At 67.7% G+C, this 55,338-nt stretch carries 57 protein-coding genes and 1 pseudogene (1 of these 58 only partly in view); 29 read left to right on the top strand and 29 right to left on the bottom strand.

What is annotated here, in order from left to right; translation table 11 throughout:
• Both ACWEVR_RS15150 and ACWEVR_RS15145 read left to right on the top strand, forming a co-directional pair.
• Positions 1 to 560 carry the final stretch of an acyl-CoA dehydrogenase family protein gene (locus ACWEVR_RS15150; RefSeq protein ID WP_452467431.1) on the top strand. Its footprint begins 634 nt before the window's first position, so 560 of the gene's 1,194 nt are visible here — the last part of the coding sequence; its start codon lies off the left edge, out of view; its stop codon occupies positions 558 to 560.
• Between the two features lie 23 nt (positions 561 to 583).
• Positions 584 to 1,771, top strand: a complete 1,188-nt coding sequence (locus ACWEVR_RS15145) for an acyl-CoA dehydrogenase family protein (protein WP_452467430.1) — start codon at positions 584 to 586, stop codon at positions 1,769 to 1,771.
• Between the two features lie 175 nt (positions 1,772 to 1,946).
• Here ACWEVR_RS15145 and ACWEVR_RS15140 read toward each other — a convergent pair whose 3' ends face one another.
• Positions 1,947 to 2,519, bottom strand: a complete 573-nt coding sequence (locus ACWEVR_RS15140; RefSeq protein WP_452467429.1) for a TetR/AcrR family transcriptional regulator — start codon at positions 2,517 to 2,519, stop codon at positions 1,947 to 1,949.
• Between the two features lie 99 nt (positions 2,520 to 2,618).
• Here ACWEVR_RS15140 and ACWEVR_RS15135 point away from each other — a divergent pair, with 99 nt between their 5' ends.
• Complete coding sequence (locus ACWEVR_RS15135) at positions 2,619 to 3,797, top strand: FAD-dependent monooxygenase (RefSeq protein ID WP_452467428.1); 1,179 nt, start codon at positions 2,619 to 2,621, stop codon at positions 3,795 to 3,797.
• 116 nt (positions 3,798 to 3,913) lie between these two features.
• On the opposite strand, the gene ACWEVR_RS15130 is transcribed toward ACWEVR_RS15135, so the two are convergent.
• Complete coding sequence (locus ACWEVR_RS15130; RefSeq protein WP_452467427.1) at positions 3,914 to 5,557, bottom strand: acyl-CoA synthetase; 1,644 nt, start codon at positions 5,555 to 5,557, stop codon at positions 3,914 to 3,916.
• 60 nt (positions 5,558 to 5,617) lie between these two features.
• Between ACWEVR_RS15130 and ACWEVR_RS15125 the strand changes: the two genes are divergently transcribed.
• Entirely contained in the window at positions 5,618 to 6,400 is a 783-nt protein-coding gene (locus ACWEVR_RS15125; protein ID WP_452467426.1) for a crotonase/enoyl-CoA hydratase family protein, read from the top strand.
• 54 nt (positions 6,401 to 6,454) lie between these two features.
• On the opposite strand, the gene ACWEVR_RS15120 is transcribed toward ACWEVR_RS15125, so the two are convergent.
• The 5 genes from ACWEVR_RS15120 to ACWEVR_RS15100 form a co-directional block, all read right to left on the bottom strand.
• Positions 6,455 to 6,751 carry a hypothetical protein gene (locus ACWEVR_RS15120; protein ID WP_452467425.1) on the bottom strand — a complete coding sequence of 99 codons (297 nt, stop codon included), beginning with the start codon at positions 6,749 to 6,751 and terminating at the stop codon, positions 6,455 to 6,457.
• Positions 6,752 to 6,757: 6 nt separating this feature from the next.
• Positions 6,758 to 8,032 (bottom strand): hypothetical protein, encoded by a 1,275-nt coding sequence (locus ACWEVR_RS15115; RefSeq protein ID WP_452467424.1) that lies wholly within the window; start codon positions 8,030 to 8,032, stop codon positions 6,758 to 6,760.
• Positions 8,032 to 8,331 (bottom strand): WXG100 family type VII secretion target, encoded by a 300-nt coding sequence (locus tag ACWEVR_RS15110; protein ID WP_452467423.1) that lies wholly within the window; start codon positions 8,329 to 8,331, stop codon positions 8,032 to 8,034. The genes ACWEVR_RS15115 and ACWEVR_RS15110 overlap by 1 nt, the downstream gene beginning before the upstream one ends.
• Before the next feature lie 3 nt (positions 8,332 to 8,334).
• Positions 8,335 to 8,661 carry a WXG100 family type VII secretion target gene (locus ACWEVR_RS15105; RefSeq protein WP_452467422.1) on the bottom strand — a complete coding sequence of 109 codons (327 nt, stop codon included), beginning with the start codon at positions 8,659 to 8,661 and terminating at the stop codon, positions 8,335 to 8,337.
• 122 nt (positions 8,662 to 8,783) lie between these two features.
• Positions 8,784 to 9,200 (bottom strand): VOC family protein, encoded by a 417-nt coding sequence (locus ACWEVR_RS15100; protein WP_067492273.1) that lies wholly within the window; start codon positions 9,198 to 9,200, stop codon positions 8,784 to 8,786.
• Between the two features lie 150 nt (positions 9,201 to 9,350).
• On the opposite strand from ACWEVR_RS15100, the gene ACWEVR_RS15095 reads away from it, so the two are divergent.
• Positions 9,351 to 10,349, top strand: coding sequence for a sigma-70 family RNA polymerase sigma factor (locus ACWEVR_RS15095; RefSeq protein ID WP_452467421.1), 999 nt, complete (start codon positions 9,351 to 9,353; stop codon positions 10,347 to 10,349).
• A gap of 13 nt (positions 10,350 to 10,362) precedes the next feature.
• On the opposite strand, the gene ACWEVR_RS15090 is transcribed toward ACWEVR_RS15095, so the two are convergent.
• Entirely contained in the window at positions 10,363 to 11,898 is a 1,536-nt protein-coding gene (locus ACWEVR_RS15090) for an acyl-CoA synthetase (RefSeq protein WP_452467420.1), read from the bottom strand.
• Positions 11,899 to 11,920: 22 nt separating this feature from the next.
• Positions 11,921 to 12,958, bottom strand: coding sequence for an LLM class F420-dependent oxidoreductase (locus ACWEVR_RS15085; protein ID WP_067640690.1), 1,038 nt, complete (start codon positions 12,956 to 12,958; stop codon positions 11,921 to 11,923).
• 61 nt (positions 12,959 to 13,019) lie between these two features.
• On the opposite strand from ACWEVR_RS15085, the gene ACWEVR_RS15080 reads away from it, so the two are divergent.
• From ACWEVR_RS15080 to ACWEVR_RS15060, 5 genes are all read left to right on the top strand, one after another.
• On the top strand, positions 13,020 to 13,988 hold the full coding sequence (locus tag ACWEVR_RS15080; protein WP_452467419.1) for a Zn-ribbon domain-containing OB-fold protein: 969 nt from the start codon (positions 13,020 to 13,022) through the stop codon (positions 13,986 to 13,988).
• Between the two features lie 16 nt (positions 13,989 to 14,004).
• The gene (locus tag ACWEVR_RS15075; protein ID WP_452467625.1) at positions 14,005 to 15,018 is read left to right on the top strand and encodes a thiolase domain-containing protein; all 1,014 of its coding nucleotides are present in this window, start codon (positions 14,005 to 14,007) and stop codon (positions 15,016 to 15,018) included.
• Positions 15,015 to 16,184, top strand: coding sequence for a thiolase domain-containing protein (locus tag ACWEVR_RS15070; RefSeq protein ID WP_452467418.1), 1,170 nt, complete (start codon positions 15,015 to 15,017; stop codon positions 16,182 to 16,184). Before ACWEVR_RS15075 ends, ACWEVR_RS15070 begins: the two co-directional genes overlap by 4 nt.
• Complete coding sequence (locus ACWEVR_RS15065; protein WP_452467417.1) at positions 16,181 to 17,065, top strand: TIGR03619 family F420-dependent LLM class oxidoreductase; 885 nt, start codon at positions 16,181 to 16,183, stop codon at positions 17,063 to 17,065. Before ACWEVR_RS15070 ends, ACWEVR_RS15065 begins: the two co-directional genes overlap by 4 nt.
• Before the next feature lie 71 nt (positions 17,066 to 17,136).
• Entirely contained in the window at positions 17,137 to 17,538 is a 402-nt protein-coding gene (locus ACWEVR_RS15060; RefSeq protein ID WP_452467416.1) for a nuclear transport factor 2 family protein, read from the top strand.
• Positions 17,539 to 17,596: 58 nt separating this feature from the next.
• Here ACWEVR_RS15060 and ACWEVR_RS15055 read toward each other — a convergent pair whose 3' ends face one another.
• A complete protein-coding gene (locus tag ACWEVR_RS15055; RefSeq protein ID WP_357149037.1) occupies positions 17,597 to 18,877 on the bottom strand; it encodes a cytochrome P450 in 1,281 nt (426 codons plus the stop codon).
• A 132-nt stretch (positions 18,878 to 19,009) separates the two neighbouring features.
• Between ACWEVR_RS15055 and ACWEVR_RS15050 the strand changes: the two genes are divergently transcribed.
• The gene (locus tag ACWEVR_RS15050) at positions 19,010 to 20,173 is read left to right on the top strand and encodes a steroid 3-ketoacyl-CoA thiolase (protein ID WP_452467415.1); all 1,164 of its coding nucleotides are present in this window, start codon (positions 19,010 to 19,012) and stop codon (positions 20,171 to 20,173) included.
• A gap of 365 nt (positions 20,174 to 20,538) precedes the next feature.
• The gene (locus tag ACWEVR_RS15045) at positions 20,539 to 20,955 is read left to right on the top strand and encodes a helix-turn-helix domain-containing protein (protein WP_019044759.1); all 417 of its coding nucleotides are present in this window, start codon (positions 20,539 to 20,541) and stop codon (positions 20,953 to 20,955) included.
• Positions 20,956 to 21,026: 71 nt separating this feature from the next.
• On the opposite strand, the gene ACWEVR_RS15040 is transcribed toward ACWEVR_RS15045, so the two are convergent.
• The 5 genes from ACWEVR_RS15040 to ACWEVR_RS15020 form a co-directional block, all read right to left on the bottom strand.
• On the bottom strand, positions 21,027 to 22,058 hold the full coding sequence (locus tag ACWEVR_RS15040; protein WP_452467414.1) for a hypothetical protein: 1,032 nt from the start codon (positions 22,056 to 22,058) through the stop codon (positions 21,027 to 21,029).
• Positions 22,055 to 22,570: an ImmA/IrrE family metallo-endopeptidase gene (locus ACWEVR_RS15035; RefSeq protein WP_067492264.1), complete on the bottom strand. Its 516-nt coding sequence runs from the start codon at positions 22,568 to 22,570 to the stop codon at positions 22,055 to 22,057. The genes ACWEVR_RS15040 and ACWEVR_RS15035 overlap by 4 nt, the downstream gene beginning before the upstream one ends.
• An 11-nt stretch (positions 22,571 to 22,581) precedes the next feature.
• Entirely contained in the window at positions 22,582 to 23,754 is a 1,173-nt protein-coding gene (locus ACWEVR_RS15030; RefSeq protein WP_452467413.1) for a hypothetical protein, read from the bottom strand.
• Positions 23,755 to 23,957: 203 nt separating this feature from the next.
• Entirely contained in the window at positions 23,958 to 24,869 is a 912-nt protein-coding gene (locus ACWEVR_RS15025; protein WP_452467412.1) for an SDR family oxidoreductase, read from the bottom strand.
• A 12-nt stretch (positions 24,870 to 24,881) separates the two neighbouring features.
• Entirely contained in the window at positions 24,882 to 25,649 is a 768-nt protein-coding gene (locus tag ACWEVR_RS15020; RefSeq protein ID WP_452467411.1) for an SDR family oxidoreductase, read from the bottom strand.
• Positions 25,650 to 25,721: 72 nt separating this feature from the next.
• Here ACWEVR_RS15020 and ACWEVR_RS15015 point away from each other — a divergent pair, with 72 nt between their 5' ends.
• The 4 genes from ACWEVR_RS15015 to ACWEVR_RS15000 are packed head-to-tail and all read left to right on the top strand — an operon-like array spanning position 25,722 to position 29,219.
• Positions 25,722 to 26,486 (top strand): enoyl-CoA hydratase family protein, encoded by a 765-nt coding sequence (locus ACWEVR_RS15015; RefSeq protein WP_452467410.1) that lies wholly within the window; start codon positions 25,722 to 25,724, stop codon positions 26,484 to 26,486.
• Positions 26,487 to 26,494: 8 nt separating this feature from the next.
• Positions 26,495 to 27,373, top strand: coding sequence for a CoA transferase subunit A (locus ACWEVR_RS15010; protein WP_452467409.1), 879 nt, complete (start codon positions 26,495 to 26,497; stop codon positions 27,371 to 27,373).
• Positions 27,370 to 28,137: a CoA-transferase subunit beta gene (locus ACWEVR_RS15005; protein WP_452467408.1), complete on the top strand. Its 768-nt coding sequence runs from the start codon at positions 27,370 to 27,372 to the stop codon at positions 28,135 to 28,137. Before ACWEVR_RS15010 ends, ACWEVR_RS15005 begins: the two co-directional genes overlap by 4 nt.
• A complete protein-coding gene (locus ACWEVR_RS15000; protein WP_452467407.1) occupies positions 28,134 to 29,219 on the top strand; it encodes an NAD(P)H-dependent flavin oxidoreductase in 1,086 nt (361 codons plus the stop codon). Before ACWEVR_RS15005 ends, ACWEVR_RS15000 begins: the two co-directional genes overlap by 4 nt.
• 143 nt (positions 29,220 to 29,362) lie before the next feature.
• Here the strand turns inward: ACWEVR_RS15000 and ACWEVR_RS14995 are convergent, their stop codons facing one another.
• From ACWEVR_RS14995 to ACWEVR_RS14965, 7 genes are all read right to left on the bottom strand, one after another.
• Positions 29,363 to 29,824, bottom strand: coding sequence for a hypothetical protein (locus ACWEVR_RS14995; RefSeq protein WP_067640670.1), 462 nt, complete (start codon positions 29,822 to 29,824; stop codon positions 29,363 to 29,365).
• A gap of 40 nt (positions 29,825 to 29,864) precedes the next feature.
• Positions 29,865 to 31,835 (bottom strand): molybdopterin-containing oxidoreductase family protein, encoded by a 1,971-nt coding sequence (locus ACWEVR_RS14990; protein WP_452467406.1) that lies wholly within the window; start codon positions 31,833 to 31,835, stop codon positions 29,865 to 29,867.
• Between the two features lie 77 nt (positions 31,836 to 31,912).
• Complete coding sequence (locus tag ACWEVR_RS14985) at positions 31,913 to 32,554, bottom strand: Rv0361 family membrane protein (protein ID WP_452467405.1); 642 nt, start codon at positions 32,552 to 32,554, stop codon at positions 31,913 to 31,915.
• A 262-nt stretch (positions 32,555 to 32,816) separates the two neighbouring features.
• On the bottom strand, positions 32,817 to 33,977 hold the full coding sequence (locus ACWEVR_RS14980; protein ID WP_181701051.1) for an acetyl-CoA C-acetyltransferase: 1,161 nt from the start codon (positions 33,975 to 33,977) through the stop codon (positions 32,817 to 32,819).
• A 44-nt stretch (positions 33,978 to 34,021) separates the two neighbouring features.
• The gene (locus ACWEVR_RS14975; RefSeq protein WP_452467404.1) at positions 34,022 to 34,633 is read right to left on the bottom strand and encodes a TetR/AcrR family transcriptional regulator; all 612 of its coding nucleotides are present in this window, start codon (positions 34,631 to 34,633) and stop codon (positions 34,022 to 34,024) included.
• Between the two features lie 45 nt (positions 34,634 to 34,678).
• The gene (locus tag ACWEVR_RS14970; RefSeq protein WP_357149074.1) at positions 34,679 to 35,476 is read right to left on the bottom strand and encodes an SDR family oxidoreductase; all 798 of its coding nucleotides are present in this window, start codon (positions 35,474 to 35,476) and stop codon (positions 34,679 to 34,681) included.
• Positions 35,473 to 36,651 (bottom strand): acyl-CoA dehydrogenase family protein, encoded by a 1,179-nt coding sequence (locus tag ACWEVR_RS14965; protein WP_452467403.1) that lies wholly within the window; start codon positions 36,649 to 36,651, stop codon positions 35,473 to 35,475. Before ACWEVR_RS14965 ends, ACWEVR_RS14970 begins: the two co-directional genes overlap by 4 nt.
• 80 nt (positions 36,652 to 36,731) lie before the next feature.
• Between ACWEVR_RS14965 and ACWEVR_RS14960 the strand changes: the two genes are divergently transcribed.
• From ACWEVR_RS14960 to ACWEVR_RS14930, 7 genes are all read left to right on the top strand, one after another.
• The gene (locus ACWEVR_RS14960; RefSeq protein WP_452467402.1) at positions 36,732 to 38,282 is read left to right on the top strand and encodes a FadD3 family acyl-CoA ligase; all 1,551 of its coding nucleotides are present in this window, start codon (positions 36,732 to 36,734) and stop codon (positions 38,280 to 38,282) included.
• Positions 38,279 to 39,142, top strand: a complete 864-nt coding sequence (locus tag ACWEVR_RS14955; protein WP_452467401.1) for an enoyl-CoA hydratase — start codon at positions 38,279 to 38,281, stop codon at positions 39,140 to 39,142. The genes ACWEVR_RS14960 and ACWEVR_RS14955 overlap by 4 nt, the downstream gene beginning before the upstream one ends.
• A complete protein-coding gene (locus ACWEVR_RS14950; RefSeq protein WP_067495539.1) occupies positions 39,143 to 40,285 on the top strand; it encodes an acyl-CoA dehydrogenase family protein in 1,143 nt (380 codons plus the stop codon). It abuts the gene before it with no gap.
• A gap of 145 nt (positions 40,286 to 40,430) precedes the next feature.
• A complete protein-coding gene (locus tag ACWEVR_RS14945; RefSeq protein WP_452467400.1) occupies positions 40,431 to 41,510 on the top strand; it encodes an acyl-CoA dehydrogenase family protein in 1,080 nt (359 codons plus the stop codon).
• The gene (locus ACWEVR_RS14940; RefSeq protein WP_452467399.1) at positions 41,497 to 42,531 is read left to right on the top strand and encodes an acyl-CoA dehydrogenase family protein; all 1,035 of its coding nucleotides are present in this window, start codon (positions 41,497 to 41,499) and stop codon (positions 42,529 to 42,531) included. Before ACWEVR_RS14945 ends, ACWEVR_RS14940 begins: the two co-directional genes overlap by 14 nt.
• Before the next feature lie 115 nt (positions 42,532 to 42,646).
• Positions 42,647 to 43,099 (top strand): MarR family winged helix-turn-helix transcriptional regulator, encoded by a 453-nt coding sequence (locus ACWEVR_RS14935; RefSeq protein WP_452467398.1) that lies wholly within the window; start codon positions 42,647 to 42,649, stop codon positions 43,097 to 43,099.
• Positions 43,100 to 43,116: 17 nt separating this feature from the next.
• Positions 43,117 to 44,361 carry an MFS transporter gene (locus ACWEVR_RS14930; protein WP_452467397.1) on the top strand — a complete coding sequence of 415 codons (1,245 nt, stop codon included), beginning with the start codon at positions 43,117 to 43,119 and terminating at the stop codon, positions 44,359 to 44,361.
• A 2-nt stretch (positions 44,362 to 44,363) separates the two neighbouring features.
• Here the strand turns inward: ACWEVR_RS14930 and ACWEVR_RS14925 are convergent, their stop codons facing one another.
• A complete protein-coding gene (locus ACWEVR_RS14925; protein WP_439267194.1) occupies positions 44,364 to 44,696 on the bottom strand; it encodes a hypothetical protein in 333 nt (110 codons plus the stop codon).
• Between the two features lies 1 nt (position 44,697).
• Positions 44,698 to 45,867 (bottom strand): Rieske 2Fe-2S domain-containing protein, encoded by a 1,170-nt coding sequence (locus tag ACWEVR_RS14920; RefSeq protein WP_452467396.1) that lies wholly within the window; start codon positions 45,865 to 45,867, stop codon positions 44,698 to 44,700.
• Positions 45,868 to 46,028: 161 nt separating this feature from the next.
• Between ACWEVR_RS14920 and hsaA the strand changes: the two genes are divergently transcribed.
• Genes hsaA through hsaB form a run of 4 tightly spaced genes read left to right on the top strand, consistent with a single transcriptional unit; the run spans position 46,029 to position 49,567 of the window.
• Entirely contained in the window at positions 46,029 to 47,192 is a 1,164-nt protein-coding gene (gene hsaA, locus ACWEVR_RS14915; protein ID WP_439267198.1) for a 3-hydroxy-9,10-secoandrosta-1,3,5(10)-triene-9,17-dione monooxygenase oxygenase subunit, read from the top strand.
• A gap of 3 nt (positions 47,193 to 47,195) precedes the next feature.
• Entirely contained in the window at positions 47,196 to 48,065 is an 870-nt protein-coding gene (hsaD, locus tag ACWEVR_RS14910) for a 4,5:9,10-diseco-3-hydroxy-5,9,17-trioxoandrosta-1(10),2-diene-4-oate hydrolase (RefSeq protein WP_452467395.1), read from the top strand.
• Positions 48,062 to 48,970 (top strand): iron-dependent extradiol dioxygenase HsaC, encoded by a 909-nt coding sequence (gene hsaC / locus ACWEVR_RS14905; RefSeq protein WP_157102172.1) that lies wholly within the window; start codon positions 48,062 to 48,064, stop codon positions 48,968 to 48,970. The genes hsaD and hsaC overlap by 4 nt, the downstream gene beginning before the upstream one ends.
• Positions 48,971 to 48,988: 18 nt before the next feature.
• Positions 48,989 to 49,567: a 3-hydroxy-9,10-secoandrosta-1,3,5(10)-triene-9,17-dione monooxygenase reductase subunit gene (gene hsaB / locus ACWEVR_RS14900; RefSeq protein ID WP_452467394.1), complete on the top strand. Its 579-nt coding sequence runs from the start codon at positions 48,989 to 48,991 to the stop codon at positions 49,565 to 49,567.
• Positions 49,568 to 49,769: 202 nt separating this feature from the next.
• Here hsaB and ACWEVR_RS14895 read toward each other — a convergent pair whose 3' ends face one another.
• On the bottom strand, positions 49,770 to 50,969 hold the full coding sequence (locus tag ACWEVR_RS14895; protein ID WP_452467393.1) for a saccharopine dehydrogenase family protein: 1,200 nt from the start codon (positions 50,967 to 50,969) through the stop codon (positions 49,770 to 49,772).
• Positions 50,970 to 51,000: 31 nt separating this feature from the next.
• Between ACWEVR_RS14895 and ACWEVR_RS14890 the strand changes: the two genes are divergently transcribed.
• Positions 51,001 to 51,597, top strand: coding sequence for a TetR/AcrR family transcriptional regulator (locus tag ACWEVR_RS14890; protein ID WP_452467392.1), 597 nt, complete (start codon positions 51,001 to 51,003; stop codon positions 51,595 to 51,597).
• A 65-nt stretch (positions 51,598 to 51,662) separates the two neighbouring features.
• Positions 51,663 to 52,214 carry a YdeI/OmpD-associated family protein gene (locus tag ACWEVR_RS14885; RefSeq protein WP_452467391.1) on the top strand — a complete coding sequence of 184 codons (552 nt, stop codon included), beginning with the start codon at positions 51,663 to 51,665 and terminating at the stop codon, positions 52,212 to 52,214.
• Positions 52,215 to 52,237: 23 nt separating this feature from the next.
• Here the strand turns inward: ACWEVR_RS14885 and ACWEVR_RS14880 are convergent, their stop codons facing one another.
• The 4 genes and pseudogenes from ACWEVR_RS14880 to ACWEVR_RS14865 form a co-directional block, all read right to left on the bottom strand.
• Positions 52,238 to 53,053 carry a GNAT family N-acetyltransferase gene (locus ACWEVR_RS14880; protein ID WP_452467624.1) on the bottom strand — a complete coding sequence of 272 codons (816 nt, stop codon included), beginning with the start codon at positions 53,051 to 53,053 and terminating at the stop codon, positions 52,238 to 52,240.
• Positions 53,054 to 53,257: 204 nt separating this feature from the next.
• Positions 53,258 to 54,304, bottom strand: coding sequence for a 4-hydroxy-2-oxovalerate aldolase (gene dmpG, locus ACWEVR_RS14875; RefSeq protein ID WP_452467390.1), 1,047 nt, complete (start codon positions 54,302 to 54,304; stop codon positions 53,258 to 53,260).
• A 12-nt stretch (positions 54,305 to 54,316) separates the two neighbouring features.
• Positions 54,317 to 55,222 (bottom strand): acetaldehyde dehydrogenase (acetylating), encoded by a 906-nt coding sequence (locus tag ACWEVR_RS14870; protein ID WP_067495595.1) that lies wholly within the window; start codon positions 55,220 to 55,222, stop codon positions 54,317 to 54,319.
• Between the two features lie 15 nt (positions 55,223 to 55,237).
• Positions 55,238 to 55,338: pseudogene (locus ACWEVR_RS14865) on the bottom strand (2-keto-4-pentenoate hydratase); the annotation flags it as partial.

Here is a 55,338-nt window from a genome sequence, read left to right as displayed (position 1 = left end):
GCGCCACCTACTACCAGGATGTTCGCGTTCCCGCGTCGTCGATGGTCGGCCCGGAGAACGGCGGCTGGTCGCTGATCACCAACCAGCTCAACCACGAGCGGGTCGCTCTCACCTCGGCCGGGCCACTGTCGCTGGCCGTGGCGCAGACGACCGCGTGGGCCCGTGACACGCTGCTGCCCGACGGTTCTCGCGTGATCGACCAGGAATGGGCGCGGCTGAATCTGGCCCGCGTACATGCCAAGGTCGAATATCTGAAGCTGCTGAACTGGGAGATCGCCAGCCGCGCCGACCAGGGCGGCGAGGCCGCGCCGCGCCCGTGGGATGCCTCCGCGTGCAAGGTGTACGGCACCGAGCTGGCCACCGAGGCCTACCGGCTGCTGATGGAAGTGGTCGGCGCCGACGCCTACCTGCGCCAGGACTCCCCCGGTGCGGTGCTGCTCGGCAGGCTGGAGCGGATGCACCGCGCCGCCCTGATCCTCACCTTCGGCGGCGGTACCAACGAGGTGCAGCGCGACATCATCGCCATGACCGCCCTGCGCCAGCCCGCCGCCGCCCGCTGATCCACGAAAGCCGGTAAACCGCCATGGATTTCACCCCCACCGAAGCCCAGACCGACCTCGCCCGCCTCACCGGCGAGGTCTGCGCCAAACTCGTCACCGCCGATCGGCTGCGTGAGCTCGACACACCGGGCCGCTTCGACGAGCAGCTCTGGAAGGCGCTCGCCGAAACCGGCGTGCTCGCTGCCGCACTGCCGGACACGCTGGGCGGCAGCGATTTCGGCGAGCTCGAGCAGTCCGCTGTCCTGCGCGAACTCGGCCGCTCCGTTGCCGCGGTGCCGTACCTGTGGTCGATCGTGCTCGGTGCGGGTGCGCTCGCGCGGTTCGGCGAGGCGGACCAGCACGCGCTGGCACAGCGCGCAGGGGCGGGTGAGGTGGTGCTGACGGCGGCTCTGTCGTCGTCGCTGCACGATCCGATCGGTGCACCCGGGATCACCGCGACTCCTGCCTCTGCCGACAGCCCCGCCGCCGCGGCCGATCCGGCGAGCAGCAACCCAGCCGGTGACGATTCACCCTCGCGCGGCACGGGCGCCGCGTGGACATTGACCGGCGTCGCGACGACCGTCCCGTACGCGGACCGGGCAGAGCGAATCCTGGTCCCCGCGTTGATTTCCGGCGATGACTCGGCGGCCGGCACCGTGGCGGTATTCCTGGTCGACCCGGCGAATGCCGTGGTGACGCCGCAGCAGGTCGTCGACCTGTCCCCCGAATTCCTCGTCGAGTTCGCGGATACCCCGGCCGAACTGCTCGGCACCGTGGAATCCGGCGCCGACATCCTCACCTGGCTGCGCGAGCGCGCCTGGCTCGGCCTCTCCGCCCTGCAGCTCGGCACCCTGGAACGCGCACTCGACATCACCGCCGAGCACACCCGCACCCGCGAACAGTTCGGCAAGGCCATCGGCTCCTTCCAGTCGGTGGCCCAGCGCCTGGCCGACGCCTACATCGACATCGGCGGCCTCCGCCTCACCGTCACCCAGGCGGCCTGGCGCCTGTCCGAGGGCCTGCCCGCCACCGAGGCGGTACACATCGCCAAGTTCTGGGCAGCCGAAGCGGGCCACAAGGTCGCCCACACCGTCGTCCACGTCCACGGCGGCCTCGGCATCGACCGCGACCACATCACCCACAACTACTTCACCGCCGCCAAGCACCACGAATTCGCCCTCGGCGGCGCGACCCCCCACCTCCTCGCCCTCGGCGCCCAGCTGGCGGGATAAGCGACAACCACCGCGCGCCGCGTTTCGAGCCGGCGGTTCGACCTGCCGGTCGCCCGCTGCGACCACGACTTCGACGCGGTCGCAGCGGTTTTCGCATACTCGTGATCGCGCGCTCGCGACGCTTCATCCGACGGGTTGCGCATACCGATGCCGACCAGGGCTGTCGTTCACCGACTCACAAGGTCAAGTAGCGCTGCAAGGTCGGCGCGATGTCGGTGACGATCTGGGTCGGGGCGAGAGCCACCACCGGCGGTAGGCGCAGGATGTAGCGGCACAGGGCCAGGCCGAGGAGTTGGGTGACGATCAATCCGGCGCGGCGGGGGGCGTCGGCCGGATCGCCGAAGCGCAGGACCGCGGGGAGGACCTGGGCGGCGAAGATCTCGCGGACTCGCTCGGCTACCGCGTCGTCGGTGATCGAAGTGCGCAGCAGGATCAGCAGGACGGTGTTGTCGTTGTCCTCCCAGATGGTGAGGAAGCGGCGGATCAGTAGCTCCCCCAATGCGTTCGGGTCGGCGGCGCCGAGGTCGGGGAGATCGAGGTCGATCTGGGCCGCGGCGGCGAAGAGGCCGTCCTTGGAGCCGAAGTAGCGCATCACCATCGATGGATCGATGTCGGCGTCGGCGGCGATGGCGCGAATGGTGGCCTTGGCGTAGCCGTCGGCGGCGAAGCGGGCGCGGGCAGCGGCGAGGATGGCCGCGCGGGTGGCATCGGAGCGTCGGACCGGCTGCTCTTGCGGTGCGGATGACATGCCAACGATTGTAGGCCAACAACCGTTGACTTCCTAGCTACGCCGGGTCTATCGTTATGCCTACAAGCGTTGGCAAACACTCGTTGACCAGGAGTCGAAATGGCCGCCACCACCCTCCCCGCAACCACTTCCGTCGTCATCGTCGGCGCGGGCCCCGCCGGCCTCACCACCGCGATCGTGCTCGCCGAAGCGGGCGTCGAGCACGTGCTCATCGACCGTCTCGCCGAGGGCGCCAACACTTCTCGCGCCGCCGTGGTGCACGCCAGGACACTCGAGGTGCTCGACGAGCTCGGTATCGCCGACGAACTCGTCGGACTCGGCATCGAAGTGCCGACCTTCAAGGTGCACGACGGCTCGAAGACCCTTGCCACCATCGAATTCGGCGACCTGCCGACCGCGTTCCCCTACACCCTGATGGTCCCCCAGGACGTCACCGAGCGCGTCCTGCTCGCCCGCCTCCACAAGGCGGGCGGGCGGGTGCACCGCCCGATCACGGTGACCGCGGTCCGCAGCGAAAACGACTCCGCCACCGTCGAATACGTGAACGCCGACGGCACACCGGGCAGCATCGCGGCCGACTACGTGGTCGGCACCGACGGTATGCACAGTGTGGTCCGCGAGCAGGCGGGCATCGGCTTCACCGGCGACACCTACCCCGCCTCGTTCGTCCTCGCCGACGTCCGGATGACCTGGCCGTCCCCGCGTAGCGAGGTCTCCCTGCACCTTTCACCCGAAGGCGTCACCGTCGTCGCCCCGCTCCCCGACGCGGACGGCGAGCGCTACCGCGTGGTCGCCACCGTGGACGAGGCACCCGAACACCCCACGCGCGCGGACATCCAGGCCGTCCTCGACGCCCGCGGCCCGGCGGGCGAGGTCCGCGTCGACGAGGTCCTGTGGAGCTCACGCTTCCGCGTGCACCACCGCGTCGCCGACCGGTACCGCGCCGGCCGCGTTCTCCTCGCGGGCGACGCCGCCCACGTCCACAGCCCCGCGGGCGGCCAGGGCATGAACACCGGCATCCAGGACGCCGCCCTGCTCGGCACCCTGCTCGCGAAAGTCACGGCGGGCGAGCCGGATTCCCTGCTCGACACCTACGAAACGACCCGCAGGCCAATCGCGACCGAAGTCGTCGCCTTCACCGATCGCATGACGAAAATGGCCACCCTCGGCTCCACCCCCGCCCGCACCCTCCGCAACACCGCCATGCGCGTCCTCACCCGAATCCCCGCCGTCCGCACCCGGCTCGCCTACCAACTCGCCGAACTCCGCTCCCGCTGAGCCACCACGCTCTGGTGGCGGCAAAGCCCGAGAGGCCACCGCGGTGGCGAAGGCCCGGTAGACACGAATCGGCCCGCTCAGCGAGATGCTGGGCGGGCCGATTCGATTATGTCGCCTCAGGAGGCGCCTGCGTCGGCGTGCTCATCGGCGGGACGGGCGTCGGTCTGCTCCTTGGCCCAGCGGTAATCGGGTTTACCGGCGGGTGAGCGCTTGATCTCGTCGACGAACCACAGGCTGCGTGGCTGCTTGTAGGAGGCGATCTCCTGGGTGAGCAGCGGCCTCAGCTCGGTGAGGGTGGGGCGCTTGTCACCGCGACACTGGACAACGGCACACACCCGCTGACCCCACCGCTCGTCCTCCACACCCACGACGAGCGCGTCGAAGATCTCGGGGTGGGCCTTGAGCGCGCCCTCCACCTCTTCGGGGTAGATCTTCTCGCCACCGCTGTTGATGCTCACCGAACCACGGCCGAGCATGGTGACGGTGCCGTCCTCCTCGACGCGCGCGTAGTCGCCGGGGATGGCGTAGCGAATCCCGTTGTACTTCTTGAAGGTCGCGGCCGACTTCGCCTCGTCCTTGTAGTAGCCGAGCGGGATGTGGCCGCTGCGCGCGAGCATGCCGACGACGCCGGAACCGGGCTCCACCGGCTTGCCGTCCTCGTCGAGCACCTGGGTGGCCGCGTCGATCTTCACCCGCGGACCACCGGTGTGGGTGGCGCCCTTGGTTACCAGCGCCAGACCGCCGAAGCCCGTCTCCGAGGAACCGATGGAGTCGGAGATCATCCGGTTGGGCAGTACCTCGAGGAACTTGTCCTTGAGCGAGGGCGAGAACAGTGCGGCGCTGCTGGCGAGCACGTACAGCGTCGAGAGGTCGTAGGGCTCACCGGTTTCCGGGTTGCCCTCGGCGAGCGCGTCGAGCATCGGGCGCGCCATCGCGTCACCGGTGATGAAGAGCAGGTTCACGCCGTGCTTGTCGACGGCCTGCCAGACACCGTGCCCGCTGAACTCCGGGATCATCACGGCCTTGCCGCCACCGAACAGGCTGTGGAAGGTGGCCCACTGCGAGCCGCCGTGGATCATCGGCGGGATCGGGTAGCGCACCATCTGCGGGTTGGCGGCGCCGACCTTGGCCAGCTCCCATTCGTCCTTGACGTATTCGCCGGTCACGAAGTTGATGCCCGCGCCGAGCACCCGCCAGACGTCCTCGTGGCGCCACATGACGCCCTTGGGCAGGCCGGTGGTTCCGCCGGTGTAGAGCATGTAGATGTCGTCGGGCGAGCGTTCGCCGAAGTCGCGCTCGCCGGACGAATCGGCAAGGACCGCCTCGTATTCCACCGTTCCCGGTGCGGTCGGGGTGTCGGTGCCGTCCTCGACGACGATCACCGTCTTCAGGGCGGGCACCTTGTCGCGCACCGCGGCCACCCGGTCGCTGTAGCGGCGCTCATGGACCAGGGCGACCATGTCCGAGTTGTCGAAGATGTGTAGTAACTCGTTCTCGACGTAGCGGAAGTTGACGTTGATCATCACCGCCCGCGCCTTGAAGACGGCGACCATCGCTTCGACGGCCTCCACGGTGTTCCGGCTGTAGATTCCGACTTTGTCGCCGGGACGCACACCCTGTTCCAGCAGGTAGTGGGCCAGTTTGTTGGCCCGCTCCTCCAGTTCGGCGTAGGTCGACTCACGATGTTCGCCAACCAGCACGATCCGGTCGGACATCAGGTCGATGGCATGTTCGACGAGATCGGCTATGTTGTAGCTCACAAAGACAAAAATAGAACGTGTTACTGTTTCTGACAAGGCTGAACGTCAGGAGACATCGAAATGGCCCACTGTCTGGTCGAGAAGCGAGACCACGTCCTCATCGTCACCATGAACCGTCCGGAGGCGCGTAACGCCTTGTCCGGCGAGATGATGGCGATCATGCGCGACGCCTGGGACCAGGTCGACAGCGATCCCGATATCCGCGTCGCGGTCCTGACCGGCGCGGGCGGCGCGTTCTGCGCGGGGATGGACCTGAAGGCGATGAGTTCGTCGCATCCGGGCGACACCGCCGCGGGCGGCGGCTGGGATCCGGCCTACCTCCCGGCTCTGCTGAAGGGACGGCGGCTGAGCAAGCCGCTCATCGCCGCGGTCGAAGGCCCGGCCATCGCCGGTGGCACCGAGATCCTGCAGGGCACCGACCTGCGCGTGGCCGGGGAAAGCGCCAAGTTCGGCGTCTCCGAGGCCCGCTGGGGCCTGTTCCCGCTCGGCGGTTCCGCCGTGCGCCTGGCCCGCCAGATCCCCTACACCGTGGCCGCCGATCTGCTGCTGACCGGCCGGCACATCACCGCCGCCGAGGCCAAGGAGATCGGCCTGATCGGCCACGTGGTCCCCGACGGCACCGCCCTCGACAAGGCCCTCACCTTGGCAGGCCAGATCGCCGACAACGGCCCCCTCGCCGTCCAGGCGATGCTGCGCACCCTGCGCGAAACCGAGGCCATGCCGGAGAACGAGGCGTTCCCCATCGAGGCGAAGATCGGCATCGAGGTCTTCAAATCGGCCGACGCCAAGGAAGGCCCCCGAGCCTTCGCCGAGAAGCGCAAGCCGAACTTCACCGGCTCCTGACACGCCACAGGGCGCCGGGCATGTGCCCGGCGCCCTTCGGGTCGGCCTGTCCGCTCAGTCTCCGATGAACATCAGGTAGCCGTTCTCGCGGATAGCGGCCTCGGCCAGACGACGAAGTTGCTCGAGCGCCTGCCGTTGCGCTGGCGTTTCCACGTCGATCTCCTCGAGCTGCTCGAGGATTATCATCAGCTGCCACCTGTTGAACATCGTGTCGGCATACCGGTCGATCCCGCGAAGCAAACACGTCTTGGGCTGTGCAGCGCAGAGGAAATACAGCGTGTTTTCCGCATCATCGGTAAAGCGCTGCTCAACCTTGTGGTTCATATCCTGTATCGCGATTCCGAGACCCACTTCAAGTCACCCTTCTTTAACAGGATACATCGTACGAACTGTACCGAATCGGTCTTGAATCACCACATACTTCCTCGTCGGCACGCCACCGCCCTCACTGATGGAGGCGTTACCGACATAGCGGTCGAATACGACCACCTCACGCCGATACGTTCCATCACCCTGAGGAATTGGTGGTGAATTCTTAGCGGCGTCTACAAGCGCATACGGATCTTCGGCTGCATTGAAAGTACCTTTATCGCTTGTGTTTTCCGAACCTCCAGGGTAATGCTTTCTGCGGACATATTCCTCGGATACATTTGTCAACACAGGCGGAGGAACGGAATTGGCGCCACCCGAGTCATCTCCGGTATCCGGGCTCTCACCTTCCAGAACGATCGGCAGGGAGATTATCTCCTTGAGACGCTCTGAATGAACAGCTAGATCAGGGAGTCCGAGAAACGGTCTACTACTTACAACCTGGTGAAACTCACTGGACTCCACGGGGTCATATACCATTTCCTTGAGGTCATCACCAAAAATTGGTGCCGAGCAATCGACCAGCACGTAAGTATCTAGAACCATCACCCTGCAACTGCCGTTCGACTCCAGATTTGCCTTGATAGTCGTACGCAGCGACTGGAGCTTTTCATGGTAGCTTTCGACAGCGGCATGAACGATCTTGGCGGCGTTTACTATGTCTCTTGCCGCCAGCTCCAACGTCTTCAGGCGATCCCTTACGTGGTTGACGCTTTCCTCCGTGGAGTACTCGAAGGTGCGCGATATCGCGACGATCTCGTCGGGAGATGTTGTCACATCACCATGCAGTCCACTGTTCGACCATCCGTCATACCTGGCCAGCAGAAGTTTTCCTGTGTCTCCGTTCGGAATCGACTCGACCTTGGACATCCCTACTCCGTTGACCTGTATGCCATCACCGTTTGCACCCTTCGCTACATGCACAGAGACGTAGGGATTGCCAATCGAGGGAGTCGGAGTCGGACGATCAGGATGCGGGAGGGTCTGGTTGATTACGTCCCAATTATATGCCGTTGCCAGGAGGATATCTCCGTAGTGATTCAGCGCTTCGACCATTACTGTCATCGTCGCAATCCACGATGAGCTCGCGTCCTCGTACGCGGAAGTCCACGCGGCCGTGAAATGGTAGTCACCCGCCATCCCTACACACGAGGACGTGAGAACTCGATGAAGATTTCCCTGCTGAACGAATATCTTGGAAGCTATTCTATGACATGCAGAAGCAGCATTCCTGTAATCAACGGCCTCGATCTCCCATCCCATCAGACTCTTGACATTCTGATGTTCATGGCTTGCACTCTCAAGAAGCCGGCCCGGCGGCGGCCGATTTCTTCACCAGCATCCTGGACGCCCGCGACGAACTCCCTGGCAGCGCTCACCCATTGGGCTTGCGCGGCCTCGAAAGCGTCTGCCGCCGCTCCGCTCCAACTGCCGGATCGCAGCGTCGCCATCTTGGCGTCGAAGACATCCAACTGCTCACCGAGAAAGCCCGCGAGCCCAATCAGCTTTGTCGAAACCTGCTCTAGGTGATCAACATCAACGGTAAACCTGCTGCTACTCATTATTCAGTCCAGATCAAGCGAACTGATATGGTCGGCACCGGTGCCGTCTTGTTGCGTGAAAGTCGTAGAGACAACATGCAGAGAGTTTGCCAGGCCGGTCAGTGAACCGAGCAGTTCCGGGCTCCGTTCGTAGACCAGCGCCCATCTTTCGGCAAAGTTTTCCGCAGCGGTTCCGGTCCACGTCTTGCCCATCTCATCGATTTCCCGCACAGCGGTTTCGAGTGAGAATTCGAACAGCTGCACCAGGTCGGTCAGATACTGACCGACCTGACCGACTTCCGCTGGAACAACGAAGAGGCTCGCCGAAGGTTCGCCCTGTGAGTCAGTCACGTTGTACTCCCACCCCGTTTCTCGATCACGGATGAGAGTAGTTGAAGCTCGTCGGATCGGCGCGCCTCCGCCTCAGTGGCCTTCCAAGGCGCCGGGTGCAGTGTCCGGCGCCTCTTGTCGGCTCAGGCTCCCGGGTAGTTCATGAAGAACGGCTCCCACTGGTGGCCGTCCGGGTCGATGAAGGTGCGGCCGTGCATGCCTACCTGTGCCTCTTCGGCGCGCTTGTCGTCGTTGACTTCCTCGCGCGCACCGGCCGCGACGGCGGCGTCGGTCAGCGCGTCGACCTCCTCGGCGCTACCCAGCGACAGCGCGTAGGCCGCGGCGACCTGGCTGCCGGTATCGGCGATGGGACGCTTGCTGAACGTCGTGAAGAAGTCCTTGGTCAGCAGCATGAGGCAGATGTTGTCGTCGACGACGATGCAGGCCGCGTTCTGGTCGGTGAAGTCCTCGTTGACCTTCCACCCGAGCGCCTCGTAGAACCCCTTGGAGCGGTCGAGGTCGGCGACGGGGAGGTTGATGAAGATCATCTTGCTGCTCATGGTTTTCAGCCTTTCGGAGCGTCGTTGCGGTCTCGTTCATGTAGACGCTGTGACGCGTGGGGATTCATCGCCGAACCGGAAAATTCGCGAAATCTCGATAGTCCGATTCGTCCTCTGTCGGCTGTCGGACCCCTGTGGCATCGTGAAACCATGACGGACGCCACAACCGCAACCACCGGACCGGACCCCGAGGTCCTCGCCGAATTCGAAACCCACCGGCGCGAGTTGTGCGCGTACGCCTACCGCATGCTCGGCTCCTCCTTCGAGGCCGAGGACGCGGTGCAGGAGACGTTCACGCGCGCCTGGCGCTCCTACGATTCCTTCGAGGGCCGGGCGAGCCTTCGCTCGTGGCTCTACAAGATCGCCACCAACATCTGTCTCGACATGCTCGATCGCCCGCAGAGCCGAGCCAGACCGATGGATCTGAACGGCCCGGGCCGCCCGGATTCGCCGCTGCCGATGCCGCAGCCGGACTACGTGTGGATCGAGCCGATCCCGAACGCGCTCGCCTTCGGCGCCGACCCGGCCGATCACGCCTCGACCAAAGACACCTTGCGCCTCGCGTTCGTCGCCGCGTGTCAGCATCTGCCCGCCACCCAGCGCGCGATCCTGATCATGCGTGAGGTGCTGCGCTTCTCGGCGAGCGAGACCGCGGAGGCGCTGATGATGTCGCCCGCGTCGGTGAACAGCGCGCTGCAACGCGCCCGCTCGACGATGTCGAAGGTGCAGCCGACCGTCACCGACGGCTTCGACGACACCGACCCCGATCAGCGCAAGCTCGTCGACGACTTCGTGAAGGCCTTCGAGGCCTACGACATGGACGCGCTCACCACCTTGCTGAAAGCCGATGTGGCGCTGTCGATGCCGCCCTTCGACCTCTGGATCTCCGGTCCGGAGAACGTGGCGGCGTTCATGCTCGGCACCGGAAGTGCCTGCCGCGATTCGCGGATGGTTCCGCTGGAAGGCGCCAACGGCCTGCCCGCGTTCGGCCATTACAAGCCGAGCGAGGAGCCCGGCGTCTGGGTGCCGTGGTCGATCACGGTGCTCGAACTGGAGGGCGACACCATCGCCGGCCTCAACTTCTTCCTCGACACCCAGCGCCTGTTCCCGCTGTTCGGCCTGCCGCCCGAGTGGCGCGAAGCCGCCTGAGCGGCAGGCTCTTTCAGAGCAGCCTGCGCTTGTACAGCTTGCCGTTGGGGTCGCGTGGCAGCTCCGCACGGTATTCCACCGTGCGGGGCAGCTTGTACTTGGCGAGCTGACCGGCCGCGAAGGCGAGCAGGTCGGTGGTGAGTTCGTCGTCGCCCGCGACACCGTCGACCGGCTGCACGAACGCCTTCACCTGCTGACCCCAATCCGGGTCGGGCACACCGAGAACCGCCACGTCGGCGACCTTCGGGTGACTCATCAGCACGCCTTCGATCTCGGCCGGGTAGATGTTCACGCCGCCGGAAAGGATGAGGTCCGAGCGCCGGTCGCAGAGGAACAGGTAGCCGTCCTCGTCGAGGTAACCGATGTCGCCGACGGTGAACAGATCACCGACGCGCGACTCCTCGGTCTTCTCCTTGGCGTGGTGGTACTCGAAGCTCGAGGCGCCCATCTTCATGTAGACCAGGCCCTCTTTGCCCGGCGGCAGTTCGGTGCCGTCGGTCTCGTCGAGGATCTTGATGACCGACCACGGCCAGGCCTTGCCGACCGATCCCGGCTTGGCCAGCCATTCGGTCCCGGAGATCACCGTGCCGCCGCCCTCGGTGGCGGCGTAGTACTCGGTGACGACCGGACCCCACCACTCCAGCATCTGTCGCTTGGTCTGCGGCGGGCACGGCGCGGCGCCGTGCACCATGCTGCGCAGCGACGACACGTCGTAGCGGGCGCGTACCTCGTCGGGCAGGGCGAGCAGGCGATGGAACTGGGTGGGCACCATGTGCGAGTGGGTCACCCGGTGCCGTTCGATGAGTGCGAGCATGTCCTGCGCGTCCCACCGGTCCATCAGAACGAGCTTGTGCCCCAACTGGATCGAGATGGTCGAGAAGTTCAGTACGGCGGTGTGATAGAGCGGCGAACCGCAGATGTGCACGTGGTCGTCGTAGGGCGCCAGCCCGAAGAGGCTGAAGAACGCCTTGTTCGGCGCGGGGACCTCGTCGGGATCGGCGCCGGTCAGCGGGCGGCGAACGCCCTTGGGGCGCCCGGTGGTTCCGGAGGTGTAGAGCATCGGTGCGCCGACCGAGCGCTCGCCCGGCCTGCCGGTATCGGCCGCGCCGAGCCACGACACCGGCCGGAAGCCCTCGATGGTGCCAACGGCGAACCGCGCGTCGGCTGGGAGTCCGGCCTCGTCGGCGGCCGCGGCGGCGGTGGCGGCGAACCGTTCGCTCGCCAGGAAGGCCGAGGCTTCACTGTCCTGGAGGATGTAGGCGATCTCGGGCGCGGTCAGATGCCAGTTGACCGCGACGATGTAGAAACCGCACTGGTAGGCGGCGAAGTACGCGGCGATCGCCTCGACGCCGTTGTGCAGCATGCTGACAACGACGTCTCCAGTTCGCAATCCGATCCCGCGTAGCCCGTTGGCGTACCGGTTGGCGAGGGTGGCCAATTCTCGATAGGTGATCTCCCGGCCGTCCGGGTCGACGACGGCGACCCGCTCGGGTTCGGCCGCGGCGATATTCCACAGTCCGAGGATTTCCGTTGTCTGCTGACTGCTCACCCCTACGAATTTAGAACGTGTTCTACCGCGTAACAAGGGGTTGGAGCCGACGAAGTTGTTCGGCATCGGAAACCGAGATCAGCATCATGGTCACGCCGGCGTCCTCCCATTCCCGCAATCGGGTGCGGACGTGCGCCTCGTCGCCGAAGATCGCGGTGTCGGTGATGAGCTCGTCGGGCACCGCGGCGGCGGCCTCGGCCTTGCGCCCGGCCCGGAACAGCGCCGAGATCTCGTCGACCTCCTTGTCGTAGCCCATCCGCTTGTAGACCTGGGCGTGGAAGTTCAGCTCGGGTGCGCCCATGCCGCCGATGTAGAGCGAGGTGACCCAGCGCATCCGCTCGATCTCGGCGGCCGGATCGTCGGTTACCACCACCTGGGCGCTGGCCGCGATCTCGAAATCCGCACGTGAACGCCGTGCGCCCGGCCGCGCGAAGCCCTCGTCGAGCCACTCGTTGTACATGCCCGCCAGGCGCGGGGCGTAGTAGATCGCGAGCCAGCCGTCGGCGATCTCGGCGGTCTGCGCGATGTTCTTCGGCCCTTCGGCACCGAGCCAGATCGGCAGGTCGGCGCGCAGTGGATGGACGATCGGCTTGAGCGGTTTGCCCAGGCCGGTGGCGCCGGGACCGGTGTAGGGCAGGCCGTAGGCCTGACTGTCGGAGGTCACCGGCGCCTCGCGTGCCAGCACCTTGCGCACGATGTCGACGTACTCGCGGGTGCGCCGCAGCGGCTGGGCGAACGGCTGCCCGTACCAGCCCTCCACCACCTGCGGGCCGGACACGCCGAGCCCGAGGATGGCCCGGCCACCGCTGAGGTGATCCAGCGTGAGCGCGTGCATGGCGGCCGCCGCAGGGGTCCGCGCCGACAGCTGGGCCACCGAGGTGCCCAGCCGTACGCGCTGCGTGGCGGAGCCCCACCAGGCCAGTGGGGTGAAGGCATCAGACCCCCAGGACTCGGCCGCGAACACCGCGTCGAACCCGGCCTCCTCGGCCGCGACGACCATCTCGCCCGCGTTTGTGGGCGGCTGCGCACCCCAGTATCCGAGTTGCAGTCCGAATTTCATGGCCGACGCCCTTTCCGGCGAATCCTTGCGTGCAGAATAAGAACCTGTTCTACTCGATATCGTGACCCAGGGGAATACCGCAGTGGAAGTATTGAGTGCACCCCTTCGGGTGCAGTTCGACTACACCAGATCCGTCGGACCGATCATCGGAGCCTTCCTGACCGGACTGCGTGAACGCCGCATACTCGGCGTGCGCGGCAGTGACGGCCGGGTGCTCGTGCCCGCCCAGGAATACGATCCCGTCACCTCGGCCCCGCTGGCCGAACTGGTGCAGGTGGAGACGACCGGCACGGTGCGATCGTGGACGTGGGTGGCCGAGCCGCTACCCGGTCAGCCGTTCGACCGCCCGTTCGCCTGGGTGCTCGTGCAGCTCGACGGTGCCGACACCAGCATGCTCCACGCCCTCGACGTGACCGAGCCCGCACAGGTGAGCACCGGTATGCGGGTGCGCGTGCGCTGGGCCGAGGAACGCGCAGGCACCATCGCCGACATCGCCTGCTTCGAGCCGGGCGAGGGCGCGACCGCGCCACCCGCCGAGGACGCCGCCGAGCCGGTGACCGTGCTGGTGACGCCTGTCGACATGAGTTACAAGCACACCGCCTCGCCCCAGGAGAGCGTGTACCTGCGCGGTCTCGCCGAGGGCAAGCTGATCGGCGGCCGCTCCGAAGCGGGTGGGGCCGTGTACTTCCCGCCGCGCGGGGCCAACCCGACCGACGGCACCCCCACCGACGACCTGGTCGAACTGCCCGACAAGGGCACGGTCACCACCTTCTGCATCGTGAACGTGCCGTTCCTCGGCCAGCGGATCAAACCGCCCTACGTCGCCGCCTATGTGCTTCTCGACGGTGCCGATATCCCGTTCCTGCACTTGGTCCTCGGGTGCGAGGCGTCCGAGGTGCGCATGGGTATGCGGGTGGAGGCCGTGTGGAAGCCCCGTGAGGAGTGGGGCCACGCGCTGGCCAATATCGACCACTTCCGCCCGACGGGTGAGCCCGATGCCCCGTACGAGTCCTACCAGCACCACCTCTGAGAGAGGCGACGTGACTATTCCCGAAATCGCGGTGGTGGGGTTCGCCCACGCACCGCACGTGCCGGAGACCTTCGGCACCACCAACGGCGTCGAGATGCTCGTGCCGTGCTTCCAGCAGCTCTACGCCGACCTCGGCATCACCAAGTCCGACATCGACTTCTGGTGCTCGGGTTCCTCGGATTACCTTGCCGGGCGCGCTTTCTCGTTCATCTCGGCGGTCGACGCCATCGGCGCGGTGCCGCCGATCAACGAGTCGCACGTGGAGATGGACGCCGCGTGGGCGCTCTACGAAGCGTGGGTGAAGCTGCTCTCCGGACAGGCGCAGACCGCTCTCGTGTACGGCTTCGGCAAGTCGTCGGCCGGCACGCTGCGCCAGGTGCTGACCAGGCAACTCGACCCGTACCTGGTCGGCCCGCTGTGGCCCGATGCCGTTTCGGTCGCGGGCTTGCAGGCGCGCGCCGGCCTCGACGCGGGGCGTTGGACCGAACAGGACATGGCCGCCGTCGCGGGTGGTGACATCGAATCCCTGCTCGCCGCACCGTATGTCGCCGACCCGCTGCGGGCGCACGACATCGCGCCGATCACCGACGGCGCGGCCGCGATCGTGCTCGCCGTCGGCGACCGCGCGCGCGAGCTGTGCGAGCGACCGGCCTGGATCACGGGCATGGCGCACAATATCGACGCTCAGGCCTTCGGTGTCCGCGACCTGACCCGCTCGCCGTCCACCACCCGCGCGGCCGCCGCCGTGACGCGGGGCAACACCGACTTCGACGTGGCCGAACTGCACGCGCCGTTCAGCCATCAGCAGCTGATCCTGGCCGAGGCGATCGGCCTGTCTCCCGACACCACGATCAATCCGTCCGGCGGTGCGCTCGCGGCCAACCCGATGTTCGCGGCGGGTCTCGAGCGGATCGGCAATGCCGCCACGGCCATCATGTCCGGCACCGCGAACCGGACCCTCGCCCATGCGACCAGCGGCCCAGCGCTGCAGCAGAACCTGGTCGCCGTCCTGGAATCCGAGGCATCATGAGCTTCCCCGCAGCGGTGCTCGGCACCGGTCAAACACATCACGTGACAAAACGTGCGGACGTGTCCATGGCGGGCATGTGCCGTGAGGCGATCGATCGCGCGCTCGACGACGCGGGCCTGACCATCGACGAGATCGACGCGGTCGTGGTCGGCAAGGCGCCCGACTTCTTCGAGGGCGTCATGATGCCCGAGCTGTACCTGGCCGAAGCACTCGGCGCCATCGGCAAACCGCTGCTGCGCGTGCACACGGCGGGTTCGGTCGGCGGGTCGACCGGCATCGTCGCCACCAACTTGGTGCAGGCCGGTGTGCACGGCAAGGTGCTCGCGATCGCCTGGGAGAAGCAGTCGGAGTCGAATGCCATGTGGGCGTTGTCGATTCCGGTGCCGTTCACCATGCCAGTCGGCGCGGGCGCGGGCGGCTACTTCGCCCCGCACGTGCGCTCCTACATCCGCCGCTCCAACGCGCCCATGCACATCGGCGCCCAGGTGGCGGTGAAGGACCGTCGCAACGGTGCCAAGAATCCCCTCGCGCACCTGCACCAGCCCGACATCACCCTCGAATCGGTGCTGGCCTCCCAGATGCTCTGGGACCCCATTCGATTCGACGAGACCTGCCCGTCTTCGGACGGCGCCTGCGCGGTAGTGCTCGGCAACGCCGAGGCCGCGGCCGCCGTCGAGGCACAGGGCAAGACCGTCGCCTGGGTGCACGGCACCGCGATGCGCACCGAACCGACCACCTTCTCCGGGCGCGATCAGGTGAATCCGCGGGCCGGTCGCGACGCGGCCGCCGCCCTGTGGGCCGCCGCGGGCATCTCCGATCCGCTCGAGGAGATCGACGTCGCCGAGATCTACGTGCCGTTCTCCTGGTTCGAACCGATGTGGCTGGAGAACCTCGGCTTCGCCGCCGAGGGCGACGGCTGGAAACTCACCGACAAGGGCGAGACCGAGATCGGCGGCCGGTTGCCGGTGAACCCGTCGGGCGGGGTGCTCTCGTCCAACCCGATCGGCGCGTCGGGCCTCATCCGTTTCGCCGAGGCGGCCAAGCAGGTGATGGGCCGGGCGGGCGACTACCAGGTGGCGGGCGCGCGTAAGGCCCTCGGCCATGCCTACGGTGGCGGGTCGCAGTACTTCGCGATGTGGGTCGTGGGAAGCGAGCGCCCCGAATGAAATTCACCCTCGGTGTCGCGCTGAGCCCGCTCGACCAGCTCACCGAGCTGGCCAAGACGGCCGAGGAGTGCGGCTTCACCTCGATCGGCCTGCCCGACTCGCTGTTCTACATGAAGTCCCAGAGCGCCGACTACCCGTACACCCCGGACGGGAGCCGGTTCTGGGGCCCGGAGACACCGTGGGTGGATCCGCTCATCGCCGCCGCGTCCATGTCGGCCGTGACGACGAACCTGCGGTTCTACACCAACGTGCTCAAGCTGGGCTCCCGCAATCCGCTGCTGCTGGCCCGCCAGGTCGGCTCGATCGCCAACATGTCGGGCAACCGCTTCGGCTTCGGCGTCGGAATCGGCTGGGCTCCCGAGGAATTCGAGTGGTGCGGCGTGCCTTACGCCAAGCGTGGCGCCCGGGTGGACGAGATGATCGAGGTCATCAAACTCGTTCTCGACGGCGGCATGGTCGAGTACCACGGCGAGTTCTTCGACTTCGACCCGTTGCAGATGAGCCCCGCTCCCACCGAGCGGGTGCCGTTCTACATCGGCGGCCACACCGGTCCGGCCCTACGCCGCGCGGCCCGCGTGGGCGACGGCTGGACCTCGGCGATGATGAAGTTCGACGAGCTCACCGGGACCATCGCGACCCTGCGCACGCTGCGGGCGGAATACGGCAGGGACACCGAACCCTTCGAGATCCAGGCGGTCTGCATCGATCGCCACGGCCGCAGCGGCTATCAGGACCTGGCCGACGCGGGCGTCACCGACATCATCGTGGTGCCGTGGCTCTTCGACGGTATCGGCTTCGACGGCGAACTCGCCGCCAAGCAGGACTCGCTGCGCCGCTTCGCCGAGAAGTACATCGCCGATCCCATCGTGGCCTCGGCATGAGCGGTCAGCGGCCGGAGGCGGAAGCGGAGCGTGACCACGCAGGCCGCCCGAGCATGCCCCATGGACACAGCGTGAACGCGCGCGATGTTGGACTGGCCTCGCAGGCCGCGGTCCGTGCCAAGGATCGCGCCGCCTGGATCGCGTTGTTCGCCGAGGACGGCATCGTCGAAGATCCCGTCGGCCCGTCGGGTTTCGACCCCGAGGGCGTGGGTCATCGCGGCCACGAGGCGATCGGCGCCTTCTGGGACAAGGCCATCGCCAACACCGACTCGATCGAGTTCCTGTTCGAGGACTCCTTCGCCTGCGGCAACGAGATCGCCTTCACCGGCCTGATCCGCACCACCATGGCCGGCTACCTCATCGACGCCGAGGGCGTGTTCACCTACAAGGTCGACGCCGACGGCAAGATCGCGGCCCTGCGTGCGTTCTGGGAGGTCGACCGGGCGATGGCGACCAGCCGCAAGGCCTCCTGAACGCCGAAAACACAACAGCCCCGGGCCTTTCGGTCCGGGGCTGTTGCGTCTGGCGGCCTCAGTGCGCGACCGGGCAGCCCTTGGTCTTGTAGTCGACCGGGAGCTCCTTGATGCCGTTGAGCCAACCCGAGCGCAGACGCTTGGGGTCGCCGATCTTGGTGATGTCGGGCAGGTGGTCGGCGATGGCGTTGAAGATCAGCTCGATCTCCAGGCGGGCCAGGTTCGCGCCGACACAGAAGTGCGCGCCGGTGCCGCCGAAGGACAGATGCGGGTTCTCCTTGCGCATGATGTCGAACTTCTCCGGGTTCTCGAAGACGTCCTCGTCGAAGTTGGCCGAGCGGTACAGCATCACCAGGCGCTGGCCCTTCTTGATCTGCACGCCGCCGAGTTCGGTGTCCTCGAGCGCGGTGCGCTGGAAGGAGGTGACCGGGGTGGCCCAGCGGATGATCTCGTCGACGGCGCTGGCAGGGCGTTCCTTCTTGAAGAGCTCCCACTGATCGGGGTTCTCCATGAACGCGATCATGCCGTGGCTGATCGCGTTGCGGGTGGTCTCGTTGCCTGCGACCGCGAGCACGATGACGAAGAAGCCGAACTCCTCCGCGCTCAGCGACTCACCGTCGACGTCGGCCTCGATCAGGGTGGTGACCAGGTCGTCGGCCGGACAGGCCTTGCGCGCCTCGGCCATCTGGTACGAGTAGCCGAGCAGCTCCATCGACGCCGCGACGGGGTCGACATCGACATTGTCGGGGTCATCGTAGCCGGTCATGTCGTTGGACCATTCGAAGACCTTCATCCGGTCTTCCTGCGGCACGCCGATGAGTTCGGCGATCGCCTGCAGCGGCAGCTCACAGGCCACCTGGGTGACGAAGTCGCCGCCGCCCGATTCCGCCGCGGCCTTCACGATCTTCTCCGCACGCGAGGACAGCTCGGCGCGCAGGCTGTTCACCGCGCGCGGGGTGAAGCCCTTGGAGATCAGCTTGCGCAGCTTGGTGTGTTCCGGGGCGTCCTTGTTCAGGATGACGAAGCGCTGCAGCTCGATCTGCTCGCGCTTGATGTCGTCGTTGAAGCGCGGGATCGCGGTGTTCTCGTAGGTCGAGAAGACATCGCTGCGGCGCGAGACCTCCTTGACGTCGGCGTGCTTGCTGACCACCCAGAACCCGTCGTCGTGGAAACCGCCCACCTCGGGCGGCTGCGGGTTCCACCAGATCGGCGCCGACCGGCGCAGCTCAGCGAACTCCTCCGCCGGGACACGCTCGGCGTAGATGGCCGGGTCGGTGACGTCGAACCCCTCGGGCAGGTTCGGCAGGGTACCCGTGGCTTCGTTGCGCGGATCTACCACCAGATGTCTCCTTCGACAAACTGAAACACGTTCTACAATCATTCAAGCACAGGGTATGCCACGACGGAAGAACCTCGCGGTTTTGCCCCGCTTACATAAACAGAACACGTTGCAGTTCAGAGGGAGATGCAGATGGGCACACCGGTAATCGTCGAGGCAGTCCGAACCCCGATCGGCAAGCGGCGCGGGCGGCTTTCCGGCCTGCACGCGGCCGAACTGCTCGGCCTGGCCCAGCGCGGACTGCTCGACCGGGCCGATCTCGATCCGGCCGAAGTGGAGCAGGTGATCGGCGGTTGCGTCACCCAGGCCGGCGAGCAGTCCAACAACGTCACCCGCGTCGCGTGGTTGCACGCGGGCCTGCCGTGGCAGACCGGCGCGACGACCATCGACGCCCAGTGCGGTTCGGCACAGCAGGCCAACCACCTCGTCGCGGGGCTGATCGCCACCGGGGCCATCGACATCGGCATGGCGTGCGGCGTGGAGGCGATGAGCCGGGTGCCGCTCGGCGCCAATGTGGGCACCGAGGCAGGACCGCGCAGGCCCGAGTCGTGGTCGATCGATCTGCCCGATCAGTTCGGCGCGGCCGAGCGAATCGCGCGGCGGCGCGGGCTCACTCGCGACGACCTCGACCGATTCGGCCTGCGCTCACAGCAATTGGCCGCCGCCGCCTGGGCCGAAGGCCGTTTCGATCGTGAGGTGCTGCCCGTGGTCGCGCCCGCGCTCGACAGCGAGGGCGCGCCGACCGGCGAAAAGGCCGAGGTGACCCGCGACGAGGGCTTGCGCGCGAGCACGATCGAGGGCCTGGCCAAGCTCAAGCCGGTGGTCACCGACGGCCTGCACACCGCGGGTACCTCGTCGCAGATTTCCGACGGCGCGGCCGCGGTGCTCCTGATGGACGAAACCGTCGCCCGCCGAAAGGGTTTGCGTCCGCGCGCACGGATCCGCACCCAGGTACTCGTCGGCGCCGAACCGGAGTTCCATCTGGACGGACCTGTGCAGGCATGCACGCGACTGCTGGAACGCTCGGGAATGGCGATCGGCGATATCGATCTTTTCGAGATCAACGAAGCATTCGCGGCGGTTGCCCTTTCGTGGGCTTCTGTACATCAGCCGGACATGGAACGGGTAAATGTCAACGGCGGTGCGATCGCAATCGGGCATCCTGTCGGTTCCACCGGTTCTCGTCTGATCACGACCGCATTACACGAGCTCGAACGCACCGGCAAGGGAACCGCGATGGTTCTCATGTGCGCCGGTGGAGCCCTCGCGACCGGCACGATCATCGAACGCCTGTAGACTCGACGTACCGAAACCGGGCGCCCAGGTTGAACATTCATCCCCAGGCGCCCGGAACGTGTCGTACGCCACACGATCCGAGGGGCGAGGGGGATGATGAGACATCAGCAATCTTTGGGCTATCATGGGTCCGAGGTGGAAGACCCCCGCGACGGGCACGAACTCCGGCACCCATCGACTCCACAAGAGTCGTTGACGTGACCCCGCAAACGCGGCCGTCGCGGGCCCTGTACGCAGGTGAGCGTCGGAATCCGCAGAGAAATCCTGAATCAGGCGTAGGTTTTCAGTTACTGAGCCGCTAATATCAATGATACGTATCCGAGATAACGACTGTTAGTACAGTGAAGGGAATTGGGCGGCTCACAATGGCTGATTTCGCGGCGCGGCTGAACAAGCTGTTCGAAACCGTGCATCCCCCGGGGCGCAAGCCGCACACCAACGCAGAGGTTGCGGCTGCGCTGACTGCCTCCGGGCATCCGATCTCCAAGCCGTATCTCTCGCAGCTGCGGTCGGGACAACGAACCAACCCGTCCGACGAGACGGTGGCCGCCCTGGCGAAGTTCTTCAAGGTCAAGCCTGACTACTTCTTCAACGACATCTACGCGGCCAAGATCGACCACGACCTGGAACTGCTTGCGCAGCTGCAGGGTTACGGGCTGCGTCGTCTGTCCAGCAGGGCATTCGACCTCTCGGAAGAATCACAGAATTTGCTCACCTCCATGGCGGAGAAGTTGCGGGCCAGCGAAGGCTTGCCCGAAATTCCTCCGGACGGAACGGAATAGGAACAACCAGGCGGATACGCGAAGAACGGGCCTGAGCCGGTGGAAACACCAGCTCAGGCCCGTTCTTGTTGTCAGCTCGACGCGGCGGCGTTCTGCGGTGCGCCAGCCGTCGCCACCGCCACCTCGTAACGCTTCGCCAGCGCCAGCACCCAGCCGCGGGGGCTCACGCCGGGCGGCGGCGCGATCCAGCGCGCGTCGACGAACAAGTCCCCCAACGGGTTTCGCGCCCACTCGGCCACCACGGCCGCGCGCTCGGGGACGGAGTTCGGCGGCTCACCCGCCGCCGGGATGACGATGCCGCTGCCCGAGAGCAGATACAGCGCGTCCATCACCTGGGCCACGTGATCGGAGGCCTTCAGCTGCGCCGAGGTGGCGTTCTGCTCGGGTGCGACGACCTCCGGGAACCGGCCGACCATCAGCTTGTGCAGCGGGCGGATGCGCCGCAACAGGATTCGGGCCCGCCACCACAGCTCGATGACGATCGACACCGCACCGAGCGAGATCAGCAGGCTCGCGATCTCCCACGCCTGCCAGCCCCACGTCGGCTGACCTGGCGGGGTCGGCTCGGCGCCCTGGAAGGCACGGCCGGCGTTGGCGAAGGCCAGCACGGCCACCAATGCCGTTCCCGCCGTGTAGATCGCGATGCCGCGGCCCAGCGTGGTCCAGTCCAGATTGCGCAGACCGGTGGTGACGATGAAGACCGCGCCGAGCGCGACGACGATCCAGCCGAAGGTGAACGACCAGGCCAGCGTCAGCACGATGGCGAGCGCGCCGATGCCGTAGACGATCATCGCGACCTGGCGCAGGTTGCGTCGCGACACGACCGGCCAGGCGGCGGAGGCGACCACCGACGTGGCGGTGGTGAACAGGATCCACGCCGAATCGACGATGCCCGTGGACAGCCAGCCGCTGTGCAGGCCGCCCGGGAGCAGGTTGTCGACGGCGACGGCGATATCGGGGATGGCGACGGTCGAGGCGAGTGCGACGGCGGCGACCGCGACGACGATGGCCACGCGGGCCGTTGTCGCGGGCTTGACGAGCACGCGCCCCACTCGCGCACCCGCGGCAACCCAGACCAGCAGGGCTGTCAACCAGAGTGTCATCCGAGTGCCTCATCGAATCGAAGGACCGAGACGCCTGCGCCCCGGTTGTTGAAGACGCGCAGTCGTGTCATGAGCATGGCCGCGAAGGTCTCGGCCTCCCACTCGGCCAGGTCGTCGGCTCCGTCCTCGACGATCTGGGCGTGGGCGCGCTGACTGAGCATGTAGGCGATGAGGTCGTCGCTGACCTCGAGTGTCGTCTCGACCGCGGGCGCGCCCTCGTGGTCGAACACGATGTGGCCGAGTTCGTGGGCGAGGGTGTGGTCGCGGCTGGGCAGAGCGTCGGCGAGCACGATGATGTCGCGCTCGGGGTAGAAGCGCCGCTGGCCGCACACGCCGGGGCCCAATTGCGCACTGGTGATCTCGATTTCGCGCTGCCGCTCGAGCGAGACCGCCGCGACCACCTCATCGAGGGTGGTCGCGTCGAAGTCGGCGGCGACCGCGCACACCGCGTCGACGGCGGCGGCGACGCGACGATAGGACCGCGAGGTGGACTGGGTCTTGCTCTTGCTCATCGAAGATCCCCTCACGACCTCGGTCCGAAGAACTCGGCACGCGCCGCGTTCACCCGCGCCTGGGCGGCCGCGGCACCTTGGAAACTCACTGCGCCCGAACCGGTTCCGGCCAGGGCGAGCGCGATCAGGCCGCCGATCACCGACAGCAGTTCGGGTTCGGGCAGACCGCTGTTGTCGCTGGTCGGCCGAACCTCGTGGTTGGGCTTGGCGGCCTGAGCGGGCGCGGCGGCGGCAGGCGGCGCGGGGGCGGCGGCCGGGGGCGCCGGTGCGTCGGCCGGGACCGGTGCTGCCACCGCCACATTCGGCGCGGCGACACCCGGAATCGACGGCGTGCCCGGTGCGGGCGGGATAGCGATCGCGGGCAGCGCGGGCGACGGTGTCGGCGGGGTCTGCAGCAGGAGCAACAGCAGCAGCGGCGAGGCAGAACCGACAGCCGCCGAACCGACGGCGGCCGAACCGGTCGCCGCCGAACCAGCGCCCGCGGAACCGACCGCGGCGGAGCCGACGGCAGCCGAGCCGACGGCCGCGGAGCCGGTACCGGCCAGCGCCGAGCCCGTTCCCGCCGCGGCCGAACCGACGGCGGCCGAACCGGTGCCGAGCACCGCGGCCGCACCGGCCGAACCGGTGCCGAGTACGGCGGCGGCACCGGCGGAACCGGTGCCGAGGATCGCGAAGGCGCCTGCCGAGCCCGTGCCGAGCACGGCGCCGAGGCCCGCGGAGCCGGTGCCGAGGAGCACGCCCAGGCCCGCCGACCCGGTGCCGAGCACCAGCCCGGCGGCGGCCGAGCCCGCGCCGAGGACGGCGGAGCCGGAGGCCGGACCGGCCACTTCCTTGGTCGGGAGTTCGGTGGGGTCCTGGCCGGGGATGCTCAGCGGGGTCCACTCGGTCTCTTCGGCGACTTCCGCACCGGTCCGGGGTGGATCGCCTTGATTCGCCGGTGCCGGGTCGTTGCCGCTACCCGTACCCGGCAGGGTGAGTTCGATCGGCCTGCCGTTGCCCTGGGCGGGGTCCTCGGCCGGTTCACCGCCGCTACCCCCGATGCCGGTGCTCCCGCTGCCGGACGGTTGCGCGGCGGGCGTCGGCGGCTTTTCCGGCGCGGCGAATGCGGCGACGGGCCCCAATAGGGCGCAGCCGGCCAAGACACTCGCAGCGGCAAGAACGCGCAACATGCGACCAACGGCCATGCGCCTGTCATCCCCTTTAAGTAATTCCGCGCAGCATTACCCCCGGTCGCGACACATTCCGGGATCGACGAACAGTAGCCCATAGTAAACCCAGGCGCAGAACCCCGCAGGAGAGCGCAAGAGCCGTCCAGCCCCCTGGACGCCCATGACAAGGCAAAACCGCAGGCCCGGCGGCTTTGCTCAGTGTCCTCTTGCGAAGTTAGCTATGCACCGTAAACCGGCTCCGGTTCGGCACCTTTCTCGATCAGCTGAGCCACCACCGGACCGAGCTCGGCCGGATCCCAGCGCGCACCGCGGTCGACCGCGATGCCGTGCCGCCAGCCCTCGGCCAGCGCGACCTTGCCGCCCTCCACCTCGAACATCCGCCCGGTCACCCCGGCGGACTCGCCGCTGCCGAGCCAGACGACCAGCGGCGAGATGTTCGCCGGGTCCATGGCGTCGAAGCCGGCATCGGGGGCGGCCATGGTGTCGGCGAAGACCGTTTCGGTCATCCGGGTGCGGGCCGCCGGGGCGATGGCGTTGACGGTGACGCCGTAGCGCCCGAACTCCGCCGCGGCGGTGAGCGTGAGGCCCGCGATGCCCGCCTTGGCCGCGCCGTAGTTGCCCTGGCCGACGCTGCCCTGCAGGCCGGCGCCGGAGCTGGTGTTGATGACGCGGGCGTCGACCGCACGCCCGGCCTTGGCCTCACCGCGCCAGTACTCGGCGGCATGCCGCATGGTGGCGAAGTGGCCCTTGAGGTGCACGCGGATCACCGCGTCCCACTCCTCCTCGCTCAGGTTCACCAGCATGCGGTCGCGCACGAAACCGGCATTGTTGACCAGTACGTCGAGTCCACCGAAGGTGTCGACGGCCTGCCGCACGAGCCGACGCGCGCCTTCCCAGTCGGCCACGTCGTCGTAGTTGGCGACCGCCTGCCCACCCGCGGCGACGATCTCGTCGACGACCTGCTGCGCGGGTGTCTCCGAGGTGGGTGCGCCGTCGAGCGCGGTGCCCACATCGTTGACGACGACGCGCGCACCTGCCGCGGCGAAGGCGAGCGCGTGTGCGCGCCCGATCCCGCGACCCGCACCCGTGACGATCACCGTGCGGTCGGCGCAGATCAACTGCTGGTCCATCGAAACTCCTAGTTATCCGTGGTTCGTATTCGCGGCATCGAGAAAGGCGGGCCGCTCCCCCGCGCCGTGCACCAGCAGGCTCGCGCCGCTGACGTAGGCGGCCAGCGGGGAGGCGAGGAAGAGGGCGGCATTGCCGACGTCGGCGGGGGCGGCGAGGCGGCCGAGCGGGATGGTCGCGCCGACGGCGGCGACACCGTCGGCGTCGCCGTAGTGCAGGTGGCTCAGTTCGGTCTCCACCGGTCCGACCACCACGGAATTGAGGCGGACTTTCGGCGCCCATTCCACCGCCAGAGAGGTGGTGAGGTTGTCCAGTCCGGCCTTGGCCGCGCCGTAGGCGGCGGTACCGGGTGAGGGCCGGTGCCCGCTGACGCTCGAGACCATCACGATCGAACCGCCCGAATCCTGTTTCTGCATCACGGCATTCGCCTGCTGCGCGATGACGAGGGGGGCGAGCAGATTCAGCTCGATGATCTTGGTGTGGAAGCGCGGGCTCGCCGCGTCGGCCAGGGCGAAGGGCGCCCCGCCCGCGTTGTTGACGACGTGGTCGAGTCGCCCGTGCGCGGCGAGGATCTCGTCGAACATGGCGGCGACCGCGCTGTCGTCGCGGACATCGCAGGAGTAGTGCTCGGTGCCGTCGATCGGGGTGTCGGCGGGCCTGCGCGCGCAGGTGAGCACTGTCGCGCCCGCCGCGAGGAAGGCGCGGGTGATGCCCGCGCCCACGCCGCGCACTCCGCCGGTCACCAGAACGATCTGGCCGGAAAGGTCGATTTCTATCGCCACCGTGTTAACCTACCAAGCAATTGCTTGCTTTGTCTCGGGTTCGCCCGGGCACGCACCGATAGGACAGTTGCCATGGGAATCGACCGGCATACCGAAACCGAGGGGGTGGAGGTCGTCACGGTCGACTATCCGCCGGTCAACGCGCTGCCGTCGGACGGCTGGTTCGCGCTCGCCGACGCCGTGCGCGCCGCCGGACGCGATCCCGGCACCCGCGTGGTGGTGCTGCGCGCGGAGGGTCGCGGCTTCAACGCGGGCGTCGACATCAAGGAGATGAACGCCGACTCCGGGCACACCGCCCTGATCCGCGCGAATCACGGATGTTTCGACGCCTTCGCCGCCGTGTACGACTGCGAGGTTCCGGTGGTCACCGCCGTCAACGGGTTCTGCCTCGGCGGCGGGATCGGCCTGGTCGGTAACTCCGACGTCATCGTGGCTTCCGACGACGCCACCTTCGGCCTGCCCGAGGTGGACCGCGGTGCGCTCGGCGCCGCGACCCACCTGTCGCGACTGGTCCCCCAGCATCTGATGCGGACCATGTTCTACACCGCGGGCACGCTCACCGCCCAGCAGCTGCACCACTACGGGTCGGTGTACAAGGTGGTGCCGCGCGCCGAACTCGACGCCGCGGCCATGGAGGTCGCGAAGAACATCGCGAACAAGGACGGCCGGGTGATCCGGGCCGCGAAGCGGGCGCTCAACGGCATCGACGTGCAGGACGTGCACCGCTCCTATCGCTACGAGCAGGGCTTCACGATGGAGCTCAACCTGGCCGGGGTGGCCGACGAGATCAGAGCGCGTTTCGACGACGACCTCGCCGCGCAGAAAAAGGGGAAGTAGGAAAAGCTATGCGCGACAAGAGAATGACACTCGACGAGGTGGTCGGCGAGCTGCGCAGCGGCATGACGATCGGCCTCGGCGGCTGGGGATCGCGGCGTAAGCCGATGGCGCTGGTGCGTGCGCTGCTTCGCTCCACGGTCACCGACCTGACGGTGGTGACCTACGGCGGGCCGGACCTCGGTCTGCTGTGTTCGGCGGGCAAGGTGCGCAAGGCCTACTACGGCTTCGTCTCCCTCGACTCGGCACCGTTCTACGACCCGTGGTTCGCCAAGGCGCGCACCGAGGGTGCGATCACGGTGCGCGAGATGGACGAGGGCATGGTGAAGTGCGGGTTGCAGGCCGCCGCCGCCCGGTTGCCGTTCCTGCCGATCCGGGCCGGGCTCGGTTCGGCGGTGCCGGACTTCTGGGAGGGCGAGCTGAAGACCGTCGTCTCGCCGTACCCGCATGCCGACGGCCGGACCGAGACGCTGATCGCCATGCCCGCACTGGATCTCGATGCGGCGCTCGTGCATCTGGACCTGGGCGACAAGCACGGCAACGCCGCCTACACCGGTGTCGATCCGTACTTCGACGACCTCTACTGCCTGGCGGCCGAGCGGCGCTACGTCTCGGTGGACCGCCTCGTCGACACCGACGAACTGGTGAAAGTCGTTCCGTCGCAAGCACTGATCCTCAACCGGATGATGGTCGACGGCGTCGTCGAGTCGCCCGGTGGCGCGCACTTCACCTTCTCGGGCAGTTACGGACGCGACGAGAAGTTCCAGAAGCACTACGTGGCGGCCGCGCAGTCGCCGGAGTCGTGGGCCGAGTTCAGGGCGCGCTATCTCGACGTGAACGAAGACGAATACCAGTCCGCCGTCAAGGCTTTCGCGGAGGAGCAGCGATGAACGCAGTACCGGCGACCGGTCGGATCACGCGCGCGGAGGTGTGCGTCGTCGCGGCGGCGGAGATCTTCCGTGGCGCGGGCGAGATCATGGCCAGCCCGATGTCGACGATCACCACCATCGGGGCGCGACTGGCCAGGCTCACTTTCGAACCCGACCTGCTGCTGTCCGACGGTGAGGCACTGTTCTTCGCCGAGGTGCCGGCGATCGGCGCGAAAGCCCCGGTGGAGGGCTGGATCCCGTTCTCCAAGGTGTTCGACGTGGTGGCCTCGGGCAGGCGGCACGTGGTGATGGGCGCCAATCAGCTCGACCGCTTCGGCAACCAGAACCTCTCGGCGTTCGGCCCGTTGCAGCAGCCGCGCAGGCAGATGTTCGGTGTACGCGGGGCACCCGGCAATACGATCAACCACGCCACCAGCTACTTCGTGCCCAAGCACAACACGCGGGTGTTCTGCGAGCAGGTCGATATCGTGAGCGGCGTCGGCTACGACAAGATCGACCCGGCCGACCCCGCCTTCCGGTTCCATCACCTGCACCGGGTGGTGTCCAACCTCGGCGTCTTCGATTTCGGCGGCCCCGAACACACGATGCGCGCGCTGTCGCTGCACCCGGGTGTGACGGCCGAGGAGGTCGCCGAGAACACCTCCTTCGAGATCGCCGGTCTGGCCGACGCGGGCGAAACCAGGCTGCCCACCGGGGAGGAGTTGCGGCTCATCCGGACCGTCCTCGACCCCAAGGGATTCCGCGAGAAGGAAGTGACCGCATGAGCGCCCGCCTGCGTACCCCGCTGACCGAGCTGGTCGGCATCGAGCATCCCGTCGTGCAGACGGGAATGGGCTGGGTGGCCGGGCCGCGGCTGGTCGCCGCGACCGCGAACGCGGGCGGGCTCGGCATTCTCGCCTCGGCCACGATGACGTTCGAGGAGCTGGAAGCGGCTGTCGCCAAGACGAAGTCGCTCACCGACAAGCCGTTCGGGGTGAACATCCGCGCCGACGCCACCGACGCGCCCGAGCGCATCGAACTGCTCATCCGTGAGCAGGTGCGGGTCGCCTCGTTCGCGCTGGCTCCGAAGAAGGAACTGATCGCCCGGCTCAAAGACGCGGGCGTGGTGGTGATTCCGTCGATCGGTGCCGCCAAGCACGCGGTGAAGGTGGCCTCCTGGGGCGCGGACGCGGTGATCGTGCAGGGCGGTGAGGGCGGCGGGCACACCGGACCGGTGGCCACCACGCTGCTACTGCCCTCGGTGCTCGATGCCGTCGACATCCCGGTCGTCGCGGCGGGCGGTTTCTTCGACGGGCGCGGCCTCGCGGCGGCACTGTCCTACGGTGCCGCCGGGGTGGCCATGGGGACCCGCTTCCTGCTCACCCAGGAGAGCACTGTCCCCGACGCCGTGAAGCAGGAGTACCTGGCGCGCGGACTGGGCGACACCGTGGTTTCGGTGAAGGTCGACGGCATGCCGCACCGCATGCTCAACACCGAACTCGTGGAGCGCCTGGAACATTCGGGCGGCTGGCGCGGACTGTCGGCGGCCGTCGGCAACGCCGCCAAGTTCAAGAGCATGACCGGGATGAAGTGGTCGACGCTGATGCGCGACGGGCTCGCCATGCGAAAGACCAAGGACCTCAGCTGGTCGCAGGTCGTGATGGCCGCCAACTCGGCGATGCTGACCAAGGCCGGTCTCGTCGAGGGCCGTACCGATGCGGGTGTGCTGCCCGCCGGCCAGGTCACCGGAATCATCGACAGCCTGCCGACGGTGGCCGAGCTGATCGACGGCATCGTCACCGACGCGCTCACGCGCATCGCGGCCGTCGGCACGCTGGTCGACACACCGGTCACCGAGCAGAGCTGACCAGGACCCATCCCGGCGAGCCCCCCACAGCGGTGCGCCGGGATGCCGCCCGACGGGTCTGAGCCTCCCGTCGAAAGGGCGAACAGGACACCGAACCGGATGCGGTACTCACAAGGCGCGCATCCGGTTCGGTGTTCTCCCACTCAGAATTCGGAGACCGCGAACTCCCCGGTGCTCGGCAGATGCGCCAGTGGTGTGGTGCGGATGGTCGCTTCGATCCGCCCGGCGCCCGTCGCGAGCGTCAGGCCGACCTCGGGGCCCGGCTGCCCGCTCGGACCGCCTGCCACGACAGTCGCCGCCGAACCGCCCGCACCGGTGTCGAGATTGCGCCACTCGACCGTCGTCGTCACCGTGCAGCCGCTCTGATGTGAACCCGGTGTCGCGCTCCAGAACGTGCCGCGCAGCCGCATTTCCGCCTCACCGGACCTGGTGATGCCCTGGCCGGACAGTGCCGTCGCGTCGATCTGACCGGCGCAGGTCCAGCCGGTGGCGAGGGTGTAGGTGGGTTTGAACGGAGTCATTGCCGAGGCGGGGGTCGTCGCGCCGAGGAGGAGTCCTGCGGTTGCCGCCGCGACGAGCGTCGCGCGGCCGGTGTACTTCCACATCACTGCGTGCCTTTCGTTCGGTGATCGCGTGCGGTTCGTATCAGCGGGGTACCACCTCCACCCGGTTGTCGTGGAAGACCGCGCCGCCACCGAAGTCGGCGTCGCGTTCCGCGATCGTGGCGTTGACGGTCGCGCCGCCGGAATCCTTTGCCCAGCGTCCCTTCGTGGTACCCGCTACGCCGGGTCTGACACGGTCGGATACCTCGGCGATCGCCTCGAAGGAACCGCGAGCGTTGACGACCGACACCGGGGCACCGTCGGCGATTCCGCGCGCGGCGGCATCATCGGGATGGAGCGTGATGCGGCTTTCGCCTGCGCGGCGGCGCAATTCGGGGTTGGCACCGAAGGTGGTGTTCAGGAAGTAGTGCGAGGCCGCGGAAATCAGCACGAGCCCGTCGCCGGGGTCGGCGGGTGGGGTGTAGGTGGGTAGCGGGTCGTGACCCGCGAATTGCGCTCGTGGAGAGACGAACTGGAGTTTTCCCGCGGGGACGGGCCCCGGGTGCACCTTCAAGAAGCCGTCGGCGCGCAACCGGTCAAGATCGTGACCCTTCAGCAGCTGACGGGCCAGTTCCTCGTCCGATTCGTACAGCGCCGGTTCGGTGAGTCCGAGGCGACGGGACAATCGGCGGAAGGTCTCTGTGGTGGACAGGCATTCGCCCGGCGGCTCGACGGCGGGCTCGTTCCACACCAGGTACAGGTGGCCGTAGCCCGCGATCACGTCGAGGTGCTCGGGTTGCATGGTCGAGGGAAGCACGATGTCGGCGTAATCGACCGTGTCGGTGGCGAAATGCTCCAGCACCACGGTGAACAGGTCTTCGCGTGAGAGGCCTTCGATCACCCGGCGCTGATCCGGATTGGAGCCGACCGGATTCGCGCCGATCACGAACAGCGCCTGCACCGGCGGGTCGTCGACGTCGAGCAAGGCCGCACCGAGCCTGGTCATCGACAAGGTGCGCACCGGGTGCGGCAGCAGATCGTCGCGCACCAGGGCGGGCAGGTCGAGTTCGAAGTGCCCGCTCGTCGAATAGTGCAGGCCGCCTCCGGGAATCGCCCAGTCACCGGTGACGCCGGGCAGGCAGCCGAGCACCCGCAGCGCCATCCCGCCACCGGCGTGGCGCTGCATGCCCTGGGAGGCGCGGATCGCGGTCGGCCTGGTACCCGCGATCCGTTCACCGAGCGCGACGATCTGTTCGCGCTCGAGGCCGGTGATCGCGGCCACCCGCTCCGGGGTGAATTCCATGATGCGCTCACGGAATTCGGGCCAGCCCTCGGTGTGCTCGGCGATGAACTCCGTGTCCTCGGCCCCCAGCGAGACCACCACGTGCAGCAGGCCGAGCGCCAGGGCGGCATCGGTGCCGGGCAGGGGTGCGAGGTGTTCGTCGCAGCATTCGGCGGTCTTGGTGCGCACCGGGTCGATCGCGACCAGGTGGGCGCCGCTGTCCTGCACGAACTTCCACAGGTGATGACCGGAGGTGAGCGGGTTGGTGCCCCACAGCAGGATCAGCTTCGATTTCGCGAAGTCCTCCGGGTCCATGCCGCCGGAGGTGCCGAGGGTGTAGTTCAGCCCCGCGCTGCCCGCGACCGAGCAGATGGTCGCCGCATGGTGGGAGGCGCCGAGCACGTTGAACATGCGGCGGCCGGGATACCCCTCGAGGCCCTGGAGGTAGCCGAGGCTGCCGGTGCCGTGGAAGGGCCAGATCGCCTCGGCGCCGTATTCGTCGATGATGCCGGTGAGCCGGGTGGCGATCTCGTCGAGCGCTTCGTCCCAGCTGATCCGCTCGAACCGCCCGGAACCCTTGGGACCCGTCCGGCGCAGCGGATACCTGAGCCGGTCCGGCGAGCCGACCTGCTCCAGGTAACGGTTCACCTTCACGCACAGCGCACCGCGCGTGACCGGGTGTTCCTTGTTGCCGCGCAGGCCGGTCGCGACACCGTCCTCGACCGTCACCACCCACGAGCAGGCATCGGGACAATCGAGTGGGCACGCGCCGAGCACCTTCACCGTTCCCATCGTAGGCCCGGTGCCCGACGCCCTCGGAGCAGGAGAGGCGGCGACCGGGTCGGCCCGATGGGACCGACCCGTCGCACTCACTCCGTTTCGATGGTCGGGTTGAGGATTCCGCACACCCGCCAGCCGCCGTCCTCCTCGACCAGCTTGTACGTCGCGGTCGAAGTCGTGCTCTGGCCGAGAATGGTCATACTCATCGCCGTGGTGAACGTCCCGGACTTGCTGCCGGAGGCGACGTCCACGCTCTTCAGCGTCGTCGTCACGCTCGGTGCCCCGCCGCCCGACGGTGCCTTGGTCGGCGTTGCCTGGTTCTCGTACTTCGCGATCTCGTCGCGATCGGAGGCGCACACCAGGTCTTCGAGTTCGCCCTCCTTGTCGACCCAGGCCTGCGCCGCCGCGCGCGGGGTGTCGTAACCACCGCCACCGAGGGAACCGCCACCACCGCCGAACATGTAGATCGCGCCGACCGCGATCGCGACCAGCACGACCAGACCGCCGAGGATGAGAACGATCTTGCCGCCGCCGCCCGACTGGCGCGGCGGCTGCCCGTAACCACCGGGCGCGCCGTACGGCTGCCCCTGCGGGTACGGCTGCCCCTGCGGGTAGGGCTGTCCCTGCGGGTAAGGCTGACCCTGTGGGTAGGGCTGGCCCGGCATCGGCTGACCTTGCGGGTAGGGCTGACCCGGCATCGGCTGGCCCGGATACGGCTGACCAGGTTGCATCGGCTGACCTGGCCGACCTTGATACGGGTTGGGCGGTTGTGGGTAACCCATTCGAAATTCCTGTTCCCTGTTTCCACGAGCAGCACCTGACCGGCGCCGCTTCAGCACATGGCTTACCCACTGCGCCAACGGCTTATCGCGGTGGCGCCGGGAGAGCAACCGTTCAGTCTCGACGACCGACCCATCACCCGCAAGTCCGCCGACGCACGACGGCCCGGTACCGGAGTGTCCGGTACCGGGCCGTCGTCGGCGTCGCGGCGAATTACTCGCTCGCGCCGAGGCGTTCGATGATGGTGACGTTCGCGGTGCCGCCGCCCTCACAGATGGTGAGCAGACCGTAGCGGCCGTTCACCCGCTCGAGCTCGTGCAGCAGGGTGGCGAACAGCTTCGCACCGGTCGCGCCGAGCGGATGACCGAGTGCGATGGCACCGCCGTTGACATTGACCTTCGCCGGATCGGCACCGATCTCCTTGATCCAGGCCAGCACCACCGGCGCGAAGGCCTCGTTGATCTCGATGACATCGATGTCGTCGATGGTGAGCCCGGTCTTCTCCAGCGCCCACTGGGTGGCCGGAATGGGCGCGCTTAGCATGAAGATCGGGTCGGCGCCGCGCGCGCTGACGTGATGGATACGCGCCCGCGGGGTGAGCCCGTACTCCTTCACAGCCCACTCCGAGGCGAGCAATGTCGCGCTCGCACCGTCGGAGATCTGGCTGGCCACGGCGGCGGTGAGCGGGCTGCCCTCGCTCAGCGGTTGCAGCGTGGCCATCTTCTCGAGGCTGGTCTCGCGCGGGCCCTGGTCGACGGTGAAGTCACCGACCGGCACGATCTCGGCCTCGAAGCGGCCCTCGGCGATGGCCGCGCGCGCCCGCTGATGGCTGCGCAGCGCCCACTGCTCCATGTCCTCGCGGGTGATGCCCCACTTCTCGGCGATCAACTCGGCGCCACGGAACTGCGAGACCTCGCCGGTGCCGTAGCGCTGATCCCAGCCGGTGGCACCGACGAAGGGCGAGTCGAATCCGTACTCCTTGCCCGCGAGCATGGCCGCGGAGATCGGGATCGCGCTCATGTTCTGCACGCCGCCCGCGACGATCACCTCGGCGGTGCCGCTCATGATCGCCTGGGCACCGAAATTGATGGCCTGCTGGCTGGAACCGCACTGCCGGTCGACGGTGACACCGGGAACCTCCTCCGGGAAGCCCGCGGTCAGCCACATCGTGCGACCGATATTGCCCGCCTGCGGGCCGATGTTGTCGACACAGCCGACGATCACGTCGTCGACGACAGCCGGGTCGATACCGGTGCGCTCGACGAGTCCGCGCAGTGCGGCGGCGCCGAGGTCGGCCGGGTGCACACCGGCCAGCGCGCCGCCACGCTTGCCGACGGCGGTCCGCACCGCGTCGATCACATAGGCCTCCCGCAACGGGGTGTAGGGGCGGCGCTCGGCGGGTGCGGTCATGGGTACTCCTAAGGCGCGTCGCTCGCGGGCACGGTGAGCCCGTCGAGCACGATGGTCAGATATTGCGAGGCAAGGTTTTGCACGGTGATGGGGCCGCCGGGGGTGTACCAGCGGACCGCGACCCACACGGTGTCGCGCAGGAAGCGGAAGGCCAGTTCCACGTCGAGTTCGGGCCGGAAGCTGCCGTCGGCGACACCGGCGGCGAGCACCCGGTGCCACAGGTCGCGGAACTCGGTGTTGAAGTCACGGATGTAGCCGAAACGTTCCACGTCACGCAGGTTCTTGGCCTCGGCCTGGTAGATCGCGACGGCGGCGTGATGACGGTCGAACGCCTGGTAGGAGGCGAGGACCAGGGCCTCGAGGGTCGCCCGCGAGCTGAGCCCGGCGGCCGCGATCTCGCGATAGCGGCCGAACAGGTCGTCGAGGAAGCCGCGCAGGATCTCGTCGACCATCGATTCCTTGGAATCGAAATGGTGGTAGAGACTGCCCGAGAGAATGCCTGCCGAATCGGCGATATCGCGCACCGTGGTGGCGCGCAGGCCGCGCTCGGCGAACAGGTCGGCGGCGAGGGCGAGCAGTTCGTCGCGGCGGGTGCGTTTCGCGGTGTCGGGTGCGGTCACCCTAGACATCGTACAACCAAGCACTTGCTTGGCACGCTGCTGCCGTCATGCGCGCTGACTACTCACGGAAACCACCTCACCGGTCAGGTACGAGGTGTAGTCGCTGGCCAGCATGGCGATCGTCGCCGCGACCTCCCACGGCTCGGCCGCGCGCCCGAAAGCCTCACGCTCACTGAGGTTGTCGAGCAGTTCGGATGAGCTGACCTTGTCCAGGAACGGGTGGCGCGCGATGCTCGGCGCGACGGCATTGATGCGCACCCCGAACTCGGCGGCCTCGATCGCGCTGCACCTGGTCAGCGCCATCACACCCGCCTTGGCCGCGGCGTAGTGCGCCTGACCGTGCTGGGCTCGCCAGCCGAGCACGCTGGCGTTGTTGACGATCACCCCGCCGTGGCCCGCGTCGCGGAAGTAGCCCAGCGCCGCGCGCGTACAGCGGAAGGTGCCGGTGAGGGTGATGTCGAGAACCTGGTCCCACTGCTCGTCGGTCATGTCGACCACGGGGGTCTCGCCGCCGAGGCCGGCGTTGTTGATCATGACGTCGATGCGACCGAGTTCGGCGGCAGCGGCGGTGAGCAGCTGGTTCACCTGGGCGGTGTCGCGCACATCGCACACCACGGCACCGACGGTGCGCTCCGGGAATTCCTTGGCGAGCAGTTCGGCGGTCTCACCCAATCTCCGCTCGTGCCAATCGGATACCACCACATCGGCACCCTCGGACAGGAGCCTGCGGGCCGTGGCCGAGCCGATGCCGGTACCGGCGGCGGCCGTGACGACACCCTTGCGGCCGGTGAGCAGACCGTGGCCGGGGATGGGCGCGGGCGGGGTGGCGAGCGGGCCGGTCACGGTCGTGCCTCGCGCGGCAGACCGAGCACCCGCTCGGCGATGATGTTGCGCTGCACTTCGTTCGAACCTCCGTAGATGGTGTCGGCGCGGCTGAACAGGTACAGCCGCTGCCAGGCGGTCATGTCGTCGTCGGGGATCACCAGACCGGCGGCGCCCTGCACCGCCATGGCCAGCTCGCCGAGATCGCGATGCCAGTTGGCCCACAACAACTTCGACACCGACGCCCCGCCCGCGTCGTCCCCGTCGCCCATGGTGCGCAGCGCGTGGGCGCGCAGCACCCGCAGTCCCACCCAGGCGCGGTCGAAGCGCGCGGCGATCAGCGGGTCGTCGGCGGCGCCGGTGCGGCGGGCCAATTCCTCGATGTCGGTGAGTTCGCGGGCGAAGCGGATCTGCTGGCCGAGAGTGGAGATGCCGCGCTCGAAGGTCAAGGTGCCCATGGCGATTCGCCAGCCGTCACCGGGCGCGCCGACGACCAGCTCCGCGTCGGTGCGCGCGTCGTCGAAGTACACCTCGTTGAATTCCGAAGTGCCGGTGAGCTGCTGGATCGGGCGAACGGTTATGCCCGGCTGGTTCATCGGGACGAGCAGGTAGGACAGGCCGTGATGGCGGGTGGATCCGCGTTCGGTGCGGGCGATCACGAAGCACCAGTCGGCCACATGCGCCAGCGAGGTCCAGATCTTCTGGCCGTTGATCACCCACTGGTCGCCGTCGAGGCGGGCGGTCGTCGACACCGCCGCCAGGTCGGAACCCGCGCCCGGCTCGGAGTAGCCCTGACACCACAGCTCGCCGACCGAACGGACGCCGGGCAGGAAGCGCTTCTTCTGCTCCTCGGTGCCGAAGGCGAGCACGGTCGGCCCGAGCAGTTCCTCACCCACGTGGGAGACCCGCGCGGGCGCGTCGGCCTTGGCGTACTCCTCGTGGAAGATCACCTGCCTGGCGACGCTCTCGTCGCGGCCGCCGTACTCCACCGGCCAGCCGAGGCACGTCCAGCCGGCGGCGGCGAGATGACGATCCCAGGCCAGCCGTCGCTCGAAGTGCTCGTGTTCTCGGCCCGGTCCGCCGGTACCGCGCAGGTCGGCGAACTCGCCCGCGAGGTTTTCGGCAAGCCACTCCCGGATCTCCGCGCGGAACTCCGCGTCGGAGGTAACTGAATCTGCGGTCTGGATCACGCCCACCACGGTAGAGTAACCTACCAAGCACTTGCTTTGTTAGCTGCTTCGTAAAGATCAGCGAACCGCACAACGGTGAGGACCCCGTGACACCCGCTGCACAGACCATTCCGCAGGCGCTGCGCCAGACCGCCGCGGCGTATCCGCACGAGCCTGCCATCGTCGACGGCGAAACCCGCCTGACATGGGCAGAGCTGCTCGACCAGGTGCGGATCGCGGCGCGCGCGCTCATCGCCCGCGGCATCGAACCAGGCGACCGGGTCGCCATGTGGGCACCCAATACCCATCACTGGGTGGTGGCCGCGTTGGCCGCGCATTCGGCCGGTGCCGCGCTCGTGCCGCTGAACACCCGGTACGTGGCGGCCGAGGCGGCCGACGTGCTGCACCGAGTCGATGCGAAGGCGCTGTTCGTCGCCGGGCCGTTCCTCGGTCGCGACCGGGTGGCCGAACTGCTCGCCGAGGCACCGGAATCGACCATCGCGACGGTTGTCGTCATCCCGGTAGAGCCGGGCGCGGCCATCGGGACCGGCTCGCTCACCTGGGACGATTTCCTCGCCGAGGCCGAGCGGGTCACCGAGGCCGACGGCGAAGCGCGGGCGGCACAGGTCTCCCCCGACGACATCTCCGACATCCTCTTCACCTCGGGCACCACCGGCCGCAGCAAAGGCACCCTGGTCGCCCATCGGCAGGCCCTGGATGTGGTGCGTGCCTGGTGCGCGTGCTCGACCGTGCGCGCGGGCGACCGCTACCTGGTGATTCCGCCCTTCTTCCACAACTTCGGTTACAAGGCGGGCATCCTCGCGTGCCTGGTCACCGGGGCCACGATCGTGCCGCAGGCGACATTCGACGTCCCGGCCGCGCTGCGCCTCGTCGAGTCCGAGCGGATCACGGTGCTCACCGGCCCGCCGACGATCTACCAGACCATCCTCGACCACCCCGAACGCGGCGAGCGTGACCTCTCTTCGCTGCGCGTCGCGGTGACCGGCGCGGCGACCGTGCCGGTGGTGCTGATCGAGCGGATGCGCGACGACCTCGACTTCGAGGTGGTCATTACCGCCTACGGACTGTCGGAGACCGCGGGCTTCGGCACCATGTGCGACCCCGACGACGACGCCGAGACCATCGCCAACACCTGCGGCAAGCCCATCGCCGGCTTCGAACTGCGCCTGGCCGACAATGGTGAAGTACTGCTGCGCGGCCCCAATGTGATGCTCGGTTACCTCGACGATCCCGAGGCCACCGCCGAGGCGATCGACACCGACGGCTGGCTGCACACCGGTGACATCGGCGTGGTGGACGACCGCGGCTACCTCAAGATCACCGACCGGCTCAAGGACATGTACATCACCGGCGGATTCAACGTCTACCCCGCCGAGATCGAGCAGACCCTCGCCCGCCTCGACGGTGTCGCCGAGTCCGCCGTGGTCGGGGTGCCCGACGAGCGGATGGGCGAGGTCGGCATGGCGTTCGTGGTCCGCAAGCCGGACACGAACCTGACCGCCGACGAGGTGATCGCCCATGCGAGTGCCCATCTGGCGAATTTCAAGGTGCCCCGGTTCGTGGAGTTCCGCGACCGGCTGCCCTACAGCGCCGCGGGCAAGGTGCTCAAGCGCGAGCTACGTGAGGAGAAGTCGTGAGTTCCGAAACCGAGGTCGTCACCTACGAGGTGCGCGGACCGGTGGCTGTGATCACCATGAACCGGCCCGATTTCCGCAACGCGCAGAACTCGAAGATGACCTACGCCCTCGACGCCGCGTTCGTGCGCGCGGTCGAGGAAGCCGCGGTGAAGGTGATCGTGCTCGCGGGCAACGGGAAACACTTCAGCGCCGGGCACGATATCGGCACACCGGGCCGCGACCACGACGCGCACTACGAGAACAAGGCCGCGCTGTGGTGGGACCACGTCGACCGCGCCGGCGGCGACCAGCGGTTCGCCCGCGAGACCGAGGTGTATCTCGGCATGTGCAGGCGCTGGCGCGAGATCCCCAAGCCGACGATCGCGATGGTGCAGGGCGCGTGCATCGCCGGTGGGCTGATGCTGGCCTGGGTGTGCGATCTGATCGTCTGCTCCGACGACGCCTTCTTCTCCGATCCGGTTGTGCGCATGGGCATTCCGGGTGTGGAGTACTTCGCGCATCCGTGGGTGATGGGCCCGCGCGCGGCCAAGGAGTTCCTGTTCACCGGTGACCGGTTCGGGGCCGCGCAGGCCAAGGAGTGGGGCATGGTGAACCGGGTCGTGCCGCGCGCGGAGTTGGAAGCCGAGACCTTCGCGCTCGCCGAGAAGATCGCCACCATGCCGCAGTTCGGGCTCGCGCTCACCAAGAAGGCGGTGAACCAGGCCGAGGATCTGATGGGGATGCGCTCGGGCATGGACTCGGTCTTCGGACTGCACCATTTCGCGCACGCGCACAATGCCGAGGTCGGCGCCGATTCGTTGGGCGGGATGAACGCCAAGACGATGAAGACCGCCGCGGCCGAACAGAACGGGTCGAAGTAGATGGATCTCGAGATCGACGAGGCAGCCACACAGTTCCAGCTCGAGGTGCGTGAATTCCTCGCCACCCATGTGCCGCGCGAACCGCTGCCGTCCATGGATACCGCGGAAGGCTTCGCGGCCCATCGTGCCTGGGAGGCGACGCTGGCCGAGGCGCGGCTCTCGGCGGTGTCGTGGCCGCGCGAGTACGGCGGGCGTGACGCCTCCATTCTCGAATGGGTGTTGTTCGAGCAGGAGTACTACGCGGCGGGCGCACCCGGCCGGGTGGCCCAGAACGGCATCTTCCTGCTCGCGCCGACGCTGTTCGAGCACGGCACCGAGGAGCAGCTGGCCCGGATCCTGCCGAGAATGGCTCGCGGCGAGGACATCTGGGCGCAGGCCTGGTCGGAGCCCGAGGCGGGTAGCGACCTCGCGGGCCTGCGCTCGACGGCCCGGCGCACCGAGGGCGGCTGGGTGCTGAACGGCCAGAAGACGTGGAGTTCCCGTGCGTCCTACGCGGATTGGGCCTTCGGCCTGTTCCGCAGCGACCCCGAGGCGCAGCGTCATCACGGGCTGACCTATGTGATGTTCCCGCTGACGGCCGAGGGCGTGAGCGTGCGCCCGATCCCCCAGCTCGACGGCGAACCCGGCTTCGCCGAGATCTTCCTCGACGACGTCTTCGTCCCCGATCACGACGTGATCGGCGCACCGAACGAGGGCTGGCGGGTGGCGATGGCCACCTCGAGCAACGAGCGTGGCCTCTCGCTGCGCAGCCCCGGCCGGTTCAGCGCCACCGCGCAACGCCTGATCGACCTGTGGCAGCAGACCTGCGACCCCGCCGATACCGCCGCCCGCAACGCCGTGGTCGACGCCTGGCTCGGGGCCGAGGCCTACCGGCTGCACACGTTCGGCACGGTCACCCGCCTACAGGACGGCGGCCAGCTCGGCGCCGAATCCTCGATCACCAAGGTCTTCTGGTCCGACCTCGACATCGCCATGCACGAAACGGGCCTCGACCTGCTCGGAGCAGCTGCCGAGCAGCGCAGTTCGTGGACCGACGGCTATCTGTTCTCCCTCGCGGGCCCGATCTACGCGGGCACCAACGAGATCCAGCGCAACATCATCGCCGAACGCCTCCTCGGCCTGCCACGGGAGAGCAAGCGATGAACGCCCGCTTCTTACTCCGGCTCGAGCAGCGCGCGGGCGAGGTACGCGCGGCCAGGTCGGCGCGGCCGGGTGATGCGCGCGCCGCCCGCGCGACGACGACCGGCGAGACAGAGCGCATCGACCGCACGAAGACAGGAGATGTGCGATGAGATTCGCGCTCAGTACCGAACAGCTCGACTTCGCCGCCGAACTGCGCAAGATCCTCGACGCGGGCCAGGTGCCCGCCGCCGTGCGCGCATGGTCGTCGGGTGACACCGCTCCCGGCCGCGCGATCCTGCGGCAGGTGGCGGACATGGGCGTGTTCGGCTTGATCGTGGACGAGGAACACGGCGGCGCCGATGCGACCGCGGTCGATCTCGTCGTGGCCCTGGTCGAGCTGGGTCGCGCGGCCGTGCCCGGTCCGGTGATCGAATCGGCCGCCGTGATTCCGGCGCTGCTGCGACAGCTCCCTGATGCGGCCGAGCGCTGGCTGTCGGGGGTGGCGACTGGTGAACTGCTCGGCACCATCGCCTTCGAGCACGGCGGCCGCACCGTCGCGCTCGACGCGGATACCGCCGATCTCGTGTTGGTCGCCGGTAGTGCACACGTCTCCACAGGTCGACCCGCACGTCCCGACGAGGCGCCTACGCAGGCCGCCGCAGCTGAGCGCTCCGGCGAACACGGCGCGCGCCGGTTCGAGAGTGCGGCGGTGATCGCGTCGATCGATCCCGCCCGCAAGCTGTTCGCGGCGTTGCGCGACGAGGTGCTGGCGGAGGCGGCAGAGGACGCCGTCGACTTCGCCTTCGACCTGGGTGTGCTGGCCTGCGCCGCGCAACTGCTCGGCGCAGGCCGGGCCATCCTCGATCAGACCACCGCTTATGCCAAGCAGCGCAAGCAGTTCGGTCGCTTCATCGGCGAATTCCAGGCCGTGAAGCAGCAGCTCGCGGATGTGCGGATCGCGCTGGATCTGGCGGAGCCGCTGCTGTACCGCGCCGCGCTCACCCTCGACTCCGCCGACCGCGCCCGCGATGTCTCGGCAGCGCTGGTGGCCTGCGGCGATGCCGCCCACCGCGCCTCGCGGGCGGGTCTGCAGGTACACGGCGCCATCGGCTACACCGCCGAATGCGATCTCTCCCTGTGGCTCACCCGGGTAGCCGCTCTGCGCACCGCCTGGGGGACCGCCGACTTCCACCGCGCGCGCATCGCCACCGCCCTTCGCACCGAGGAATCCCATGTCATCGAATGAACTGCTCGAATTCCGCTCGTCGGTGCGGGCGCTGCTGGCCAAGCACGCGACTCCGGAAGCCCTTCGCGCGGCGATGGACAGCGACCTCGGGTACGACCCGAAGTTGTGGCAGCTGTTGTGCGAGCAGGTGGGGGTCGCGGCCCTCGCGGTGCCGGAGCAGTGGGGCGGCGTGGGCGCGAGTCTCGTCGAATCGCTCATGGTCGTCGGCGAATTGGGCCGGGTGCTGAGCGGCGTGCCGATGCTCGGTTCGGCCGTGCTCGGTGTCCAAGCCGTCCTGCTGGCCGGCGATGAGCAGGCTTGCGAGCGGCTGCTCCCCGATCTCGCCGAAGGCTCTCGCACGGCCGCGCTGTGCTGGGCGGATTCCCAGGGTTGGGATGACTACGGCGTTCGCGCGGAAGACGGATCACTCAGCGGGACAGCACATTACGTGCTGCACGGCGCCCAGGCGGACGTCCTGCTCGTACTCACCGCCGACGGATTGTTCGAAACCTCCCCTACCGCAGCAGGTGTCACTGTGACGCCGACTCCTGGACTCGACCACACCCGCGCCCTGGCGAGCATCACCTTCACCGAAACCCCGGCGACCAGGCTCGGCGACCCGGGCACCCGGCTGCGTGACATCGCGTGGGCGGCACTGGCCGCCGAACAGGTCGGCGCGGCCCGCCGCTGCCTCGAGATGACCGTCGAATACACCAGCGCGCGCGTGCAGTTCGGCAGGCCGATCGGCAGCTTCCAGGCACTCAAGCACCGCATGGCCGATATGTACGTGCTCGTCGAATCGGCGGAATCGGCCGCGCTGCTGGCCGCCCGATCGCTGGCTGCGGGCAGTGATTCGGCCGCCGAGGACGTGTGGGTGGCGCGCACCTACTGCACCGAGGCGTTCAGCACGGTGGCCGCCGAGACCATCCAGTTGCACGGCGGGATCGCCATCACCTGGGAACACGACGCCCACCTGTACTTCAAGCGGGCACACGCCACCGCGGAACTGTTCGGGACGGCCCGCCGTCCGATCGCCGCTTGACGGAGCACTTCCGCAACCCCGGCTCCGACCACCGGAGCTGGGGTTCGTGCGTTGTGGCCCGTTTCACGACGTACCTGCCCAATTTAGATAGTTAGCTTATGCAATAATATTCTCTGTGCAGCAGAACGAGCAGCCATCAGCAGACGACATCGTGGTCGACCTGTTGGTCACTGCCGGTCGGCTCACCCGGCTCGCCGGGGCGGTCAGCTCCGACGACCTGCCCCGCGCGATGCTGCGCGCCCTCGCCGTGCTCGAGGAGCACGACGGCCTACGGGTCAGCGAATTCGCCCGCATCGATCGATGCTCACAACCGGCGGCAACGGCGCTGCTCGGTCGGCTCGTCGCCGACGGATTCGCCACCCGCACCAAGGACCCGAGGGACTCGCGGGCAGTGCGCATCGAACTCACCCCGGCGGGCCGGACCCGCCTCACCCGCGCCAGACGCGCCTACGCGGCCGCCTTGGCGCCCGGACTCGCCGATTTCGACCTCGACCGGCTGATCCGGCTCGACACCGACATGAACGACCTGCTGACAGCCCTGCGCGCGGTTGCCCGCGGTCACCAGTGAAGCAACCAGGAGCGCTCATGAGCATCTCTCCGTTGACTCGCGACAACGACGCCGCGGCCACCTCGACCGGCCAGCCGAAAGCCGTCTGGGCCGTCGCCTTCGCCAGCGTCATCGCGTTCATGGGCATCGGCCTCGTCGATCCCATCCTCAAACCCATCGGCGAACAGCTGAACGCCAGCCCCTCGCAGGTCTCGCTGCTGTTCACCAGCTACATGGCCGTCACCGGCGTCGCCATGCTGGTCACCGGCGTCATCTCCAGTCGGTTCGGCGCCAAGAAGACCCTGCTGTCGGGCCTGGCGATCATCATCGTGTTCGCCGCGCTGGCGGGCATGTCGAGCACCATCGGCGAGATCATCGGCTTCCGTGCCGGGTGGGGTCTCGGCAACGCCCTGTTCATCGCGACCGCGCTGGCGACCATCGTCGGCGCGGCAACGGGTGGCGTCGCCAAGGCGATCATCCTCTACGAGGCGGCCCTCGGTATCGGCATCGCGACCGGACCACTGCTGGGTGGGGTACTCGGTGGGATCAGTTGGCGCGGGCCGTTTTTCGGCGTGTCCGTGCTGATGGCCGTCGCCTTCGTCGCGATCGTCGTGCTGCTGCCCGAACTGCCCAAGCCCGCGACCCCCACCTCGATCAGCGCGCCGTTCAAGGCGCTGCGGCACCGCGGCCTGCTCACCGTCAGCATCACCGCGTTGCTCTACAACTTCGGCTTCTTCACCCTGCTCGCCTACACGCCGTTCCCCCTCGACATGGGCACCTACGCGATCGGTTTCATCTTCTTCGGGTGGGGCGTGATGCTCGCGCTGGCCTCGGTGTTCCTCGCCCCGAAACTGCAGGCACGCTTCGGCACACTGCCGATGATGGGGCTGTCCCTCGGCCTGTTCGCCACCGACCTCGCGCTCATGGCGCTGTTCGCCGAGCACAAGATCGTGCTGATCGTCGGAGTGGTGGTCGCCGGGCTGTTCCTCGGCGTGAACAACACCCTCATCACCGAGGCCGTGATGATCTCCGCGCCGGTCGAGCGGTCGACCGCGTCGGCGGCCTACAGCTTCGTCCGGTTCGCCGGCGGCGCGGCCGCGCCCTGGGTGGCGGGCAAGCTCGGCGAGCACAGCGTGTCCCTGCCGTTCTGGCTCGGCGCGGCGTGCACCGCCGCCGGGGTCACCGTTCTGCTCCTCGGGCGCGGCGCCCTGGCCCACATCGACGACCACGACCCCGCGCCGCACAGCATCGAGGAAGCCCAGGCGCTCACCGTCGGCGACTGAGGTTATTCGGGGACCTCGAGCACGCCCTCGTCGACCGCCCACTCGATCGTCTTCTGCAGCGACGGACAGGTGTCCGGCCGGCCGGGCCGGGCACCGTGGGAACTCAGCTCGGCGAAGACCGGACAGCGCGTGTCGGGCCGTTCGGTCCACTGCACCGAGGTCTGGTGCGCGCTGTATTTGCGCACCAGCACCTCGGTGCTGCAGGCCTGACACCGCAGCGGTGTCAGGCCCTCGTCGAGATACCGTTGCTGGTCGAGGGCGGTCTGGGCCCGCACCGCCGCCCGGCGGGCAGGCTGATCGGCGAAATCCGGTGCTTTGGCCCAGCTGGCGGCCATGTCACACGCCCGCTTCCTCGGCCTTGCGCCGCAGGTTCTCGGCGACCTCGGCCTCCCAGGCCTCGTTCGCCTTGGTCGTGTCGACCTCGAACTCGAAGCGCTGGGTCATCTTCTCGGTGACATCGGCGATGTCCACGTAGAACTGGTCGTACCAGCGCCGCAGCTGGTAGACCGGGCCGTCCTCCTCGCACAGCAGCGGATTCTCGACCTTGGACTTGTGCTTCCAGATCTCCACGTCCTGCAGGAAGCCGTCGCCGAAGAAGGTGGTCATCGTCTGCGCCAGCTTGGTAGCGGTCGCGTCGTCGATGCCCTTGGGCTTCTCGACGGTCAGGCCCCACTGCAGTACGAACGAGTCCTGGGTGACCGGGTAGTGGCAGTTGATCAGCACGACCTTCATCTCGTACCCGCTGTAGATGTTGATCAGCGGGTTGATCATGTAGGACGGACCGAAGTACGACGCCTCCGACTTGAGCAGCGTCTCACCACCGTGCTTGGCCGCCATGCCGATATCCGGGCGGCCCTTGGTCTCCAGGAACTGGGTCGCCACATGGCCTTCGAAGACGTTCTTGAAGTACGTCGGGAAGGCGTAGTGGATGTAGAAGAAGTGCGCCATGTCCACGACGTTGTCGATGATCTCGCGGCAGTTCGCACCCTCGATCAGCAGCGAGTTCCACGTCCAGTCGGTCCAGCCGCTGTCGTGGGTTTCGCTCGGGTTGCCGTCCGCGTCGGTGTACACGCCCTCGATGTGGGGAATCGTGACCTCGGGCGGCGGTTCGTTGCCCTCGTGGTCGTGCCAGACGAACAGCTGACCGTTGCGTTCCAGCGTCGTCCACTTGCGGGTGCGCGCCAGCGGCGGCACCCGGCGGCCGTAGGGGATCGCGGTGCACTTGCCGCTCGCCCCCCAGCGCCAGTCGTGGAACGGGCAGGCGATGTCGTCGCCCTTCACCGAGCCCATGCTCAGGTCGCCGCCCATATGCCTGCAGTAGGCGTCGAGCACACGGAGCTGGTCGGACGTATCGGCCCAGATCACGAGTTTGGTTCCGAAGATCTCGACCGCGTGCGGTTTACCATCGCGGAACGTCTTCGCGAGACCGACGCAGTGCCAGCCGCGCGCGAACCTGGTCGGCGTGGTACCGACATCGAGTTCTCTCACCTTGGGGTTGACTGCCATCCCGAACCCTCCTTCTTCACTAGAACACGTTACAAAATACGGCCGGTTCACGCTAGCTGTCCGCGTTATTCCCTTCTCGACAGGAATGGGAACCTGTTCTAGTCTCAGAGACGAACGAGAACAGTTTGTCGATTCCGACAGGGCAGGAACGGGCTGGCGAAATGACGCAAGAAGTGACCGAACGGGTCGAGGCGCTGCTGCCGACGCTGCGCGAACGCGCGCAGGAGGCCGAAGACCTGCGCCGCATACCCGACGAATCCATGAAGGCACTGCAGGAGACCGGGTTCTTCCGGCTGCTGCAGCCCAAGCAGTGGGGCGGGCATGCCGCCGACCCGGTGGTCTTCTACGACTCCGTGCGCCGCATCGCCAGTGCCTGCGGGTCGACGGGCTGGGTGGCGGGCATCATCGGCGTGCACAACTGGCACCTCGCACTGTTCGACCAGGCCGCACAGGAAGAGGTGTGGGGTGAGGACACCGACGTGCGGATCTCCTCGTCGTACGCCCCCATGGGCATGGGCCAGGCGGTCGACGGCGGGTACATCGTGCGCGGGTCGTGGGCGTGGTCATCGGGCTCCGATCACGCGACCTGGGCAGTGCTCGGCGGACCCGTCATCAAGAACGGCAAGCCGGTCGACTTCGGCAGCTTCCTGATTCCGCGCTCGGAGTACCGCATCGACGACGTGTGGAATGTGGTCGGTCTGCGCGGCACCGGTTCCAATACCGTTGTGGTGGAGGACGTCTTCGTGCCGACGCACCGCTTCCTCAGCTTCCGCGCGATGAGCGAGGGCCGCTCGCCCGGTCTCGCGCAGAATTCCGATCCGGTGTACAAGATGCCGTGGGGCACAATCCATCCCACCACCATTTCCACCCCGATCGTCGGCATGGGTTACGGCGCCTACGAGGCGCACGTCGAGCATCAGGGCAAGCGTGTGCGCGCGGCCTACGCGGGTGAGAACGCCAAGGACGACCCGTTCGCCAAGGTGCGTGTCGCCGAGGCCGCCAGCGATATCGATGCCGCCTGGCGTCAGCTCTCGGGCAATGTGGCCGAGGAGTACGCGCTGCTGGTCGCGGGCGAGGAAGTGCCGTTCGACCTGCGTGTGCGGGCCAGGCGCGACCAGGTGCGTGCCACCGGCCGGGTGATCGCCTCGATCGACAAGCTCTTCGAATCCTCCGGCGCCACCGCGCTGGCCAACGGCACTCCGCTGCAGCGCTTCTGGCGTGACGCGCATGCCGGACGAGTACACGCGGCCAACGATCCCGAGCGCGCCTACGTCATGTACGGCACGCACGAGTTCGGGCTGCCCGTCACCGACGCCATGGTGTAGCCGATGACCCAGACCGCTGAGATCACCTACGAATCGACCTCACGCTTCGCGCAGGTCACCCCATCTTTGAAGTTGCACTATCACGAAGCGGGCGTCGGCAACGGTCCGACTATCGTGCTGTTGCACGGTGGCGGACCCGGCGCCTCGGCGTGGTCGAACTTCGCCCGCAACATTCCGGTGCTGGCCGAGAATTTCCATGTGATCGCCTTGGACCAGCCGGGATTCGGCAAATCCGACAAGCCGGTGGATCATCCGCAGTACTTCGTGCACGCGTCCACCGCGTTGCTCGCGCTGCTCGATCATCTCGAGATCACCGATCGTGTTCACCTGCTCGGCAATTCACTCGGCGGCGGCACCTCGGTGCGCTTCGCGCTCGACAACCCCACGCGCGCGGGCAAACTCGTGCTGATGGGCCCGGGCGGGTTGAGCACCAACCTGTTCGCGCCCGACCCCACCGAGGGCGTGAAGCTGCTCTCGGCGTTCAGCTACGCGCCGACCAGGGAGAACCTCGAGAAATTCCTGCGGATCATGGTCTTCGACCAGTCGCTGGTCACCGAGGAGCTCATCGACGAACGCTTCGCCCAGGCGAGCACCCCCGAATCGCTGGCGGCCATGCGCGCGATGGGCAAGTCCTTCGCGAGCGCCGACTTCGAGAAGGGCATGCTCTGGCGCGACGCCTACAAACTGCGTCAGCCGGTGCTGTTGATCTGGGGTCGTGAGGATCGGGTGAACCCGCTCGACGGCGCGCTCGTAGCGACCAAGGTGATTCCCCGGGTGCAGCTGCACGTGTTCGGCGGTTGCGGCCACTGGGCGCAGCTGGAGAAGTTCGACGAGTTCAACCGGCTCACTGTCGATTTCCTCGGGAGCAAGTGATGAGTATTCGCGCACTCGGCTACATGCGCATCGAGGCCACCGACATGGCGGCCTGGCGCGAGTACGGCCTCAAGGTGCTCGGCATGATGGAGGGCACCGGGCTGAACCCCGACGCCCTCTACCTGCGCATGGACGATTTCGCCGCGCGGCTGGTCATCGTCCCCGGCGAGCAGGACCGGCTGCTGGTCTCGGGCTGGGAGGTCACCGACGCGCGTGGCCTGCAGCAGTTGCGGGAGACCCTGGACAAGGCCGGGGTCGACTACACCGAGGGGACCAAGGAAGAACTGGGCGAGCGCCGCGTCGAGGGCATGATCCGGTTCCAGGACCCGTCCGGGAACACCCTCGAGGCGTTCTACGGCGCGCAGTACCTGGGTCGTCGTTTCGTGAGCCCCTACGGCCACAAGTTCGTCACCGCCGAACAGGGCCTCGGCCACGTGGTGCTGACCTGCACCGATGATGCTGCGGCGCAAGCCTTCTACCAGGATGTGCTCGGCTTCCGCCTGCGCGATTCCATGCGGCTGCCACCGCAGATGGTCGGGCGACCCGCCGACGGCGACCCCGCCTGGCTGCGTTTCTACGGCTGCAACCCGCGCCACCACGCGCTGGCTTTCCTGCCACTGCCGAACCCGACCGGCATCGTGCACCTGATGGTCGAGGTGGAGAACTCCGACGACGTCGGCCTCTGCCTGGACCGCGCCCTGCGCAAGAAGGTGAAGATGTCGGCCACCCTCGGCAGGCACATCAACGACAAGATGCTGTCGTTCTACATGAAGACGCCGGGCGGATTCGACATCGAATTCGGTTGTGAGGGACTGGAAGTCGACGACGACAACTGGACGGCCCGCGAATCCACCGCGGTCAGCCTCTGGGGTCACGACTTCACCGTCGGATTCAAGCAGCAATAGGGAATGGCGGCGAGGGACATGACCGAACAGACACCGGCGGTCGACGGCCGGCAATTCCGTAATGTGCTGGGACAGTTCTGCACCGGCATCACCGTGATCACCGCACTCGACCCCGACGGTGCGCCGATCGGGTTCGCCTGTCAGTCCTTCGCCGCCCTCTCCCTCGATCCGCCGCTCGTGCTGTTCTGCCCCACCAAGGGGTCGCGCTCGTGGGCGGCGATCGAGGCGGCGGGCAAGTTCTGTGTGAACGTGCTCGCCGAGGAACAGCAGCCGACGTGCGCCCGCTTCGGCTCCCGCGAACCGGACAAGTTCGCCGGAGTCCCGTGGCACACTTCGGATCTGGGTGTTCCTGTGCTCGACGGTTCACTCGCGACCATCGAATGCACCGTCGACTCGGTGGTCGACGGTGGTGACCACTACATCGTCATCGGGCGCGTGCAGGCCCTGACGGAATCGGAGTCGACGACCAATGGTCGTCCGCTGCTGTTCTACCGTGGGCAGTACACCGGCATCGAACCGGACAAGACCACCCCGGCTCCGTGGCGTGCTGATCTGGACCATTTCCTGACGACCACCAGCCTCGACACCTGGCTGTGAGCACGGCCGGTCACGTGTCCGCTCGGCTCGACCGCTGACCGTGGCGCGGCCGCCTCTGCTTCGTCGACCGGTGGCGCAGAGGCGCCGGACACCCATCGTTCGGTTCGAGATCGGTGATGAGCATGGTCAGGGTTCAACCGACGAGGGCGGCTTTCGTTCATCGGATCGTGTGCGCACACCTCGATCACGCGAATGGCGCGACTCAGCGTGCCGCGATCAATGCTGTCAGCAGTGCTGACGACAGCGCTGCGGCGTTGCATTCGGGGGTTACCCAGCTTCGGGTGGTGATCGTCATCGCCGCGGGGTCCGGTGCGCCGAGGCAGTGGGACGCGAAGGCGGCGAAGAACTGGTCCGGGTCGAGCAGCGTTTCGGGTGCGTGCACCCCTGGACGTGGATTCGCGGCCAGCAGCAGCGCGCCGACAGCCAACGGGACGCCGGTGTTGTCGGCCATCGACAGGCCGGGGACCTGACTCAGCGCAGTGGCGACCCTTGCGGGCGAGCCGTCTCGTTCCCCTTCGGCGATGGCGAACAGCGGCGGAAGTCCACCGGCCGCGACGAGAGTTGCCGGGTCGGCCGGGAGCAGGCGTTCGAGGCGGGCAGCCAAGAGCGCCGCGCGATCGACGGTCAGCAGGCGCCGGTTCATCGCCCAGCGTAGGGCGAGCAGCGCGGCCGATGTCGGGCGATCGGCGACGACCACCGAGGTCGCGTCCTCGACACCGGGGAAAGCCAGCGGCAAGGTGATCGCCTCCGGATGACCGAAGCTGCGGCCCGCACCGGTGCCGAGTCCCGGGTATTCGAGCCGAAACCGCTCCAGCGCGGGGCGTTCGACGCGTGCGCCCGCCCTGGTCACCGGGATGTTCTTGCTGATCTGGCGCATGCCGTGCACGACGGCGGCGGTCGCGGCGGCGCTTTCCTCGGTGTGGGCCGAGTGGATGTTCCAGCCCGTCACCAGGGAGTCGACCCGATCGAGCTCGGCGCCCGCCCGGACGGCGAGCAGGTTCGCCACACCCGGACTCGCGCCCATGCCTAGCAGCGCCGTCACTCCGGCCGCTTTGGCCTCGGCGTCGAGTTCGAGCATGTCGGCGGTGGGTTGTGGGTCGTCGCAGATGTCGATGTAGTCGCAACCCGCCGCGATGGCGGCGGCCAGAATCGGTGGGCCGAAGCGGAAGTACGGGCCGACGGTGTTCACCACGAGGTCCGCCTCGCGCAGTGCCGCGGCGAGTGACGGACCGTCGGTGACGTCGAGCGCTCGTGCTTCGGCACCGAGTTCCCCCGCGACCTTGTGCGCTGCCCGTTCGTCGCGATCGGCGATCGTCAACGCGGTGACCCTGTCGTCGCTGCGCAGGACGCGTGCCGCGACGCGCCCCATTTCCCCTGCCCCGCCCAGTGCCAGAACTCGCATCACTGCCTCCCCTTCGAATATATTGACTGTCATGACAGTAAATAAAATCGGCCGGCCCAGCAAGGCCCCCGAGCGGATCGCGCAGATTCTGCGGGCGGCGCGCTCGGTGGTAGCCGCCGACGGGTTCGCGAATACGACGCTGTCACGGGTCGCGACGGCGGCAGGTGTGCAACGCACCCTGGTGCTGCACTACTTCGGTAGCCGCGACGGTCTCATGCAGGCGTTCGTCACCGACGCCGTCGCCGAGTACGGCGACAACCTGCTGCGACTCGGCGCCGACGCGCCTGTCGAGGAACGGGTGGCGCGCATGTTCGAACCCGGCGCCTACGCCGATCGCGACGATCTGGTGGTGTGGTGCGAACTGGTCGCGCTGGCGGCTCGGGAACCCGTTGTGCGGCAGCGTCTCACGGACCTCTGGACGAACCGATGGTTGCCCGGCCTGGAACAACAACTCAGTGCCGCCTACCCCGCCGCGTCACCGGATCGGGTGGCCGTCACCGCGTACGCCCTGGCCTGCCTGTTCGAGGCTCACTGGGCGTTCCACCTCCAAGGTGTGAACGAGCCCGACCGCGCCGAGCAGGCCAAACAGAGCGCCCACACTCTGCTGTCCGCCCTCGCCGCCGCATAAGACCCAACCGCACCGGTCGTAAAACTGCTCATTCGGTGAGCACTTTGGCGAGCAAGATGGTTCCCATGAACGCGAGCATCGAATTCATCACCTGCGCCGACGCCGCCGAATGGGAAGCGTGGCTGGCCGCGAACCACGCCTCGGCGGACGAGGTGTGGGTGCGGATCGCGAAGAAGGGCGCACCGGAGCCGTCGGTGACGATCACCGAGACGCTCGACGGCGCGCTCTGCTACGGCTGGATCGACAGTCACCGGCGTTCCCTCGACGCGCATCACTACCTGCAGCGATACTCGCCGCGACGGGCCCGCAGCCCGTGGTCGCAGGTCAATGTCGCCAAGGCCGAAGCGTTGATCGCGGCCGGACGGATGCGGGCTGCCGGGTTCGCGGCGATCGAGGAGGCCGTCGCCGACGGTCGGTGGGCGGGGGCCTACGAACGGCAGCGCACCGCCGAGACGCCTGCGGAGCTGGCTGCCGCCCTTGCCGAATCACCGAGTGCGGCATCGGCGTACGCGGCGCTCAGCCGCTCGGATCGGTATCGGCTGTTCCTGCCGATCCTCAAAGCGACTACGCCGCAAGAGCGGGCGACCCGCGTCGCCCAAGCCCTCACCGCACTCTGACCGCGCACCGTTCAGCGAGGTACTCAGAGCTCTTTCACCAGGATTGCGCGAGTGTAGAGGAGGGAGAATCCTCGGCCTTGGGCGTTCTGTTGCGACTTGGAGCCGGGCGCGGTGGTGACAGTCGCCAGGTCACATCCGGCTTCAGCCGCGTCGATCAGACGTGCGGTGAGCAGAGCGGTCTGAACCCCTCGTCTGCGGTGCGCAGGGAGGGTGGCCGCGCCCGCGAGTGCGGCGATCCCACCACCGGTGCGCATACTCGCGCCACCGGCCGCCACACCGTCACGGTAGGCGATGTAGCGACGAGTCTCGTTGGCCGAGGCCATATTTCGCATCACTTCCGCGATGGCTTCGCGCGGGAATTCCTCATGCGTCGGACCGTCATCGGGATGGGCGAACCCGTCGACGACCACATCGAGCCACGGCCCGAGATCGTCCCCGGCATCCAGTCGCACCTCCACCCCGTCCGGCGCCACCCACCCGCCGCCGTCCAACGGCATTCCCAGCACATTCTCGAACGCCGTCAACCGATACCCCCGCCCCGTCAACTCCTCCGCGATCCGCGGTTCCGCCAACTGCGCCAACTCCACCTGCACCGGACACTCCACCCGCGCGTAAGCCTCCTCGATCGCCTCCCACTCCCCCACGGACGGCACCCCGCCGAACCCGACCCCCACCACCTTGTTCAACGGCGACCCCTCCCCCGCGAAACAAGCCGCGCCACCCCCGATCTCCCGGACGAACCCCTCGACTCCCCGCCCGATCCCGACTCGAGCGGCCCCCACGATCGCCGCGGTCTCCACCCGCTCGATCCGTGCCGCCAAGTCCCCGCCGCAGAACAATGCCCGACCGTTTTCACTCATCCCCCACTTATATCCCCCGTGTCCAGCGAGTTTCCGGACCCTGAACCACAATCACCGCGCTCTGGTGGCGGCGACCTCTCGGCCGATGCCGCAACCAGAGCATGGCGATCAGGTGGTGACGCGCCTCGTGGCAGACAGCGACACGGCGTGACCGAAAGGGTCACGCCGTGTCGGGGGCGGTGGTCAGGATGAAGCGGCTTCGCGTTGGAGTTCGAGGGCGATGTCGATGAGCTGGTCTTCCTGGCCGCCGACGAGTTTGCGCTTGCCCGCGCGGACGAGCATTTCGGCGGCGGAGACGTTGTAGCGCTCGGCTTGGCGTTCGGCGTGGCGGAGGAAGCTGGAGTAGACGCCCGCGTAGCCCATCATCAGGGCCTGGCGGTCCAGGAGGCATTCGGTGGGCATGGCGGGGCGGACGACGTCTTCGGCGGCGTCGGTGACGGCGAAGAAGTCGACGCCGGTCTTGATGCCGAGTTTGTCGCAGACCCCGATGAACGCTTCGACGGGGAGGTTGCCCGCGCCCGCGCCGAAACGCCGGGCCGAGCCGTCGATCTGGGTGGCTCCGGCGCGCACCGCGTAGACGGAGTTGGCGACGGCGAGGCCGAGGTTCTCGTGGCCGTGGAAACCGACCTGGGCATCGTCACCGAGCTCGGCGACCAGGGCGGACACGCGGTCGGAAACCTGTTCGAGCACAAGGGCGCCGGCGGAATCGACGACATACACGCACTGGCAGCCCGCGTCGGCCATGATGCGCGCCTGCTTCGCCAGCTTCTCCGGGGTGGTGGAGTGGGCCATCATCAGGAACCCGACGGTTTCGAGGCCGAGTTCGCGAGCGAGACCGAAATGCTGGATGGAGACATCGGCTTCGGTGCAGTGCGTCGCGATGCGGCAGATCGAGGCGCCGTTGTCCTGGGAGATCTTGATGTCTTCCTTGACTCCGACACCGGGGAGCATGAGGAAGGCGATCTTGGCCTGCTCGGCCGTTTCGGCCGCGGCTTTGATGAGTTCTTGTTCGGGGGTCTTGGAGAACCCGTAGTTGAACGACGACCCGCCGAGCCCGTCACCGTGGGTGACCTCGATGACCGGGACACCCGAACCATCCAGGGCGGCAACGATATTGCGTACCTCGTCCACCGTGAACTGGTGGCGCTTGTGGTGCGACCCGTCACGCAGCGAGGTGTCGGTGACGCGGACATCGAGTTCGCCCGAGAAGGGCTTCAGGATTGTGCTCATTGCGGAAACTCCTTACACCCGAGCCGAGATGATCTGATCGGCCAGCACGTCACCGACGCGGGTCGCGGCGGCGGTCATGATGTCGAGGTTGCCCGCGTACGGGGGCAGGAAGTCGCCCGCACCCTCGACCTCGACGAAGATCGACACCTTCGCCATGCCGCCGGACACCACAGACGGATCGTCGAACTGGGGTTCGTTGAGCAAGCGGTAGCCGGGCACGTACTCCTGAATGGACTTCTCCATCCGCAGGATGCTGTCGGCGATGGCGTCGCGGTCGGCGTCTTCGGGGATCGAGCAGAAGATGGTGTCGCGCATGATCATCGGCGGCTCTGCCGGATTCAGGATGATGATGGCCTTGCCGCGCTGGGCGCCACCGATCGTTTCGACACCCTTGGAAGTGGTCTTGGTGAACTCGTCGATATTGGCGCGGGTACCGGGCCCGGCCGACACCGACGCCACCGACGCCACGATCTCGGCGTACTGCACGGGCACCACCCGGGAGACGGCCGCGACCATGGGGATGGTCGCCTGCCCACCGCAGGTGATCATGTTGACGTTCGGCGCGTCCCGCAGCGAATCCAGGTTCACCGGCGGAATCACGGCCGGGCCGACAGCGGCGGGAGTGAGGTCGACGGCGCGGATGCCCGCGGCCTCGTACTTCGGTGCGTACGCGCGGTGCACGTAGGCGGAGGTGGCCTCGAACACCAGGTCGGGTTTCTCGTCGAGGGCGAGCAGCCAGTCCGCGCCCTCGGCGGAGGTTTCCAGGCCGAGCCCACTCGCGCGCTTCAACCCCTCGGAGTCCGGGTCGATGCCGATCATCCAGCGCGGCTCGATCTTGTCCGAACGCAACAGCTTGTACAGCAGATCGGTGCTGATATTGCCGGACCCCACGATCGCGGCGGTGACTTTACTTGTCACGAAATACTCCTAGGTTCAGCTGAAACGCAGACGGACAGAACCGAGTCCGGTGAATTCGGCGAGGAAGTCGTCGCCGGGGCGGGCGTCGATCGCGCGGGTGCAGGAGCCGGGCAGCA

The sequence above is a fragment of the Nocardia sp. NPDC003979 genome, from assembly GCF_053605015.1.
This window is presented reverse-complemented; position numbering and strand designations above follow the sequence as displayed.

Bases quoted from the DNA above. Each gene is read 5' to 3' on its own strand.
- ACWEVR_RS15145 (WP_452467430.1), top strand. From the start codon at position 584: ATGGATTTCACCCCCACCGAAGCCCAGACCGACCTCGCCCGCCTCACC.
- ACWEVR_RS15140 (WP_452467429.1), bottom strand. From the start codon at position 2,519: ATGTCATCCGCACCGCAAGAGCAGCCGGTCCGACGCTCCGATGCCACC.
- ACWEVR_RS15135 (WP_452467428.1), top strand. From the start codon at position 2,619: ATGGCCGCCACCACCCTCCCCGCAACCACTTCCGTCGTCATCGTCGGC.
- ACWEVR_RS15125 (WP_452467426.1), top strand. From the start codon at position 5,618: ATGGCCCACTGTCTGGTCGAGAAGCGAGACCACGTCCTCATCGTCACC.
- ACWEVR_RS15115 (WP_452467424.1), bottom strand. From the start codon at position 8,032: ATGGGATGGGAGATCGAGGCCGTTGATTACAGGAATGCTGCTTCTGCA.
- ACWEVR_RS15110 (WP_452467423.1), bottom strand. From the start codon at position 8,331: ATGAGTAGCAGCAGGTTTACCGTTGATGTTGATCACCTAGAGCAGGTT.
- ACWEVR_RS15100 (WP_067492273.1), bottom strand. From the start codon at position 9,200: ATGAGCAGCAAGATGATCTTCATCAACCTCCCCGTCGCCGACCTCGAC.
- ACWEVR_RS15095 (WP_452467421.1), top strand. From the start codon at position 9,351: ATGACGGACGCCACAACCGCAACCACCGGACCGGACCCCGAGGTCCTC.
- ACWEVR_RS15085 (WP_067640690.1), bottom strand. From the start codon at position 12,958: ATGAAATTCGGACTGCAACTCGGATACTGGGGTGCGCAGCCGCCCACA.
- ACWEVR_RS15070 (WP_452467418.1), top strand. From the start codon at position 15,015: ATGAGCTTCCCCGCAGCGGTGCTCGGCACCGGTCAAACACATCACGTG.
- ACWEVR_RS15065 (WP_452467417.1), top strand. From the start codon at position 16,181: ATGAAATTCACCCTCGGTGTCGCGCTGAGCCCGCTCGACCAGCTCACC.
- ACWEVR_RS15050 (WP_452467415.1), top strand. From the start codon at position 19,010: ATGGGCACACCGGTAATCGTCGAGGCAGTCCGAACCCCGATCGGCAAG.
- ACWEVR_RS15045 (WP_019044759.1), top strand. From the start codon at position 20,539: ATGGCTGATTTCGCGGCGCGGCTGAACAAGCTGTTCGAAACCGTGCAT.
- ACWEVR_RS15040 (WP_452467414.1), bottom strand. From the start codon at position 22,058: ATGACACTCTGGTTGACAGCCCTGCTGGTCTGGGTTGCCGCGGGTGCG.
- ACWEVR_RS15035 (WP_067492264.1), bottom strand. From the start codon at position 22,570: ATGAGCAAGAGCAAGACCCAGTCCACCTCGCGGTCCTATCGTCGCGTC.
- ACWEVR_RS15030 (WP_452467413.1), bottom strand. From the start codon at position 23,754: ATGGCCGTTGGTCGCATGTTGCGCGTTCTTGCCGCTGCGAGTGTCTTG.
- ACWEVR_RS15025 (WP_452467412.1), bottom strand. From the start codon at position 24,869: ATGGACCAGCAGTTGATCTGCGCCGACCGCACGGTGATCGTCACGGGT.
- ACWEVR_RS15015 (WP_452467410.1), top strand. From the start codon at position 25,722: ATGGGAATCGACCGGCATACCGAAACCGAGGGGGTGGAGGTCGTCACG.
- ACWEVR_RS15010 (WP_452467409.1), top strand. From the start codon at position 26,495: ATGCGCGACAAGAGAATGACACTCGACGAGGTGGTCGGCGAGCTGCGC.
- ACWEVR_RS15005 (WP_452467408.1), top strand. From the start codon at position 27,370: ATGAACGCAGTACCGGCGACCGGTCGGATCACGCGCGCGGAGGTGTGC.
- ACWEVR_RS15000 (WP_452467407.1), top strand. From the start codon at position 28,134: ATGAGCGCCCGCCTGCGTACCCCGCTGACCGAGCTGGTCGGCATCGAG.
- ACWEVR_RS14995 (WP_067640670.1), bottom strand. From the start codon at position 29,824: ATGTGGAAGTACACCGGCCGCGCGACGCTCGTCGCGGCGGCAACCGCA.
- ACWEVR_RS14990 (WP_452467406.1), bottom strand. From the start codon at position 31,835: ATGGGAACGGTGAAGGTGCTCGGCGCGTGCCCACTCGATTGTCCCGAT.
- ACWEVR_RS14985 (WP_452467405.1), bottom strand. From the start codon at position 32,554: ATGCAACCTGGTCAGCCGTATCCGGGCCAGCCGATGCCGGGTCAGCCC.
- ACWEVR_RS14950 (WP_067495539.1), top strand. From the start codon at position 39,143: ATGGATCTCGAGATCGACGAGGCAGCCACACAGTTCCAGCTCGAGGTG.
- ACWEVR_RS14945 (WP_452467400.1), top strand. From the start codon at position 40,431: ATGAGATTCGCGCTCAGTACCGAACAGCTCGACTTCGCCGCCGAACTG.
- ACWEVR_RS14940 (WP_452467399.1), top strand. From the start codon at position 41,497: ATGTCATCGAATGAACTGCTCGAATTCCGCTCGTCGGTGCGGGCGCTG.
- ACWEVR_RS14930 (WP_452467397.1), top strand. From the start codon at position 43,117: ATGAGCATCTCTCCGTTGACTCGCGACAACGACGCCGCGGCCACCTCG.
- ACWEVR_RS14925 (WP_439267194.1), bottom strand. From the start codon at position 44,696: ATGGCCGCCAGCTGGGCCAAAGCACCGGATTTCGCCGATCAGCCTGCC.
- ACWEVR_RS14920 (WP_452467396.1), bottom strand. From the start codon at position 45,867: ATGGCAGTCAACCCCAAGGTGAGAGAACTCGATGTCGGTACCACGCCG.
- hsaA (WP_439267198.1), top strand. From the start codon at position 46,029: ATGACGCAAGAAGTGACCGAACGGGTCGAGGCGCTGCTGCCGACGCTG.
- hsaD (WP_452467395.1), top strand. From the start codon at position 47,196: ATGACCCAGACCGCTGAGATCACCTACGAATCGACCTCACGCTTCGCG.
- hsaB (WP_452467394.1), top strand. From the start codon at position 48,989: ATGACCGAACAGACACCGGCGGTCGACGGCCGGCAATTCCGTAATGTG.
- ACWEVR_RS14895 (WP_452467393.1), bottom strand. From the start codon at position 50,969: ATGCGAGTTCTGGCACTGGGCGGGGCAGGGGAAATGGGGCGCGTCGCG.
- ACWEVR_RS14890 (WP_452467392.1), top strand. From the start codon at position 51,001: ATGACAGTAAATAAAATCGGCCGGCCCAGCAAGGCCCCCGAGCGGATC.
- ACWEVR_RS14885 (WP_452467391.1), top strand. From the start codon at position 51,663: ATGAACGCGAGCATCGAATTCATCACCTGCGCCGACGCCGCCGAATGG.
- dmpG (WP_452467390.1), bottom strand. From the start codon at position 54,304: ATGAGCACAATCCTGAAGCCCTTCTCGGGCGAACTCGATGTCCGCGTC.